Here is a 57,671-nt window from a genome sequence, read left to right on the forward strand (position 1 = left end):
TGATACTGGCTCTTGGGAAGCGGTACCAAATACAGCAGAAAACATTGCCAAAGCCATTGAAGAGCAAATCAATGACTCCCAGTTAGACCCTTGTCCAAAAGGAGTTATGGAAAGACTCAAAAATACGACAAACCCAACTATAGTAGATGTTTTGGCAAAACTAGGAGCGAATAGTATATACACTGTAAATATGGTGATGAAACCTGCAGGCACTTATGCTGAAACACAGAGGATTTCTAAGTACAATTATGAAATTAGGGTAGACCGTGATAGATATACAGATGGCACAAAGTTGTTTAAAGCTACAGCATTGATACACGAAACAATACACGCTTATTTTTTAAGTATTGTGGATGATTATAACTATACACCTTCAACTGCATTACCCTCTTTTCCAGAATTATTTGAAGCCTATGTTAAAAAAACACACCCAACCAGTACCGACAAGCAGGACGCACAACATTTAGCAATGGCCAATAAATATGTAGATGCAATGGCATCGGCATTACAAGAATATGATGCAAATTATACGATAGATTACCAAGTTTATAAAGATTTGGCTTGGGGAGGATTATCGAAAACACCAATCTTTGAGAAAACGTTTCCTTCAGGAAGTGCTGATAATATAAGAATTATAAATAGATATAAAGCTGAATCTTCTGGTCATGCTGTTGAACAAGGCACTCCAAATGTACAAACACCTGTGGGAAAACCATGTAATTAAAACTTTGAGAAGATGAGAAACTATATTTTTTACACGGTCATTCTTTTATTATCTATAACAAATTTTTCAAATGTTTTATTTGCACAATCAACAAATGAAAAATATAACGCACTCAACGACTATTTTGGAACAATTATAAAAGATACAACCCGAGCTTTTTTTGTTGCTAAAGAAAAAATCAACTCTAATGAAACATTAAATATATTTGGATTAAACGATATAATGATTATCGATTCTGCTGGAAATGGCAAAGGAGATGCTACATTATACAAAAAGAAAGACTTCGAAAAGATGAAGAACGAATATAAAGACAAATGCCTGCCAGGTAAGAGGATTTGGTGTAACGAGGATTTTTGGTCGAAAGATAACTTTAGATATAAAAAAGTTATTTTAGAAAGCATGAATACTAATAAAGAAATAGAAATTATTCTAGACAAATATAATAGAGCAGACATTGAAGTTTATGGATTTTCTGAACCTATTTATTATCAAAACAAAAAATATTTAGTATTTACAGTCATTAAATCTCATTTAGCAGGTTATAGTTGGTTTATAATAATAATGAAAAAGATTAAAGGTAAATGGATTGTGACACATAAAGGAGAAAATCCTAATTTAATTAATTAAATAAATAATTTGTAACAAAAAAATTTCGCGAACGTTGTTGACCAATTCATAATGTAAAGAATATAACACAACAGAAGAAACCGTCTCCAAAAGTATCTTGGAGACGGTTTTTTTATGCTATTTTTGTCAATCTAATACAAAAATCGTTGGGTTCAAAATTCACGCTTATGAAGCAATTGAGTTGGTTGTTGCTACTTTTTACGTTCTCACTGCAGGCACAATTCCAATGGAATGGTTTGGTGAAAGACGCGAAGACCAATCAACCCTTGCCCTTTGCGAGCATTACGAGCAACTCGGGTGTACAAACCATCTCGGATGTAGATGGGAAATTCCAGCTTTTGAGTCCCAATCCTATTTCGGATTTTACGGTTTCTTATTTAGGTTACACACCCTTCCAACAAATCATTACGCCCCACAAAACGTTTTATGTGGTGGCCTTACAAGAAAAGTCCAATGATTTGAATGAAGTCTTGATTCCCAAAGAAAATGTGGCTTTACAAATTATTCGAAAAGCTATAGCGGCCAAATCAGTCAATAATCCGCAACAAAAAAACAATAGTTTTTCGTTTACATCCTATAACAAACTCCTAGTTACCGCCAATCCCGACTCGATTAACGGAAAAATTGATTCGGTTTTTGTAGACAAAACGTATGGTAGAGAACTGGTAAAAGTAGATTCTTCTAACTACAAGTTTAAAGAAATCATCAGCAAACAGCATTTGTTTCAAACGGAGAAAGTATCGCTTTTTCAGTACCAAAATACCCACTTAAAAGAAGTCATTTTAGGAACCAAAATGTCTGGATTCAAGCAACCGATTTATGAAATCATCGCGTTCAATTTGCAATCTTTCTCAATTTACGAACCCAAATATGAGTTGTTCGAAACCAAATACAATAGTCCCATAGCCGATGACGCGACAGCACATTACAACTACAAACTATTGGATTCGGTAGCCATTGACGGCAGGACTACCTTTATGATTTATTTCAAAAACAAGAAAAAGAAAAATGCCGCGGGGCTCGAAGGGGTTTTATATATAGACACGAATTCCTATGCGATTGCCAAAGCCATTATGCGCATAAAAGGCGTGTTAGACATCAGCGGAACTCACGATTTTGTATATTTACCTACCGAAAAAATTTGGTTCCCCTCGGCCAAGACGTTCAAAATTGTAAAAGGAAAAAGCGACGATGACATTAAGATTCTTGGCGGAACCATACAGTTTGATGGAGACTTTGAACAAGGATTTAAACCACGAAAAAAAGAAGCTACCGATATTAGTTATTTAATTTCTAAAAGCTACAATTTTGATATAGCCTACAACAAAGCTATCAAAATCAAACAGCCAACGATAGCCATCGAAATTCAAGATGAGGCGATAGCTCAAGAGGAACAATTTTGGATAAAAAACCGTAAAGAACCTCTAGATTTACGCAGTCAAAAAACCTACATGGCAGCAGATAGTATCTCTATTAAAAACGGCATTGAAAGCAAATTACTTTTTGGCCGAAAAATCATCAATGGATATGTACCCTTTAGTGTGATAGATTTTGATTTAAGGAAGTTTGTGAGTTTCAACAACTACGAAGGTTTTCGTTTAGGAATGGGTGGCATAACTAATGACATTTTTTTAAAAAATTGGAAAATTGAAGGCTATACGGCCTATGGCACAAAAGATGGCACTTTCAAATATAGCTTGGGAATTGGTACCCGAATTAATAAATTTTCGAACACCTGGTGGGGCGTTTCATTTACCGATGATGTGCGGGAAATAGCCAGCACCACTTGGACTGTAGACCGTAGGGCTTTTAAAATTTATGATCCAAGACCCATCAATATTAGTACTTTTTACCATTATCAAACGTTGAAAACGGGCGTTGAAACGAAGTTCATTCCAAAAACAGAAAGTATTTGGGAAATTTCAAACACTTTTGTAGAACCAAAATTTAATTATGTTTACAACTTAAATGGTAATTTATTTACCAAATACAATATCACTACCGCAATGGTTTCGCTGCGTTGGAATCCATTTAGCGATTACATGCAAACGCCAACGGGACGAATTGAAACCGAAAAAAGATACCCAAAATTGACCTTTCAGTTTACCAAGTCTTTACCCAAAATTGGCAATAATGATTTCGAATTTAGCAAAATAGACTTTAGAACGGAGTACCAAAAAAACTATTTGGATGGTCAAAAAACCAGTTTACTCTTTGAGGCGGGGTATGTAGTGGGCGATTTGCCCCTGACCCATTTGTACAATACTTCTCCCAATAACTTGAATAAAGAAACGATTATTCAGCGCATCACTTTTGCGGGAAAAAACAGTTTTGAAACCATGTTTTTTAATGAATTTTTCTCTAGTAAATTTGTTTATTTTCAACTCAAACACAGTCTTTCTAGGCTTCATTTATTGAAAAAAATAAAGCCAGTACCAGTTTTTGTTACAAGAATGGGTTGGGGCAATATGGAAAAACCGGAACAGCATATTGGAATTGAGTACAAAACCTTAAGGGACGGTTATTTTGAATCGGGAATTGAATTGAACCAAATAGTTAACGGATTGGGATTGAGTGGTTTTTATCGATATGGACCGAATCAATTGGCAAAATTCCAAGATAATATTGCGGTGAAAATTAGCTTTATTTTGAATTTGGGATTCTAACTCAGATTTCAAGAAAGTGGTACTTTGACAATTCTCACCTAACTAATATTTTGCTATTAGTTTTAATCGCAAAGTTCGCAAAGTGAAAAACGCAAGGTTCGCAAGTTTTGCATGAGGAATGGAAGCGGCATCCCGACAGCATAAAACAAAGAGAGCCACTCAATAGTACGTTGAATGGCTCTCTTTGTTTTATGGTGGCACGCGCTAAAAAACTAAGGCTTGATGATTAGCACAGAAGGCACACCGCTTAACCATATACTTCTAGAATCGACAAGTGATTTCCAACTTTCAAGGCTGATCATCATCAAATCTTGCTCTGCAAGGAATTCTTTTTTGATGATTTTTTCGCCATATAAGGTGATGTTGTTTGGGAATTTATGCTCCAATGAACTAATGGCGCTACCGATTACAAAATTCGATTTGATGTGTCCGTTGACATCCAAGACAAAGACTTTAGACTTATTATTATGAATGAGTTTTTGAGCGTAATCAATCAAGAAGGCGTCTTCGGAGCTGAAGATAGGGATAAAGATGGTGTTTACTTTTTGCAAATCTTTGTCGATTAAGATTCCCACAGGCATTTTGGCTTTGAGCAAAATTTGACGGGTTCTTTCGTCAAAAGGAGAATTGGCAAACAAGCCTTCTTTTCCGGTGAATTTATCCATTAACCGCTCTGGATTGATGATTCTAGTGGTAAAACCAATTACTTTTCCGAGTAATGTTCCTTCAAAAATTGATTTCCCGAGGCCAACTAATAAGAGGTCGTATTCGCCTTGATTAGCGATATCGGTGATTTCTGTTTCGATGTCGACCGTTGCTTTGAAGATGGTGGTTATTTCTTGTTTTAAGATTCTTGATTCCTCTTGAATCGGTAAAAATGCCGCTGTTTCTTTGTCTTCTAAAGCAAAAGGATGCATTTCATTACTAACGGATAAATGCATAGCCGTTACCGAAGCGTCTTTTTGTTTACGCACTAAACTATTGGCCAAACGCAGAAGGGACCTCCCTTTTTCGTTGTTACCAAAAGAAATCAAAACACGATATACTTTGGATTGTTCTAGTTCTTCTACCTCAACATCATCTTTGGTCTTGAAAATGAAATTGATTAAGTTAAGGGCTGGTCCTGTCATAAAAGTAGTGACCAATGCCATAATTACCATCATCGTAAACACCGCTGGCGTCAACACTCCCAACTCTAAACCAATGTTTAGCACGATTAATTCCATCAAGCCGCGCGTGTTCATCAATGCGCCAATGGTTAAGCTATCTCTCCAATTTTGCCCCACAAATTTGGCAGCCAAAGCACTACCAAAAAACTTACCTACTACAGCTACCAAGATGATAAAACCTGTTACCTCCCATAAATAAGGGTCGTTGATTAAACCGATTTCGGTTCGTAAACCTGTAAATACAAAGAACAAAGGCAAAAGTAAGATCACAGATACATCTTCTACTTTTTCTATAAAAACAATTCTGAATTTAGCCACATCTGGCATAATTACTCCGGTCATAAAAGCACCAAAAAGGGCGTGAATTCCGATTACTTCTGTAGCATAAGAAGCCATGATAAGCGTGACAAAAAAGATAGCTACAACGGGTTTGCTGATGGCTTCTTTGGTGGCATAGAGATCCCCAATCCTTTTAAGAAAAGGCTTAACCATTAATAGCATTGTTAACACAAAACCAACCGATAAAGAAATCACATACAAGGAACTTACAAAAGAACCTGCTTTTACAATGGCTATTACGGCAGCTAATAAACACCAAGCTGTAATATCATCGGCGGCGGCACAAGTGATTACTATGGCGCCTAATTTGGTTTTATGAATACCGCGTTCTTGAACAATACGTGCCAAAACAGGAAATGCTGTGATACTCATGGCAATTCCCATAAATAAACTAAACGAAAGGAATTTTACGCCATCTGGAGCAAATTGATCGTATACAAAATACGCCAAACCAATACCGAGAGCAAATGGAATTACAATACTTGCATGACTAATAACCACTGCATCGTTTGCCTTGTTTTTTAAAACTTTCAGATCCAATTCCATCCCAATAACAAACATGAATAGAATTAATCCGATTTGGCTTAAAAATTTTAAATTTCCGAGAGATGCTACAGGAAACAAAACTTCGGAAAACTCAGGAAAATAAGCTCCCAGTAACGAGGGACCTAATGCAATACCGGCAATGATTTCACCTATAACGGAAGGCTGGCCAATTTTTTTAAAAATCCAACCAAAGATTCTTGCCACTATAATAATGGTTATTATTTGGGCCAAAAGAATGGCTAAGGGTTCTTTAAAACTGTGTTGCATAGATGCAATAAAATCCACCCAAGCGTCTTTTGTCCCTATTGTTGTTTTCTTTACATCTGTGCCTTCCAATACTTTTCCGTTTTGAATGATCCAGAATATCATAGCGGTAAAACCACCAGTCACCGTTAAATAAAATAGGGTATTTTTATAATTCTTCATTTAATTTTTTTTGTAAATAATGAAAAGCTCAAGTAACAAAGATGAGAAAATCAAATATAACAATAATAACAGGAATAAGAATATTAACCAAAATTTAAAGAATTCATGTAAACTTTCAAAAAAATCACCCCAAATAAAGGATTTGCCGCTTTTTTAATTGCAGTTTCGCTACCTTTGCAGCCTTTTAAATCCAAAAAATGATTAAATGGTTTAGTTTGGGATTTTGGGAGCTTATTGCCCGTATTGTCCTTAGAAATAGAATTTTACTGATTTCCATTATTGCAGCAATTACCGTATTCTTGTCGCTTCAATGGAAAAACATTCACTTTACGTTTACCGAAGCGAATATGTTGCCCGATGACAACATTGCCAATATAGAATACAATGCCTTTTTGGAAAAATTTGGAGAAGAAGGCAATTTGATTATCATTGGTGTTAAAGATTCCACTTTATTTACACCAAAAGCCTACGCCGCTTGGAGTAAATTGATGAATACCATCAAACAAAATCAGGAGGTAGACTTGGTGGTTTCGCTCAATGATTTGAAAAAACTACAAAAAAACGAAGCTTTAGAAAAATTCGAATTGGTTCCTTTTGTAGATGAATCGAAAACGGTGGATCCAAAATACCTGCAAACCATCAAAAAAGAATTGTTCAATGAGCTTCCTTTTTACGAAGGATTATTGTTCAACAAACGATCTGGTAGTGTTCGTTCAGCGATTTATATGGACAAAAAAATCGTGAATACTAAGGCTCGTAAAACCTTTGTTTTAGAAAAATTAATCCCAGCAATAACCACTTTTGAAAAGGAAACCCAAATTGATCTACGGGTTTCGGGTATGCCTTACATTCGAACCTTGAATGCCAAAACAATCACCGACGAAATTAGTATTTTTATTGGTGCTTCGTTATTGATTACTTCTTTATTGTTTTTCTTCTTCTTTAGAAGTTTTAAAGCCACATTAATTTCTATCGTAATTGTAGTGATTGGCGTAATGTGGTCGTTTGGTTTTTTGGGTTTATTCAATTATGAGATAACTATTTTAACGGCTTTAGTTCCTTCATTGATTATTGTTATTGGGATTCCGAATTGTATTTTTTTGACCAACAAATACCATCAAGAATACAAAGTACACCGCAACAAAGCCAAAGCCTTGCAAAGGGTCACTACCAAAATTGGAATGGCTACTCTGATGACCAACTTGACCACCGCAATTGGTTTCGCCACTTTTGTTGCTTCAAACAATAACTTACTAATTGAATTTGGCGTAGTGACTTCAATCAATATCATGGCGCTTTTTTTCTTGAGTTTGATCTTGATTCCTATTTTTCACAGTTATTTGTATCCTCCAAAAGATAGACATCTTGAGCATCTAGACAGAGGCTCTGTTAAAAAGTTCATGGATTGGATTTTAAAAACAATCAAAACCAATCGTTTCTCCATTTATGTGGCATCCATTGCCTTATTAATTTTTAGCATCATAGGCATTTATGAAATGCGCATTTCGGGGAGCCTCATTGAAGACATGCCGAAAAAAGAAGCTTTCTTTCAGGATATCATTTTCTTTGAAAAAGAATTTGATGGAGTCATGCCACTCGAAATCATGATTGATACCAAACGTAAAAAGGGAGTCATGAAATTATCGACACTCAAACGAATGGATGAATTGGAGCAAGCAATTGAAGAAATTCCTGGATTATCCAAACCAATATCGATTGTCAATTTAGTAAAATACTCCAAACAAGCTTATTATAATGGCAACCCTGATTATTATGAATTACCAACTTCACAAGAGCAGGCTTTTATTCTTACGTATGCCAAGCATGCCGCTGGAAATGGTAAAGAAAATGTAATGAAGAGCTATGTAGATCCCACAGGTCAATACGCGAGAATAACCACTTTTATGCGTGATGAAAACGGCGCCCAAATTGCTGAAATTGAAAAAAGAATCAAAGAAAAAACCACAAAACTGTTTCCAAAGGAACGTTTCAATGTAACCGTAACAGGAAAAGCGTTGGTTTTCCAAAAAGGAACAGGCTATTTGCTTAGTAATCTTCTAAGTTCTTTGTTATTTGCACTGTTCCTAACCGCAGTTTTAATTGCATTTATGTTCCGTTCATTCAAAATGGTGATTGTAGCTATAATTCCAAACTTATTGCCTTTATTCTTAACGGCAGGTTTAATGGGCTTTTTGGATATCCCATTAAAACCTTCAACTATCTTGGTTTTCGGAATTGCCTTTGGATTATCGGTTGATGATACCTTACGATTTTTATCCCAATACCGAGAAGAATTGAAGAAGAACAATTGGAAAATCAAAAAATCTGTGTATGCTACGTTTAACGAATCGGGATTGAGCATGTTTTATACGTCGATTGTGTTGTTTTTTGGATTTTCGGTATTTATGTTATCCAGTTTTGGGGGCACGATTGCTTTGGGTGGCTTGATTTCGTTGACTTTATTATTTGGAATGTTATCCAATTTGATGCTGCTTCCGGCTTTGGTGCTGACCTTAAATAAAACTTTGGCCAATAAGCAAGAATTAATGGAGCCTCTGATTGATATTTCGGAACATTCTGACGAAGAAATTGATATTTTAACCAGCAACAAAAAATAAGTTTTTCTATGAAATCGCCATTAACAAAGAGTTTGCTGCAAGCAAACACCAATAAATAAAAAGCGATTCCATATTTGACCACTAAAAATAAATTTTACATATATGAAAAAATGGCTTTTTCTTATAGTAATCCTTGGCTTCTTTCAGAGTAGTATTGGCCAAACCACCTCTATATATTTGATTCGCCACGCCGAAAAAGTTGACAATTCGAAAAATCCTGACTTATCAAAAGTAGGTTTGGAACGCGCCGAACATTGGAAAACGATTCTAGCACAAGTTCCTCTAAAGGCTGTGTACAGTACTGATTTTTTGAGAACGGTTCAAACTGCTACTCCAACTGCTATAAGCAAAAATTTGGAAATCATAAAATATGACCCAAAAACTCTCGACCTTGAACAACTCAAAAAGGAACACAAGGGTCAAGCTATTTTGATTGTAGGTCATAGCAATACGACGCCTGATTTGGTCAACAAAATCATCAATCAAAAGGTGTATGCGCCAATTGATGATACAGTTTTTGGAAATTTATACATCATTACGATTAGCGGGAATGAGCTAAGTCATCAATTATTGCAAGGGTTGTAAACCAAGAAACGACTGGTTTCCCTACTGCCCTAGCCCCGATTGAAGTGGAAATCCTTGTGAAAATAAAGACTAATTTTTCTTGATGAAAAAGAGCGACCAGCGGAACAAGGCATTCGCATTTAAAAAAAAGTTAGCCACCAATTGCACCAATCAACACTAATTGTTATCGAAAATAAAATTGAATCTAACGAATTTCTGCAATTGTAATAATGCTATCTAACACTTTTTTAATCTTTGAAAATCAGCGAATCAGCGGTAAAAAAAAGTTAGCCAAACTGCCGTCAAAGTTTTTCCACTTTCTTGAAATTCGTGGAATAAAAAAAAGTTACAAATTAGTGTTTATTGGTGTAATTTGTGGCGGTAATTTTAAAAGCGAATGTCCTGAAATAGCTCCTAAAAAATAAACACAAAACAAGTATATTTGCAATACGTTTAAAACACCAATTTTTGTTTTGAATGGGTATTAAATTAAATCTAAAATTAAGATGAAACACACAAAAATTAAAGACTTATTAAACAGTACAACGATACTTCAGGAAGTTAATGCAAAAGGATGGGTGAGAACGTTTAGAAATAATCAGTTTATTGCGCTGAATGACGGTTCTACTATTAATACGATTCAGTGTGTGGTTGATTTTGAAAATACACCCGATGAGACATTAAAACGCATTACGACTGGCGCTGCCGTTTCGGTTATTGGCTCGTTGGTAGAAAGCCAGGGTGCAGGTCAAAAATATGAAATTCAAGTAAGACAATTGGAAATTTTGGGCGACTCAGATGCGGAGAAATTCCCAATGCAACCTAAGAAACACTCCTTGGAATTCTTGCGTGAGAATGCGCATTTGAGAGTAAGAACGAATGCTTTTGGCGCAATTATGCGCGTGCGTTCGGTTTTGGCTCACGCCGTACATACGTATTTTCAGGAAAAAGGGTTTGTGTATGTGAATACGCCAATCATTACTGGTTCGGATGCAGAAGGTGCGGGTGAAATGTTTAAAGTGACCGCTTTGCCTTTTGACAACACGCCAAGAACGGAGGAAGGAAAAGTAGATTACAAAAAAGATTTCTTTGGTAAAGAGACCAACTTGACGGTTTCTGGACAATTAGAAGGTGAAACGTTCGCCATGGCGTTGGGTCAGATTTATACTTTTGGTCCTACATTTAGAGCTGAAAACTCGAATACATCTCGTCACTTAGCAGAATTTTGGATGATTGAGCCAGAGGTGGCTTTCAATGATTTGGATGACAATATGGATTTGGCTGAGGATTTCATTCAATTTGTGATTAAATATGTAATGGATAAATGTCCAGAGGATTTGAAATTCCTTGAAGGACGTTTGTTGGAAGAAGAAAAATCAAAACCGCAAGCCGAAAGAAGCGAAATGACATTGTTAGAAAAATTGAACTTTGTGTTGGAAAACAATTTCAAACGCGTTTCGTATACTGAGGCTATCGATATTTTGAAAAATTCAACTCCTAACAAAAAGAAAAAATTCCAATATATCATCAACGAATGGGGCGCTGATTTACAATCAGAACACGAGCGTTACTTGGTGGAAAAGCACTTTAAATGTCCAGTGATTTTGTTTGATTATCCAGCCAACATCAAAGCATTTTATATGCGTTTGAATGATAACACAGAACCTGGAAAAGAAACGGTTCGAGCCATGGATATTCTTTTCCCAGGCATTGGAGAAATTGTAGGAGGTTCACAAAGAGAAGAACGCTACGATGTTTTGGTAGAAAAAATGAAAAAATTAGGAATAGATGAAGAAGAATTATGGTGGTACCTAGACACCAGACGTTTTGGTTCGGCAGTACACTCTGGTTTTGGTCTTGGATTCGAAAGATTGGTATTGTTTGTAACTGGAATGACCAATATTCGTGACGTAATTCCTTTCCCAAGAACACCAATGAATGCAGAATTTTAAAAAAAAGTTTAATCGGTTAATCGTTCTACGGTTAACCGATTTTAATAAATAACCGATTAACCAAATAAACGATTAAACTGTATCAATGCTAAAGCAATTTTTAAATTTAAAATTATCTCAGAAATTATCTCCACAGCAAATTCAGTTGATGAAGTTAATTCAATTGCCTACGCAAGCATTTGAACAACGTTTGTTAGAAGAAATGAACGAAAATCCGGCTCTAGAAGCAGGCAAAGAAGACGACTACGAGAAAGACGAATTTGAATCTGAAGACTACGACGATTATGATGATGCAGAAGCCGATAGAATAGAAGCTGATGATATCAATATCGATGACTATTTAGGTAGTGACGATATCCCAGATTACAAAACGCAAGTCAATAATTATAGCGATGACGATGAAGACCGCGATACTCCTTTTGCGGCACCCATTAGTTTTCATCAAGATTTAATCAACCAACTCAACACTTTTATTCTTAATGACGAAGATCGTGAAATAGCAGAATTCTTGGTAGGAAGTATTGATGATATGGGTTACATTCGAAGAAGTATTCCTGATATTGTAGATGATTTAGCTTTTACACAAGGAATCTATACCGATGAAAAAAATGTAGAACGCTTGCTTCACGTTATTCACGAATTGGAACCCACAGGAGTTGGCGCTAGAGATTTACAAGAATGCTTGCTTTTGCAACTCAAACATAAAACACCAACTGAATTCGTTGAATTAGCCATTGATATTATCGAAAATCAATTTGATGCTTTTACCAAAAAGCATTATGAAAAATTGATGCAAAAATACAGTGTCTCTAACGAACAATTAAAAAAAGCGATATACGAAATTGAGCGATTGAACCCAAAACCAGGAGGTTCTTTTGCAGGCAATAGTAAAGTTACCGAAAATATCGTTCCTGATTTTGCCATCAGAATTGTGGATGGTGAATTGGAATTAACATTGAATGGGCGAAATGCTCCGTCATTGCACGTTTCGAAAGACTATCAAGAAATGATGCAGACGTATAAAGAATCAAAAGACAAATCGACGCAGCAAAAAGAAGCGGTTCAGTTTATCAAACAAAAATTAGATTCGGCCAAATGGTTTATTGATGCCATTCGTCAGCGTCAAGAAACCCTTTTTGTAACGATGAACGCCATCATGCATTACCAAGAAGAATTTTTCTTAGATGGCGATGAAACCAAGCTAAAACCAATGATTCTAAAAGACATTGCAGACTTAGTTGGTCTTGATATTTCGACCATTTCTAGGGTAGCCAATAGCAAATATGTAGAAACACCCTACGGCACCAAATTGATTAAAGAATTTTTCTCAGAAGCGATGATGAACGACCAAGGCGAAGAAGTTTCAACGTTAGAAATCAAAAAAATTCTAAAAAACACCATCGAAGAAGAAGACAAACACAAACCACTTCCCGATGACCAATTAGCCGAAATTTTAAAAGAAAAAGGCTATCCAATTGCTAGAAGAACCATAGCCAAATACCGTGAACAACTCGACATTCCGGTGGCAAGAATGAGAAAGAAAATGTAATAAAAAAATCCCAACGAGTTGTTGGGATTTTTATAGTGCTATATTATTTTTTGTCTTTTTCCTCGTGCATCGCATGATAAAAAGCGGCCCGACTCAAAGGCTCATATTCTTCGGTTTCTCCAAGCATTACAAGTTTATCATTGTCTGTTTTTCGGAAACTGTAATTCGCTAAATTCCCTGTTCGAGTGCACACTGCGTGTACTTTGGTCACATACTCCGCAGTAGCCATTAAAGCAGGCATCGGACCAAAAGGATTCCCTTTAAAATCCATATCCAACCCAGCCACAATTACGCGAATTCCTTGATTGGCTAAATCATTACAGACCGTGACAATTTCATCATCAAAAAATTGCGCTTCGTCAATGCCAATAACGTCACATCCTTGCGCCAAAAGTGCAATATTAGCTGCTGCAGGAACGGGTGTAGAACGGATTTCATTCTCATCGTGCGACACCACCATTTCCTCGTGATAACGGGTATCGATAGAAGGTTTGAAAATTTCAATTCGTTGTTTGGCAAACTGAGCTCGCTTGAGCCTGCGAATGAGTTCTTCTGTTTTACCCGAAAACATGGAGCCACATATGACTTCTATCCAACCAAATTGTTCTTTATGATTTACTGTATTTTCGAGAAACATTTTGTATTTTTCTACCTTTAAAATGAATAGTTTTTATTACTTTGTAATGGCAACAAATTTATTAAAAAAGACACACCCTACTCACTATAATACCAAAAGTTATGAAAAAAAGATTGGAGGCTGATTTAGTTAGCATTGCGCACAGAATTCTACAACTTAAAAACAAATCGGATGTGAATGTGCTGTTCTTAGAAACCCAAAAACTATACGAAAAACTGGCGATTTTAAAGTTTGTCGAAGAAAACCTAGGGGATGTCAAACCAACCATAGGTCAGGCAGCAATAGAAGCAGAAATAGAGAAAGCCTTTGATTTACCTGAAAGCAACCACCCAACAATTGCAATACAAGAAATTACCAACCCTATCGATATAAACGAAAAGGAAAGTAGTGAAACTGCTGCTTCAATGGACCAATTTCTAGATAGTATCGCCCCTGAAGATAGTGTTTTGGAAGCACTGACAAGCGAAACAGAACCATTTGAAAAAGAAGAAACAACATCCACAGCCTTTGTTCCCGTTTTTGAAGAAACCACAACTGCTACAGAAAATTTCACTCCAACAGTTGAAGAAGTAAGCCCAATAAAAGATGCAGTACAAATTTCTTTTGAAGATTTATTAGGAAGCTATTATACTGAACCTCAATTTGTCAAAGCCGATACTATTCAAACTAGCAACCAAAACCCAATAGCTCCAAACCTTGCTATGGATTTTGATAAAGCCGAGACCCTTACTGAAGAAAAAGAAGACAAAGCAAAATCCTTGAACGATAAATTAAGTAAAGTAATTGCCATTGACTTAAATGACCGCATAGGCTTTGTAAAACATCTTTTTGGCAATAGTAATGAAGACTATAATCGTGTGTTGAGTCAGTTGAATAGTTTTAATAATTTTTTTGAAGCCAAGACATTTATAGATGAAATGATTAAACCTGAATACAACAATTGGGAGGGAAAAGACGACTACATGCATCGATTCATGGAAATTGTTGAGAAGAAATTCTTGTAAACATCCCTTTCGCTATAAAAATCTATACCTTATCCTCAAACACGAACTTCGTTTTATAACGGATTTCGTGTTTTAACTTTTAAAAATATGTCAAAACTATATATCGTACCCACTCCAATTGGTAACCTCGAAGACATGACGTTTCGAGCGATTCGTATTCTTAAAGAAGCCGATTTGATTTTGGCCGAGGATACCCGAACCAGTGGCAAATTGCTCAAGTATTTTGAGATTAGCACCCACATGCACAGCCATCATATGCATAATGAACACAAAACCATCGAAAACATAATTAGTCGATTGCAAGGAGGTGAAACCATCGCTTTGATTTCGGATGCTGGAACGCCAGCCATCTCAGACCCTGGTTTTTTGATCACTAGAGCTTGTATTGAAAATGGTATTGCGGTAGAATGTCTGCCAGGCGCAACTGCATTTGTCCCTGCTTTAGTCAATAGTGGTTTGCCCAATGACAAATTTGTATTTGAAGGTTTTTTGCCGGATAAAAAAGGAAGGCAAACCCGTTATTTGGCTTTGGCCGAAGAAACCAGAACGATGATTCTTTATGTTTCTCCTCACAAATTAGTAAAGACTTTAAGTGAATTTGTTACTTATTTTGGTGAAGACCGTCCTGTTTGTGTATCGAGAGAATTATCTAAAATGCATGAAGAAAACGTACGCGGAACGGTAAAAGAAGTACTAACTCACTTTGAAAAAACCGCACCTAGAGGCGAAATTGTAGTGGTGGTTGGAGGAAAACCCATAACGAAAGAAACCAAAAAAAGTAAATTTTCTGAAGAACAATAAAATCGAAAATATGAGCCTAACTGCCTTTTTAGAAAAAGTAAAAAACACCCCAAACGAGATTACCTTTCAAGAAACTATCGCTGTTATTGAAGCCAATTACGATTTTGAACCAACAGCCTTTGAGAACGGATTGCAACACAATATGGCTAACGAAAATAATGGCTCATGCAAAGTATTTGCCTTTGCGCAACTCCACAACTTAACCGCGGAAACAACACTGGCTTGTTTTGGAGCTTATTATACGGAAGATGTCTTAAAAAATCCAGATGGCACAGACCATCAAAATATCCGTAATTTTATGAAAACGGGTTGGGATGGCATTGCTTTTTATGGAGAGCCTTTGACATTGAAACAACAGTAATTGTTGTTTACAGCCAACAAAACTAATCCTAAATATAGTCTAAAGACCATTTTAAAATGCCAACAAAAAGGCAAATTGTAGCTCTTTAACCCCGACAGCAGCGGCATCCTTTGTTTTTTTTCTTTAAAAAACAAAGATATAGCGGATGGCGGGACCCGTGTTTCCTGAAAAGCCTTTTGCTTTGGTTCCTAAAAAATTATACGCCTAATTAAAAATTATAAAACCTAAAACAGCATGCGTTGGACACTCAAACCCAAACCCGAAGAAGAAAAAATAAATGAATTAGCCGATGCCTTACAAGTTTCAAAAACAATTGCTACTTTATTACTACAAAGAGGCATCACTTCATTTGAGGAAGCCCGACAATTTTTTCGTCCCTCATTAAACGATTTGCATGATCCGTATTTGATGAAAGATATGGACAAAGCGGTGGCAAGGCTTGAAAAAGCGATAGCAAACGAGGAAAATATTTTGGTTTTTGGGGATTATGATGTGGATGGAACTACGGCTGTTTCTTTGGTTTCGGGCTATTTGAAAAGTTTTTACCCCAATGTTGCCACGTATATTCCGGATCGGTATGACGAAGGCTATGGCGTGTCGTTTAAAGGAATTGATTTTGCCGATGACAATGGTTTTTCGCTAATTATAGCGCTAGATTGTGGGATAAAATCTATTGACCACTTGGCGTATGCCAAAGAAAAGAATATCGATTTTATTATTGGCGACCACCACCGTCCTGGAGAGCAATTACCTGATGCTGTAGCAATTTTAGACCCAAAACGAGAAGATTGTGACTATCCGTACGACGAATTGTGTGGTTGTGGCATTGGTTTTAAACTCATTCAAGCGTTGGCAGCTAACCGTAACCAAACCATAGATGATTTGATTCCGTATCTAGACTTGGTGGCTACCGCCATTGCTGCTGATATTGTTCCGATGACTGGAGAGAATAGGGTTTTGGCATATTTTGGACTGCAAGTAATTAATAGCAATCCGCGTCCTGGAATTAAGGCGATGACGCATCAACTCAAGAAAAAAACACTCGATATTACGGATGTGGTTTTTATTATTGCGCCGAGAATCAACGCTGCGGGTCGCATCAAACACGGGAATCATGCCGTAGAATTGTTGACCGAATTTGATTTTGAACAAGCCCAGCAATTTGCATTAGAAATTGAAGCCTATAATGCCGAACGCAAAGGCTTAGACCAACAAATTACAAAAGAAGCGTTGAACCAAATTGAAGAAAATGGCGAGCAAAACCGATTTACTTCGGTAGTTTTTCAAGAAAAATGGCACAAAGGTGTGATAGGTATTGTGGCTTCTCGATTGACAGAAATCTATTATCGTCCTACCTTGGTGTTTACCAAAAGTGGCGACAAATATGCCGCATCAGCACGTTCGGTAAGAGGATTTGATGTATACAATGCGCTTGAGGCTTGCGCCGAACATTTAGAACAATTTGGAGGACACATGTATGCTGCTGGTATGACTTTAAAGCCAGAAAATTATGCTGCTTTTAAGGAAGCCTTTGAGAAAGTAGTGCAAGAAACGATTAGCCCGGAATTGCTACAACCCGAACTTTCTATCGACGCAGTTGTCAGTTTTGAAGAAATTACGCCTAAATTTACCCGTATTTTGAAACAATTTGAACCTTGTGGCCCACAAAACATGACTCCAGTTTTTGTGTCTAAAAATATTTTTGATACTGGTTACGGGAAACCTATGGGGAAAGAAGAAGAACATTTGAAGTTATTTGTGCGTCAAAATAATTCGGAAGGAATTCCTGCCATTGGTTTTGGATTAGGAAACAAATACGAAATAGTGAAAAACAAACAACCCTTCGAAGCGGCGTATTGCATAGACGAAAACGAATGGAATGACAAAATAGAAGTACAATTGCGATTAAAAGACCTAAAAATGTAACTAATGAAAGTAAAAAACGATCCTTACGCAGCCTTACGCTTTAAAGAATTTAACATTTTCTTACTCATCCGTTTTGCCATGGTTTTTGCCTGGTCTATGCAATTTATCATTATTGAATGGGAAGTGTATCGGATCACAAAAAGTGCCTTGTCTTTGGGAATAATTGGCCTTATGGAAATCATTCCTGCTATCGGGATGGCACTATTTGCGGGGCATATCGTAGACCAAAAAGAAAAAAAAGCCATGTTGATCAAATGTATTATAGGATTTTTATTCATCAGTACTGGACTGTTTTTTTTGACTTATCCCGAATTTTCCTCTCATTTCACTAAAAACACCATCTTATACCTTATTTACTTCTTTGTGTTTGTTGGCGGAATTGTTCGCTCTTTTTTGGGGCCAACGATTTTTTCATTATTAGCTTTAATTGTTCCTAAAAAGGCCTATTCAAATGCCGCCACATGGAGCAGTTCGATTTGGCAGGTGGGCACTGTTATTGGACCTGCAGTTGCTGGTTTTGCTATCCATCTCATTGGAGTACATTGGTCTATGGCTATTGTAATTGCGTTTGCTATTATAGGTTTGATAGGCCTTAATTTTATTGACCAAAAACCTATTTTGAATCCAAAAATAGGGGAACCCGTTTTTGATAGTTTAAAAGAAGGCGTCAAATTTGTGTTTCATAACAAAACGATTCTTGGTGCTTTAACCTTAGATATGGCAGCGGTGTTATTTGGAGGCGCTGTAGCCTTATTACCGATTTTTGCTTTAGATATTTTAAAGGTAGGACCAGAAGGTTTTGGAATCTTAAGAGCCGCTCCTGCAGTAGGAGCCATACTCACTATGTTGTTTACAGCCTATGTACCCGTTACTAAAAATGCTGGAATGAAATTATTAGTCTCTATTTTCTTGTTTGGCATTTGTATTATTGTTTTTGGGCTCTCCACCGTTTTTTGGATTTCCTTGCTAGCATTATTCTTTAGTGGTGTGGTTGATGGTGTTTCGATGGTAATACGTTCTACCATTTTACAATTAAAAACACCCGACTCCATGAGAGGACGAGTAGCTTCGGTAAATTCTATTTTTGTAGGTTCGTCGAATGAATTGGGCGCCTTCGAAAGTGGGCTAACCGCTAAGTTAATGGGAACGGTTCCTGCTGTAGTTTTTGGAGGCTGCATGACCCTAATCATTGTTCTTGGGATGGGAACCTTTATGCCTTCTTTCCGAAAATTGGATTTAGAAAAAGACATTGACGCACATCAAAATTCCTAAAAAAACATCAAGATAAAGGTTATTATTTTTTGACCAAATGCCAAATACTCATTTCTTTTCGTGTGGTAAATCCTAAGGATTCGTATACCTGAATGGCTCGACTGTTATGATTTGCCACATGCAAAAAGGGTATTTTGTTTTGATCAAAAATCGCGTTTGAAGTATGTGTGACCAATTGTTTGGCATAGCCTTTTCCAGTATGATCTGGATGAGTAATGACGGCACTTACTTCGATAAAATCATTCATTTGCATGCGCTCACCCGTTACAGCAACTAATTGATCTTGCATATAAATCCCATAATAGCTTCCCATAGACGCGGTTTGTACCTTAAAATATTCTGGATACACCAATTGTACCAAACCCAATAAATCAGCTAATTTTTCAGGACCTAATTTGACAATCGTTTCAGTTATAGGATACTCAATTCTAGACGTTAAGATCATTTGTCGACAAAGTAATTCGCCTTTGTTTTCTATACTTGGAGGAACTTCAGGTAAAGCGCCAAAAATATAAAATGAAGGCGAAATTTGGGCATACTGTTCTAAAATAGAAGTTGCATTCTCAAAAGAAAAAAAGTCCCCAAAAGGACAATAATCTGGAAGATAAAAATGCCCGTTTTCAAAATGTAAACCATACTGACTATGCCATTCCTTGACAGAATTGCCAATAGGAAAATTTAGTTTTTCATAATCAATAGGTTTCATATCCCCTAATTTAGTTGAATTTTTGAATTTCAAAACGGTCTCCATCAAAAACGCCGTACGTAAAATAAGTAATCCAATCGCCCAGATTGACATAATCTGCGTTTTCACCAACGGTGTATTTCATGGGTAAATGGCGGTGTCCAAAAACCAAATAATTGTAATGCTTGGTGGCTAGTTTTCGTTTGGCATATTGAATCAACCATTCGTTGTCTTCCCCTAAAAAAGTAACATCTTCGGCTCCAGAGATCAATTTGTTTTTTACCGAAAGGTATTGCGCCAATCTTACCCCTAAATCAGGATGCAACCAACGAAACAACCATTTCGAGAACGGATTCGTAAACACTTTTTTCATGCGTTTGTAACCCAAATCTCCAGGGCCTTTTCCATCACCGTGTCCGATCAAAAAGGTTTTTCCATGAAAAGTAAATTCTTGATTGTCGTGAAAAACGGGAATATTCAGTTCTTTTTCAAAGTAATCGTTCATCCATAAATCATGATTCCCAACGAAGAAATAAATTGGAATACCACTATCGCGAATCTCTGCCAATTTCCCTAAAATACGGACAAACCCTTTGGGTATCACCGTTTTGTATTCGAACCAAAAATCGAATAAATCACCCAATAAAAAAATGGCTTCTGCATCTTTCTTTACTTCGTCTAGCCAAGCTACAAATTTTTGTTCTCTAGGAAAACTTAACTCAGGCGTAGGCGCACCAAAATGCTGATCGGAAGCGAAATATATTTTTTTGGAGATTGAAGTCATGCAATTTAATTTGGAATTTGGTCCAGAAACTTTGGGATGAAACTTGAAAGGTAGTTATTCCTATACATTATCGCTGGCAAACCATTCTGCGAAAGAGGATTCGGTTTCCTGTAATTTCAATGAAAATAGGCTAATCCCTTCTGGCAATCGGCTTTTGATTCTTGCAGCAAAATCAACAATCATGTTCTCGCTGGTAGGCTGATAATCGACTAAAATCACATGATGTCCTCGATCTTTTAATTCTTTGGCCAATTCAACATGAGGAGTCGTTTGGTTGAAAACGGTAGCATGGTCAAATTGATCTACTACTTCTTCTTTGACAATTTTTTTCAGATCGGTAAAATCAATCACCATTCCTAATTTTACGTTCGATCGATCGGTTATAGGAGCGCCAATAACAGTTACTGATAATTTGTAACTGTGTCCGTGTACATTTTTGCATTTCCCATCATAACCATACAACGCATGACCGGTTTCGAAACTGAATTTTTTGGTGATTCTGATATTACTCATCTGAATTGAATTTAAGGGGCAAATTTAAGGAATATTAACGGTTTTCGTCTCTTTTTTTTGCTCGGTAATACATCCAATACGCAAATCCAACCAAAACAACGAAGGGCAAATACGAGCCAATTACCACTCCTATTTCGTAACTCTTGTCAGGAGCTTGGGCTATTTTTTTGGCTACATCTACTTTTTGAAGTAAAGAAAAAGAACGCATTGTTATTATTTTTTAAATTGAAGTAAAGCGTTTTTGGTAAAATCAGAAAGTACCAATTGTCCAGAAATTGCAGCACGTTCTACCAACAAAGTTGCCCAATGATCAGTGCCTTCCCAAAATACTTTCTTGATTTCGAGTAAAGCTTGCGGATGGTAGCCGGCTAGTTGTGTGGCCATTTGGTGTACGGCTTCGTCTAATTCCGAAAGCGTTTCATAAGTAGCGGCATACAAACCTTGTTGTTGGGCCCACTCGGCCGATTTCCATTCATGAGCCGCCAAGGTCATTTGGGACATTGCCATTTTGCCTATTTTTCGACTCACCGCAGGTTCAATCACAAAAGGGCCAATTCCGATGGCGAGTTCTGATAATTTGATACTTGCCTGACGAGTAGCCAAAGTATAATCACAAGCCGCAGCAATGCCTACACCACCGCCAATGGCTTTTCCTTGAATGCGACCAATGATCACTTTTGGACAAGCTCGCATCGCATTGATAACATGGGCAAACCCTGAAAAAAATATCGTTCCTTCAGCTTCAGTGCGCACTGCCAAAAGCTCATCAAAAGAGGCGCCTGCACAAAAAACACCTGTACCTTCGCTCTGAAGCACCACGACCTGAACCGCATCATTTGTACTTACTTCCTGAATCGCTGCTGTGAGTTGCTGCAAAAGGGCTTTAGGAAAAGAATTGCTGGCGGGGTGACCAAAGGTAAGTGTGGCAATACCATTGGCAATCGTAGTAGCTAGTGTACCTGAGGCAATCATTTGTGACATACTTTTTATTTTAGCGTAAAGTTAAAATTATTTCCATAACCCGCTTCTTTTTTTAGGATGAAAGCATTTTTGTACGGTATAAATTTGTGTAGTCACTAATTAAAATACTATATTTGCGCCATAGTCATGGGGATGTAGCTCAGTTGGCTAGAGTGCTTGACTGGCAGTCAAGAGGTCGTGGGTTCGAGCCCCATCTTCTCCACAAAAAAGCCTTAAAAACGAATGTTTTTAAGGCTTTTTTATTTTGTTTGAAAGAAGTGGCGTTCCGTTTTGGATCACTTTTTAATTTACCAATCACTTTTTGTTTTGTTATTAGATTTAATGTAATCTAATAATAAGTTATTTAATTGATTGAAATAATCGCCAGATTTAGTTATTGTTTCGTATTGTTTTTTAATTGTACCATCTTTTTTGAATAAAATTTTTGACAAACTTTCTTCAGTTATATTTTTTGAAAAAATAGGAACTTCTTTCCATCCTCCACTTCTGTATTGTGCTGGAGATTCATACCGAGTAAGAGATATTATTTCAAATTTGTATTTACCGTCTTTAAATGAAATTTCAATTTCGTATTTTACTTTATAACAGTCAGTTGTGATGTTATTAGGTTTTAAAGAATCATAACAAATATAATCCGCTAAAGCATTAAATCTAATGTATTCATTCTCAATATTGCTCAAAATTACTTGGCTTGGATCTGAATAATTAATTTTTATCCAATTTAAAGTTTTTGCATATATCTCAGAAGCTGTTTTTCCTTCTACTGGCGTTACAATATAGTCATTTAAGCCTGTTTTATAATCAAAAACAAATTTTGATTCTTGTGCATTTGAAAATAATGTAAAACATATTAACATGATGAATGTAAAAAATGATTTTTTTCATATATAACAAATTGGTTTTCAATTTTTAAAGCTGCAAAATTAATTCATTTTTTACTGTAATGAATTAAAATTAAGTTAATACTTAAAAAACCATCTAAAAAAACTAAAAGTCCAATCCATCCCTAATCACAGCAGAATTCCTTTGCTTTTTTTTCCATTCAAAAAGCAAAGATATAGCATAGAGCAGGACGAGGCATAGTGAGGAAAAGGAAATGGTATGTTCTTAGAAAAGTGTGAATTACTTATACTCAAGAGCTCCTACATGATTCATCACACGAACAATTTTCGCTTTGCGATTGTTGATGTAAGAAGAGGAACTTGTGGCTTTGTATTTTCGGGGGTTGGGCAAAATAGCGGCAATTCCTGCGGCTTGCATTTTGGTCAAACTCGAGGCGTCTTTTCGGTACCAATATTGGGTGGCGGCATGGGCTCCATAGATGCCATCGCCCATTTCGATGCTGTTCAAATAGACTTCCATGATGCGTTTTTTACCCCAAATGATTTCAATTAAAACGGTAAAATAAGCTTCTAAGCCTTTGCGTAAATAGCTTCTCCCTTGCCATAAAAAGACATTTTTGGCGGTTTGCTGCGAAATGGTGCTTCCACCTTTAATTTTTCGGCCTCTTTCGTTGTCTTTATACGCTTTTTGCATCGCCAAAAAATCAAATCCATTGTGGGTCAAAAAGGTACCATCTTCGCTAGCAATTACGGCTTTTTGCAAATTCATAGAAATGTTTTCGATGGGTTCCCAATCGTGACTAAAATGATTCTCTTTTCCGTCGGCTACATTTTCAAAAAAACGAATCACCATAAGCGGTGTAAAAGGAACGGGGACGAATTTAAACACTACCACACTAAAGATAGAAAGCCCAAAAAACCAAAGCATAGCTTTGAAAAGAAAGCGTTTCACTTTACTTCCAAAACTAGCATCCTGCTTCTTGACTGGTTTTTTTGAAGTTGTCTTTTTTGGGGTAATTTTGGTTGCCATTACACTAAATCTGCTAATTCGGTTCCTATTAAACTGCCAATTGCCACGCCCATTCCGCCCATGCGAACCCCACAATATACATTTTGGGACAGATTCGTTACTATAGGATTCTTGCTAGCGCCTATGCCCATAATACCGCTCCAACGGTGTGCAATTTCAATTTCTTGATTCGGCAAAATTACTTCTTTTAATAACTGTTCCAATTTTTTTTGAATAATTTCGGTTTGGCCCATTTCGGTTGTAGTTTCTTCTTCAAAAGCCAAGTTGCGCCCTCCACCTAATAAAATTCGGTCACCAATATTTCTGAAATAATAATAGCCACGGTCCAAATGAAAAGTCCCTTTGATGTCCAAATTCGGAATAGGTTCTGTAATCAGCACCTGAGCACGTGCAGGTTTTACTTGTCCTTGTGTCAATTCTGCTGCAAAACCATTGGTAGCAAACAATAGCTTTTGGCTCACAAAACTAAAATCACCCAAAGCTACCTCAACACTTGAACCCTTATCTTCAAACCCCGTAACTGTTTGCTGATTCAGAATCAAAATATTGGCCGTTACGGCTTGACGCAACAATTCTTGCATCATATTTCCGGTATCAATTTGTCCTTCAAATGGATTAAAAATCAAATACTCTTTGGTTCCTTTAAATCCAAAACGATCCAATTCCTTAGTAAAAACACCACCTCTAAAAATAGGATTCAGAATTTCATTGACAAAAGGCATTTTGTTGACACATTCAGCATACAAACTTTCCTCCTCTTCCAAAAACAATTCGTAACCACCAAAAGGTTTGTAATCCAAAACCGCATCAGGAATCCGCTTGCGCAATAATTGCAAACCCGACCAACGCTTTTGCACCAACGCAATTACTTCTTCTTCGGTATGGTTTTTTAAATCTTCCACAATCTCCGAAAGACTCCCAAAACAGGCAAATCCAGCATTTTTGGTACTCGCACCTTGTGGCAACATTCCTTTCTCAAGCACCAATATTTTGGCAGTAGGAAAGCGCTCTCTCAAACGCAATGCGGCGTGCAGTCCCACAATACCACTTCCCACAATCGTATAATCTACCTCAGTAAACCAATTTTTTATTTCCCAATAACTCAAATGCATCTGTCAAAAATTTTTATAAAAATACTATTTTTTAGGAGCTATTTCCAGCTGTCCACTGTATCTTTTCTATTTTAAAGAAAAATAGAAAAGGATGCCGTTCCCATCTGGGCTAAAACTAAGTGCACCACAAGATATTTACTTTTGAAATATTTCGACACGTATTCACGAATAAATGCAAATTTGATTTTTATCCTTAATTTCAAAAAACTACTCAGTTTGCCTTGCTTTCAATTGACTCCAGCTTTGGCTGGAGTCATAGAAATTAATTGTATTGGCTTTAGCCAAATAAAAGTAGCTAATTTTGGATAAAGCCTTTAAAATTTTCAAATTTCACCCCTCTAAAGTTGGAGGCAATTAATGTCAAAAAAAAAACTGAATAGTTACATTTTCACGAATCCATTAATAACAATAGATATACTTTGAATAATGTCATTCTATCTAACTCTTTTTTAATCTTTGAAAATCAGCGAATCAGCGGTAAAAAAAGTTAGCCAAGCTGTGGTCAAAGTTTTCCACTTTCTTGAAATTCGTGGCAACTTTCTTTTAAAGCGAACACTCAGCAATCCAAAACAAGTCGATTTAAATGATTATTTTTACCTTTTAAAATTGAAAACAATGAAAAAGATTCTTTTATTAACCCTATCCCTGATGAGTTTGACAACAATGGCTCAAAACACACTGACTCCCGAACTGCTCTGGAAACTAGGTCGCGTAACACCTCTAGGCCTTTCAAAAGACGGAAAAAACGTCATTTATAAAGTTAGCACACCCTCTGTAGCCGAGAACAAATCCAGTTCCAAACTGTATTCACTACCCATCGAAGGCGGAAATGCCATCGAAATTAAAGACACTAAAGGTCACCTAACCGACAAAAACACCTCGGCTGATGGTAAATATATTGTCTACCACGAGGAAGTAAAAATCGACAAAGTACACGGAAAAGATTTCTATCCCGAACTAGAAAAATCAAATGTACAAATCTACAACGGACTGGATTACCGCCACTGGGACACTTGGAATGAAGGCAAATTCAACCACGTGTTTTACAAAGAAAATAAAGAAGGCGCCACAGGAATCGATATCCTAAAAGGAGAAAATTTCGATAGCCCACAAAAACCTTTTGGTGGAGACGAAGATTATATTTGGTCACCAGACAGCAAAAGTATTTTGTATGTATGCAAGAAAAAAGCAGGCACGCAATATGCCATTTCTACAAACACAGATATTTATGAATACCAACTCGAATCCGGAAAAACCATCAACCGAACTGAAGGCAATTTAGGATACGACACAGCACCTCAATTTTCGCCTACAGGCCACTTGACTTGGCTACAAATGAAACGTGATGGTTATGAAGCCGATAAAAACGACATCATTGTAGATTTCAAAGGCATCAAAATGAACCTTACCGCCAATTGGGACGGAAGTGTAGACCAATTTATGTGGAGTCCAGACGGAAAAAATGTCTATTTTGTAGCTGCGGTCGACGGTACCAAACAATTGTTTGCAGTTAACTTCCCCGGAATGACTAGAATTGCGGTAACCGTTCGCCAAATTACCAAAGGTGATTTTGATGTAAGTGATATTATTGGTTTTTCGGGCGACCAAGTTTTGGTCACAAGAACTGATATGAATCATGCCGCTGAAATTTTTTCTTATCATCTAAAGAAAAACACGTGGAAACAATTGTCTAATGTCAACACCGCAACGTACAATACATTAGCGTTAAGTAAAACCGAACGTCGCTATGTCACCACAACCGATGGTAAAAAAATGTTGGTTTGGGTAATTTTGCCTCCGAATTTTGATGCATCTAAAAAATACCCGACGTTGTTATACTGCCAAGGTGGACCACAATCGCCTTTAACACAAAGCTATTCTTTCCGTTGGAATTTCTCTTTGATGGCGGCTCAAGGCTATGTAGTAGTAGCTCCAAACCGCAGAGGAATGTACGGCCACGGCCAAGAATGGAATGAAAAAATATCAGGTGACTGGGGAGGTCAAGTGATGGACGATTATTTAGCAGCCATTGATGACGTCTCCAAGGAATCGTATGTAGACAAATCACGTCTGGGATGCGTAGGCGCTAGTTATGGGGGCTATTCAGTGTTTTATTTGGCTGGAATTCATAACAATCGTTTCAAAACATTTATTGCTCACGACGGGGTTTTCAATACACAAAGTATGTTTGGTACCACGGAAGAAGTCTTTTTTAACAACTGGGATTTTGGAGGAGCGTATTGGGAAAAAGACAACAAAGTGGCGCAAAAAGCCTATACTACTTTTAACCCAATCACCTTGGTAGACAAATGGAACACCCCTATTTTGATTATACAAGGAGGTATTGATTTTAGAGTCCCGATTGGACAATCGCAAGAAGCCTTTCAGGCGGCACAATTAAGAGGTATCAAAAGTCGCTTTTTGTACTTTCCTGAAGAAAACCACTGGGTATTGCAACCACAAAATGCCCAAGTTTGGCAAAAAGAATTCTACAAATGGTTGAAAGAGACCTTATAGTAACCCACAAAAAAACCTCGCAAATTGCGAGGTTTTTTTATAGTACTTATTTCCCATCTATTCTGGATCATTCATTTTGAAAGTATCCATAAAGGCTGTAGTGTAATCTCCTGCTATATAACGAGGATCATCCATTAACTGTCTGTGGAAAGGAATAGTAGTTTTGATTCCTTCAATTACGAATTCATCCAAAGCTCTACGCATTTTGCTAATCGCTTCTTCACGAGTTTGCGCAGTAGTAATCAACTTGGCAATCATCGAATCGTAATTTGGTGGAATAGTATATCCAGAATACACGTGAGTATCTAAACGAACTCCGTGTCCGCCTGGCATATGTAAGGTGGTAATTTTCCCTGGAGAAGGACGGAAATCATTGTATGGATCTTCCGCATTGATACGACATTCGATAGCGTGTAAATTTGGGAAATAATTTTTTCCTGAAATTGGCACACCTGCCGCAACTAATATTTGCTCACGAATCAAGTCATAATCTACTACTTGTTCTGTGATTGGGTGTTCTACTTGGATACGAGTATTCATTTCCATAAAGTAGAAATTACGGTGTTTGTCTACTAAAAATTCAACAGTTCCAGCGCCTTCGTATTTAATGTATTCTGCAGCTTTTACTGCAGCTTCACCCATTTTAGCACGCAACTCATCTGTCATAAACGGAGATGGCGTCTCTTCTGTTAATTTTTGGTGACGACGTTGTACAGAACAATCTCTTTCAGAAAGGTGACACGCTTTACCGTATGCATCACCTACTACTTGAATTTCGATATGACGCGGCTCTTCGATTAATTTCTCTAAGTACATTCCGTCATTACCAAAAGCGGCTGCCGATTCTTGACGAGCACCTTCCCAAGCTTTCAATAAATCTTCTTCTTTCCAAACGGCACGCATTCCTTTTCCTCCACCACCAGCAGTTGCTTTCAACATCACTGGATATCCAAATTCTTTAGCTAATGCGGCAGCTTGTTCGTATGATTCAAGAATTCCAACAGAACCTGGTACACAAGGTACTCCTGCCTCAATCATAGTAGCTTTTGCAGAAGCTTTATCTCCCATACGATCAATCATTTCAGGAGCTGCACCAATAAATTTAATACCGTGTTCTTGGCAAATTTTTGAAAACTTAGCGTTTTCAGAAAGGAATCCATATCCTGGGTGAATGGCATCGGCATTAGTAATTTCTGCTGCTGCAATAATATTTGACATTTTAAGGTATGACAAATTACTTGGTGCAGGTCCGATACAAACGGCTTCGTCAGCAAATTTTACGTGTAAACTTTCAGCATCTGCAGTAGAGTAAACCGCTACTGTTTTGATTCCCATTTCTCTACACGTTCTAATAACCCTAAGAGCAATCTCTCCTCTATTTGCTATTAATATTTTTTTAAACATCTTGTTTTTTTTAAAATTACAAATTCCAATCTTCAAATTCCAACGTATTGGATTTTGTGATTTGTCTATTGGAATTTTTAAAAATTATGATGGATCTACTAAAAATAAAGGTTGGTCAAACTCTACAGGAGACATATCGTCTACTAAGATTTTCACTATTTTTCCAGAAACTTCTGATTCAATTTCGTTGAAAAGTTTCATTGCTTCAATTACACAAAGAACATCACCTTTAGCAATTGTACTTCCAACTTCAGCAAAAACTGGTTTATCTGGAGCAGGTTTTCTATAGAAAGTACCAATAATTGGTGATTTGATTGTAATAAATTTTGAATTATCCTCTTTTGGTGCTGCTTCTGGTGTTGCAACAACTGGAGCAATTTGTGGTATAACTGCTTGTTGAATTGCCGCTTGAGTTGGTAATTGTTGAACATAAGTAGTTTCTGTTACATTACCTTCTAAAGTTGTTCTAATAGTGATTTTTACATCATCCATTTCTAACTTAACCTCAGCAACTCCAGAATTTGCTACAAATTTGATTAGGTTTTGAATTTCTTTTAAATCCATGATTGTTTGTTTTTAGTTTTAATTTATTTTGTATCGTAGGCCCATTTTAAATAAATAGATCCCCAAGTAAATCCTCCTCCGAAAGCAGCAAATATAATAGTATCTCCTTTTTTAAATTTATTTTCAAAATCACTCAACAATAATGGCAATGTGGCTGAAGTTGTATTGCCGTATTTATGAATATTGATCAACACTTTATCTTCTTCCACTCCCATTCTGTTGGCAGTCGCATCAATAATCCTTTTATTGGCTTGATGTGCAACTAACCAATTAACATCTTCTTTTGTTAGATTATTCCTTTGCATTATTTTTTCACTTACATCAGCCATGCCAGAAACTGCATATTTAAAAACAGTCTTTCCGTCTTGAAAAACGAAATGTTTATTATCATCTAACGTTTTTTGTGAGGGTGGTAATATGGAACCTCCTGCTTCAATTTTTAAAAAATCCCTTCCAACACCATCACTTTTTAGCAATTCATCTTGAAGCCCTAATCCTTCATAATTAGGTTCAAACAAAACAGCTCCTGCACCATCTCCAAAAATAATACAAGTGGCTCTATCCGTATAATCAATAATAGACGACATTTTATCGGCACCGATTAACAATACTTTTTTATATCTACCAGATTGTATGTAGGCTGCAGCAGTAGACATGCCGTATAAGAAACTAGAACAAGCAGCTTGTAAATCATAAGCAAAAGCATTGGTTGCACCAATTTCTGTAGCCACGTATACACCAGTTGAAGCTACAGGCATATCAGGTGTCGCGGTTGCCATAATTACCATATCTATTTCAAGTGGATCAATATTGGCTTTAGCTATTAAATCTTCAGCGGCTTTAATAGCCATAAATGAAGTCCCTTTCCCTTCTTCCTTTAATATTCTTCTTTCTTTAATACCTGTACGAGAGGTGATCCATTCATCATTAGTATCTACCATCGTTTCCAACACTTTGTTAGAAAGCACAAAATCTGGAACATACCCTCCTACTGCGGTAATTGCTGCGGTAATTGCATTCATTGTGTACGACTATTACTATCAAATATAGCTACTTGATATTTTTATTTAAAAGACTCGAAAATTACAAAATTTATTCTAAAAGTACTGTTTTAGCTTTTCTTATTTGAGAAAATTATAAACAATAAAAAAAACTCCCACAAAGTGAGAGTTCTACTATTTTTTGCTAAAACGTATTAAGCAACAGCTACAGATTTATCGATAACAACTTGCCCTCTGTAGTACATTTTACCTTCATGCCAGTAAGCTCTGTGGTATAAATGTGCTTCTCCTGTAATAGGACAAGTAGCGATTTGAGCTACAGTTGCTTTGTAATGTGTTCTTCTCTTATCTCTTCTTGTTTTCGAGACTTTTCTTTTAGGATGTGCCATTTTACTATATTATTTATCCGTTAATAGTTGCTTTAATTTGTCCCATCTAGGGTCAATATTTTCTTGATTCTGTTGTTGCTTATTCTCTTTATTCTTCTCTTTTACTTCTTTTTTTGCAGTCATTGTTTTAAGCTTTTCTAAAGCTTCTGATTGCAAAGTACCATCTTTTACCCCTGGATGAACTCTTTTTTGGGGAATCGACAACACAATCATTTCGTAGATGTATTGTGCAATATCTATCTCAAATTCTCCAAATGGCAAAATTAATAACTCTTCGTTGTCATTATTAAACGTTTCTCCGAAACGAACAATTAATTTAATTTTACCTTTTATCGGTAAATCAAATTCTTCCCCTGTTACATCACAAGGTACTTGAACGGTTCCTTTGTGTTTAAAATCTAATTCTAATAAATTCGCTTTTTTTTCTAAAACTACATTTACTTTGATGTTTGATTTTTCAAACTCACTAAAGTCAAAGATCTCAAAGAACGAATTATTGATTTGGTATTCAAATTGATGTTTCCCTAGCTTCAATCCCACGAATGGAATTACGAATTCTTTTCTCTTGTTCATTTCACCAATAATTTTCCCAATTCTGAAATACCCGAATCGGGGTGCAAAGATATAAAATTATTATAAATCTAATAATGTTATTGACCTTTTTTTGTTTATAACTGTTTTTCTTTTAATTTTAGTGGATTTGAGCTTACTTCTTGGTACTGAATTCTTGATTTATAGATGTCTATTGCCAAATAAACGGCCTCTTTGAAAGAGGTAAAATCCGCTTGATTCTTGCCTGCAATATCGTAAGCTGTCCCGTGGTCGGGTGAAGTTCTCACTTTATCTAATCCAGCAGTATAATTCACTCCTCTACCAAAAGACAATGTTTTAAAAGGAATCAACCCTTGATCATGATAGGTAGCAATAATGGCATCGTATTTCTCATAATGATTGCTTCCAAAAAAACTATCTGCAGGAAAAGGGCCAAAAACCAGCGTTCCTTTATCAAATATTTTTTTCAAGGTTGGCTTAAGTACAGCATCATCTTCTGAGCCAATCACTCCGCCATCTCCACAATGTGGATTAAGACCAAGCACAGCAATTTTAGGCTTATTGATACTAAAATCTCTGATTAAAGTTTGTTTTACGGTTTCGATTTTCTTTTTGATCAATTCTTCTGTCAAATGCCCCGCTACTTCATTCAATGGCACATGATCCGTAAGTAAACCTACACGTAAATTATCACTCACCATTAACATTAAGGCATCACCCTCCAACTCTTGTGCTAAATAATCTGTATGACCTGGGAATTTGAAACTTTCCGATTGAATATTGTATTTATTAATAGGAGCGGTAACCAAAACATCCACAATCCCTTCTTTCAAAGCTTTAGTCGCTGCCACAAATGACTTGATGGCGTATTCTCCAACTTTATCATCGTTCGTTCCTAAATTCAAATCAACACCTTCACGCCATAGATTATAGACATTAATTTTGCCAACAACGATTTGATCCAGTTTATCAATCCCGTGAATACTTGAAGTAGACTCAAAGCCTTTTTTCAAAAAAGAAACAATTTTTACATTAGCAAAAATTACTGGAGTACAAAATTCTAACATTCGAGCATCCTCAAAAGTTTTTAAGACTACTTCGCTTCCAATACCGTTTAGATCTCCGATTGAAATTCCAACGATTATATTTTCTGCAGTTTTATTCATGAGCTCCGTTTTTTATTGCTAATTTTGAGCTGCAAATTTAGTAAAATAAAATAAGAATGTTTACAGGAATTATTGAAACCCTTGGTATTGTAACAGAAATAAAAAAAGAGCAAAATAACCTGCATCTGACCCTCACCTCAAACTTTACACATGAACTTAAAATAGACCAAAGTGTCGCTCATAACGGAATTTGTCTTACAGTAGTAGCAATAAATGGTTCCCAATATACAGTTACTGCCATAGCTGAAACTATCAAAAAAACCAATATTGGAAGCTGGAATATAAATGATGAAGTTAATCTAGAAAGGGCTATGAAATTGGGCGATCGACTTGACGGTCATATTGTTCAAGGCCATGTAGACCAAACCGCCTCTTGTATAGAAGCTTACGAAACCAACGGAAGTTGGCACTATACCTTTGAATACGACCCCAAACTTTGCAATATCACCATTGAAAAAGGCTCAATAACCGTAAACGGCGTTAGTCTCACAGTGGTAAATTCTGAAAAAAACAAATTCAGTGTAGCCATTATTCCTTATACTTTTGAGCACACTAATTTTCATAATTTCAAGGTCGGAACTATTGTCAATTTAGAATTTGATGTAATAGGAAAGTATGTCGCTCGACTACATTCCCTCAAGTAATACAGCACTTTAAAAGAAAAAACTCCAAGTTATCTTGGAGTTTTTTCTTTTAATTTATTACTAATAACATAAAAGCCAAAAAGAATCGAAAGGAGAACCAATACACCTATATAATCATCAATGGGTAATTTTGGTGGTGGAGGCGGACCTGGTGGTGGAGGCGCAGCACAAACTGACCAAACACTCCCTAAAGTAAATAGAACACTATAAATTTTTAATAACCTTTTCATTTTGTGTGTTGCTTGGGGCAAAATACGTTCTTTATTGGCTGCAAAAATAAACAAATTTAGCACGCAAGCATAACTTTAAAAACAAAAAAAACTTCCATTACTTGAAAGGCTAGTAAACTGTGGTCCCACCTGTCCCGAAAACTTTCGGGAGAGTCAGGTGCTTTTCAAATATTTCACTTTTAATCTTTCAACTATGTCAGGATAGATGAGAAAATTTCTAATAATAAGTACTGCTTTTCATCCGCTTACTATGTTTTCTATGCCAATGGCTTGGGACATGCATTCACATTCTATTTGCAAATACAACTCCCAATCCGAAGCTATTCTTGTATAAGAACCTTCATAAAAACCTTAATTGTGATGCAATAAGCGAACACTCACTCCTGATTGAGTAACTCCAATATAAAACCTTGATAAAGTTGGACTATATAAATGTAACAAGCAATCATTTGTATTTATTTATAAAAAAAGCCCTTACATTGCTGTAAAGGCTTGATTCTAAATGTGGTCCCACCTGGGCTCGAACCAGGGACCACCTGATTATGAGTCAGGTGCTCTAACCAGCTGAGCTATAGGACCGGTTTAGAGTGTGCAATATTACTACTATTTTTTGTTCAGAGCAAATATTTTAGCAGTGGATTTTGAATTTTATCATAATACACAAGCCTATCAAATGAAATCTACTGATAATGAAGCACTATAAAAATTCAAAAAACTATGTAATTTCTTGGCACAACTCAATCAAAACCCCATTAGTAGTTTTCGGATGTAAAAAAGCCACCAATTTATTGTCGGCACCTTTCTTTGGCGTTGGATTTAAAACCACAAATCCTTCACCTTCAAGTCTTGCTATTTCGGCTACAATATCGGTCACATCAAAGGCTATATGATGAATGCCTTCTCCTTTTTTTTCAATAAATTTAGCAATGGGACTTTCTGGATTAGTAGCTTCTAACAATTCAATTTTATTGGGGCCATTTTGAAAAAAAGAAGTTTTAACCCCTTCAGAAACCACTTCTTCTTCTTTGTAAGCAGGAGCGCCAAATAATTTTTCAAAAAGCAAATTAGAAGTTTGCAAATCTTTAACGGCAATCCCTATGTGTTCAATTTTATTCATCCTTGGATTTTTAAAATACAAAATTACTATTTATACCAAAATTAAAACTCCCAAAAACATTTTAATTACAATAAATATAATTGTTATTTTGTACTTCCTAATGTTAAACAGATATGTCGCAAACTAACTACCGCTTTCTTTTGTTCCTTTTTCTTTTCATTTGTATTGGCTGTGCCAAAAAAGGAAGTATCACTGGCGGTTTAAAAGATACTATAGCCCCAACACTTAAGATTAGTTTTCCAGAAAATTATAGCACCAATTTTAAAGGCAATCAAATCAAACTTACTTTTGATGAGTATATAAAACTGAAAGGTCTGGAAAAACAACTCATCGTTTCGCCTCCCATGAAAAATGAGCCGTTGATTATTCCGTCTACCGTAACGAAATACCTTACTATTCAAATCAAAGACACTTTACAACCCAATACAACCTATAGTTTTAATTTTGGACAAAGCATTACCGATAACAACGAAGGCAATCCTTTGAACCAATTCAAGTATGTTTTTTCCACAGGACCCTATGTCGATTCACTCGCGCTTGGCGGAAGAGTGAAAGATGCTCTTGAAAAAGAAGTAGAATCGTTTGTTTCTGTAATGTTATACGAAGTGAATGAAAAATTCAAAGATTCAGTAGTCTATACAAACCCTCCAAGATACATTACCAATACGTTGGATAGCTTAAAGACATTTCGATTAGAAAATCTAAAAGCGGGAAAATACCTTTTGGTAGCTATAAAAGACCGCAATAACAACAATAAATTCAATCCCAAAACAGACAAAATTGGATTTCACAAACAATTCATCACCATCCCAAATGATACGGTGTATGAAATTGAGTTATTCAAAGAAGTACTCCCTTTTAAAGCATACAAACCATACCAAGCTTCTGGAAACCGATTGGTAGTGGCATATGATGGCAAACAAGATTTTTCGAAGTCAAAACCTAAAATTATATTGAAAAACAACACCGAAACCCTTGAAAGTATTGTTACTCAATTTCCTAAAAAAGACTCACTTCAGGTTTGGTACAAACCTATAAAGGCAGACTCTCTGTTGATAAACATCAAGAAAGAAAGCTATGTGAATGATTTTAGTATAAAAATCAAAAATCAAAAAAAGGACACTCTAAGCATCAGTGCTGTTCAGACTGGAATTTTGAATTTGAGAGAGCAATTCACATTAGAATCCTCGACACCATTAGTTAAAATTGACCCTACTAAAATTACCTTAACCGATGCTGCTGCCAAAACTGTAGTATTTACCCACCAATATGATGATTTTAATCAAAAACTAATTTTCGATTTTAAAAAAGTACCTTCTGAAAAATATGAATTCAAACTCCTTCCTGGCGCATTGACTGACTTTTTTGAAAAATCGAATGATACTTTAACATACAAACTCAACACCCGAAACGAAACAGATTATGGAAATTTAACGGTTGTTTTGAGCAATGCGAAACGATTCCCAATTATTATAGAACTCACCAATTCCAAAGGGGAAGTTTTGGCCTCAGAATTTACAGAGAAAGAAAATAAAGTCATCTTTACCTTTTTAGAGCCTGCAAATTATACCCTAAGAGCTATTTATGATGACAATAACAATCAAAAATACGATTCAGGTAATTTCTTAGAAAAAAGACAGTCCGAAGAAGTTATCTATTTCTCCAAAGAAGTAGATGTTCGAGCCAATTGGGAAGTGGAACAGTCTTTTGACCTCAGCATCCCTTACACACCCGAACCTAAAAAGAAAGAGGACAAGAAAAAAACTGTAAAAAAATCAGGATTTTAACTCAAAATCATCTTTATCGTTCAAGAAACCTAGTTTTTGTCGTGTTTCCAATAAGGCACTTTTTTCTAAAGTTGCTATAAAAACATTGTCAGCTTCTTGTGGTTCAATAATAGCCCGACCCAAATAATCTTGCACTTGTGAATGCCCGTTGTATATATGATGATTGGCATCTACTCCTATTCTATTCACCCCAATTGCATAACACATATTCTCAATCGCTCGAGCTTTGAGTAAGGTGTCCCAAGCATTTATTCGCGTATTAGGCCAATTCGCTACATAAAGCAACACATCATATTCTTCTATATTTCGTGCAAAAACAGGAAAACGCAAATCATAGCAAATCAGTGGACAAATTTTCCAACCCAAATACTCTAGGATGACTTTTTCTTTGCCAGCAGTATACTTTTTATCCTCTCCTGCTAAAGTAAACAGATGCCTTTTATCATAAAACTGTACTTCACCAGAAGGAAAAACAAACACCAATCGGTTATAGAAATTTCCTTTATCGGCAATAACCAAACTCCCAGTTATGGCTGCATTTTTTTCTTTAGCCAACTGTTGCAACCACACCATCGTTTCGCCTTGTGTTGTTTCTGCTACCAAATTAGGATGCATCGTAAAACCTGAAGTAAACATTTCAGGCAATACAATTAGGTCAACTGGTTCACCAATCGCATTGATTTTTTCTTCAAAATGAATTCGATTTGCTGCTGGATTTTCCCAGACTAAAGCAGTTTGTAGAATGGCTATTTTCATAATTTAAATTTAGTAAAAATTGATTATAAACACATAAGCAAAACAAAATCCGTCTAGTCAAGACATAAAAAAGCGCATCCATTTGGATGCGCTTTTTTCTTTTTATCTTGATTAAAGCAATTATTTCAAACTTGCTGCCAAATACTCTCTGTTCATACGAGCAATGTTCTCTAAAGAAATTCCTTTTGGACATTCTATTTCGCAAGCCCCAGTGTTGGTACAGTTTCCGAATCCTTCTTCATCCATCTGACGCACCATGTTCAATACACGATTTGTAGCTTCTACTTTTCCTTGTGGTAAAAGTGCGTACTGTGAAACTTTAGCTCCAACGAACAACATCGCTGAACCATTTTTGCAAGTAGCTACACAGGCTCCACAACCAATACAAGCTGCTGCTTCAAAAGCTCTATCTGCATCGTGTTTTGGGATTGGAATAGCATTCGCATCCATTGTTCTACCAGAAGTATTTACAGAAACGAAACCTCCCGCTTGTTGGATTCTATCAAATGAAGAACGATCTACAACTAAATCTTTGATTACTGGGAAAGCAGCACTTCTCCATGGTTCAATGTAAATTGTATCACCATCGTTGAACATTCTCATGTGCAATTGACAAGTAGTAATTCCTGTATCTGGTCCGTGAGCACGCCCGTTGATGTATAAAGAACACATTCCGCAGATTCCCTCACGACAGTCGTGGTCAAAAGCGATAGGTTCTTTTCTTTCACTAACTAATTGCTCGTTTAATTGGTCTAACATTTCCAAAAACGAACTGGCAGTAGAAACGTTATCTAATTTATAACTTTCCATGCTTCCTTTTGATTTAGCATTCTTTTGACGCCAAATTTTAAGGTTTATATTGATATTTTTTGCTGCGCTCATGATTTTCTATTTGTAATTTCTAGCTGCTATTTTAATAAACTCGTATTTCAATTCTTCTTTGTGAAGTACCTCTTGATTAATGTCATAGCCCATATACTCCCATGCGCCAACAAACTTAAAGTTTTCATCATCACGAAGCGTTTCACCTTCAGCATCTTGATATTCCTCACGGAAGTGACCACCACAAGATTCTTTACGTTGTAATGCATCAATCGCCATCAATTGCCCTAATTCAATAAAATCAGCTACACGAAGTGCTTTTTCTAATTCTGGGTTCAATTCATCAGCACTTCCTGGAACAAAAACATCTTTGTAAAATTCTTCTTTTAAGGCTGCAATTTCTTGAATAGCATCTTTCAATCCTTTCTCATTACGTCCCATACCCACTTTATTCCACATAATCAAACCTAAGCGTTTGTGGAAATGATCTACAGTTTTGGTCCCGTTATTGTTCAAGAATTTTTCGATACTTGCTTTCACATTGTTTTCAGCTTCAACGAATTCTGGCAAATCAGTAGAAATTTTTCCTGTACGAATATCATCGGCTAAATAATCAGAAACTGTGTAAGGCAATACAAAATAACCATCAGCTAAACCTTGCATCAAAGCAGAAGCTCCTAAACGGTTCGCTCCGTGATCAGAGAAATTAGCTTCCCCAGCTACGAAACAACCCGGAATTGTAGATTGCAAGTTATAATCAACCCAAACACCACCCATAGTATAGTGAACCGCTGGATAAATCTTCATTGGCGTTTCATATGGATTTTCGTCAGTGATTTTTTGATACATAGTAAACAAGTTACCATATTTCTCCTCTAACCATTTTTTCCCAAGTGAAGTAATTTCCTCTTGAGATGGATTGTGATTTCCTTTGGCGTAAGCTACTTGTTTTCCTTTAGATTGAATTTCAGAAGAGAAATCCAAATAAACTCCTTCATTCGTATCGTTAGCTTCAATTCCGTGACCAGCATCACAAACTTCTTTAGCAGCTCTAGAGGCTACGTCACGAGGCACTAAGTTACCGAAAGCAGGGTATTTTCTTTCTAAGTAGTAATCTCTATCTTCTTCTGCAATTTGTGTTGGCTTTAATTTACCCGCACGAATCGCTTCAGCATCTTCTTTTTTCTTTGGCACCCAAATACGTCCTGAGTTTCTTAATGACTCAGACATCAAAGTCAATTTCGATTGATTGGTACCGTGAACTGGAATACAAGTTGGGTGAATTTGCACATAACAAGGGTTAGCAAACAAAGCACCTTGTTTGTGAATTTTCCAAGCTGCTGTTACGTTTGACCCCATAGCATTAGTAGAAAGGAAATACACATTTCCGTATCCTCCAGTTGCTATAATTACAGCGTGAGCAGAGTGGCGCTCTAATTCACCAGTAACCAAGTTACGTGCAATGATTCCACGAGCTTTACCATTTACTTTTACTAATTCCAACATTTCATGACGGTTGTACATGTCAACTTTACCAAGTCCAATTTGTCTTGATAATGCAGAATAAGCACCCAACAACAATTGTTGCCCAGTTTGTCCTGCTGCATAAAACGTACGTTGTACTTGAGTTCCTCCAAAAGAACGATTATCAAGCAATCCGCCGTAATCACGTGCAAAAGGAACTCCTTGAGCCACACATTGGTCAATAATATTGCTTGATACTTCTGCTAAACGGTGAACGTTAGCTTCACGTGCTCTATAATCTCCTCCTTTGATGGTATCGTAAAACAAACGGAAGGTACTATCTCCGTCATTTTGGTAGTTTTTAGCCGCATTAATACCTCCTTGTGCAGCAATAGAGTGCGCACGACGAGGAGAATCTTGATAACAAAACGCTTTTACATTGTACCCCATTTCAGCAAATGATGCCGCAGCAGAAGCCCCTGCTAATCCTGTTCCAACAACAATAATATCAATTTTTGGTCGATTGTTCGGAGCAACTAATTTTAAGTGATCTTTATAATCGGTCCACTTTTGAGAAATGTGACCTTCTGGTATTTTAGAATCTAATTTCATTTTGATTGATATTAATGATTAAAATGATGAAATAACGCAATAAATATGAATCCGAACGGAACCACAATTGCAAACGCGTATCCTAATTTTTGAATAGTAGAAGAAAACTTATTATTGAATCCTACTGATTGAAAAGAAGAACTGAAACCATGCCATAAGTGTAGTGCCAATAATACAAAAGCACCAACGTAAATACCTGTACGTACTGGACTCTCGAATTTATGAACCAATTCTTCAAAATAGCGAGTTTCGTTAATTGCACCAACCTCTACATATTTATAGGTAATTTCGTGTACCCAAAAATCATAAAAGTGCAATCCTAAGAAAGCCAAAACTACCAATCCAGAAATAATCATATTTCTAGAAGCCCATGAAGCATTTGCTGCTCCATCATATTTGGCATAAGCTACTGGTCGTGCTTTTTTGTTTTGCAATTCCAAAACTATCCCCATAACGAAGTGAAAAATCACTCCAGCAATAAGAATAGGTTGCATAACAAATTGGATTACTGGGTTATAGCCCATAAAGTGAGACATTGCATTAAAAGTATCCGCACTAAAAACCGATATCATATTAATGAAAAAATGCAATGACAAGAAAGTAATTAAGAAAAGTCCCGAAAGTGCCATTGCCACTTTTCTGGCTATGGAAGACTTTAACAATGCAGTTTGTGCCATAATGTTTTTATATAGATTATTAAAAATTTCACACAAAAATAAGCGAATTACTCATGAACCACAACCTTTTTACAGCTATTTATAATGATTTTAAAGTGTTTAACATCCTACTGTTTTTCAGGTGCTTTTGGGTTTTAACCTCTAAACAAAACTTAAAAAAAGGAAAAAAAACAATTACCATATCTACAGTATTTTTGACCAAAAAGAAACTAAAATTACAGATTTACTAACAAAGCTTTTTGTTTTGCTTTTAATCAAAAAAAATGCATGACATAAATGCAATATTCACCCAAAAACCTTGTATTTGCGAGCTGTCATTTTACCTTTGCAATAGAAAAATTTATACCATGAAAATCGGAATTGACGCCCTATCTTTTGACGTAGCCAAAATACACTTACCTATACAAACCTTAGCAGAAGCTCGAAATATAGAACCCGCAAAATTGCAAAAAGGACTCGGATTGACGAATATGACCCTCGCCGATGCCCATCAAGACACTGTAGTATTTGGAGCCAATGCTTTAACCAGACTCATCCAGGATCAAAATATTACCTTAAACGAGATCTCCAGAATTTACGTAGGAACCGAAAGCAGTATCGACAGTTCAAAACCCATCGCTTCGTTTTTGGTAGCCTTGATGGAACAAAAATTTGGAGCAAACAGTTTAAACCATTGCGATGCCGTTGATTTTACTTTTGCCTGCATTGGTGGAGTGGATGCGATGCAAAACTGTTTGGATTTTGTAAAATTAAATCCCACCAAAAAAGCCATTGTTGTCACTACAGATTTTGCCAAATACGACCTCAACTCCACTGGAGAATACACCCAAGGCGCAGGTGCTGTAGCCATACTCATCTCTGCTAACCCAAGAATTATTGCTTTTGACAACCATTGGGGGATAAGTACCAAAGGCGTATTTGACTTTTTTAAACCTTACAGAACAGTAACCAAAGAAGCCATAACAGGCAATACCCACAACGAAACTTGGTTTGACAACTTAGAATGCAAAATCGAAATCCACAAAGACCAACCGGTGTTTGATGGACAGTATTCGAACCAATGCTATATGGACCGTACCAAAGATGCTTACTTTGCTTTCAAAAAAGCAAAAAATACTTCTGAAACGATTTATAACAGCTGGAAAAGCATTGTAATGCACTTACCGTATGCCTTTCAAGGACGACGTATGTTGACAGAAATTTATGCTTTAGATGCAACCGAAGCCATTATTACCGGAAACGAAACCCCAGAAGAATACCAAAACAAACTCAAAGAAATCAGCAAAACACCCGCTTATCAAGATTTTGTGAGTCAAAAATTGCAACCTGCAGAAATCGCTTCCTCTTTGATTGGAAACTTATATACGGGTTCTATTTTTATGGGATTGTTATCAACTTTAGCGCATTTTTCAGAGAGCAACACTGAAATTGCCAACGAAAAAATGGGCTTTTTAGCCTATGGAAGTGGCTCTAAATCGAAAGTTTTCGAGGGGACCATTCAAGCCGAATGGAAAAAAGCCTTGCAACCTGTAGCACTATTTGAAACGCTAGAAAAAAGCGTCGCTATTGATTTTGAAACCTACGAAAAACTCCACAAAAAGGAACAAAAGCAAAGTATTCGCACCCCACAAAACGAATGGGTTTTGGATCGTATCGAAAACGAAAATCCCAACTTACTAGGGGCTCGTTATTACAAATGGATGGAGTAGAAACTAAATTATAAAAAACAGATTTCATTGATTTACAATAAATTAATGAAATCTGTATATAAAATACTACACAACTTCTAACACAGCACGAAACTATATTTTAACTAAACTTCGTCATATATTGCTGAACGATGGCTTCGGTGTTTTCGTTGCGTATTTTTTGATTGAGATGAATCGGTTCGGAGGCGCGTTCTTGGCAATCTTTCACGGCACATGTTTCGCAAGTTACGCCCACCAATTGCCTTGGCACCACATCGCCTTCTAAGAATTTGAACTTTTTCTTTACTGATGGCGTGATTAAAATCCCCACCGAAATACTACGCAAACAATCTTTCTTAAACGGATCAGGAGTAGCCGAGGAAAACACTAAATATTCATTGCTACTGTTTTCATAACGTGAGACTTGCGCATCAAAAAAATGCATCTTGCCTAGTTGCAACAATTGCTCAATAGTTTTAATCGACACCCATCTGCGGCAGTAGTGCTCGTTCATTTCGTTGGCGTGCGGCTCTTGCTGATTGGTAATATGTAGTTCCTTTTTGATTTGGTAGGTATCGGCGCCTATTTTGTGAGACAAACGCAAGAAAAATAAGTTTTTCAAATTAAAATCCTTCGGCAAAATATTCGTCAATCGCTGATAGAAGGATTCTGGCGAGACGTTGAATTGCGTCATCAATTGCACCATTTCTTGTGGTTTTGGATTTTCTTTGGCCAAAAATAAATTCAATTCATCAATCAACTTTTGTCTAGGCAACAACAAAGCGCCTGCAAAATAAGACGCGTAAAAATTATTCAAGACTTGGTCAAAATTGTCGAATTTAATCCAACTGAACGTATACAAACGCTCTTTGATTTCCATAAAATTATAAGCGATTTCTTTGGCCAATACAAAAGCCTTTTGCCCTTCGTCAATTTCGTCTGAAAGCAACAAGGTTTTGCTCGTTGGCACATAAATAGAGCGTAAATCCCCCATTTCTTCTTGCTCAGAAAACACCAATTCATGAATCGTATACCCATACTCTTCGATCAAAATAGCCTTTAACTCCTCGATAGAAATGTTTGTGGTTACATCTACGTGAAAGGCTTTGCAAAACAACAATACCTTTTCTTCTAACTCTTCAAAATAGTTGTTGTGCGCTTCTTGGTAGGAACGCAACGAAGCCAAAAAGAAACTTTCGCGTGACAAATTATAATGTTGTGCGATTTCTATAATCGTACTAATAAAAGCCGTCACTTTTGCAGGCGCATTGGCGATAATATCAATCAAATCGGCTTCTTGGATTCCGAATAACTCCAAAGGAATTTCCTTCAGAATCCCCGAGGTGAGGATTTCTCCAATTGGTGCTAGATTATTATCGAGTTTTAATGACACCAAATGATCATAGGTCACCTCTAATTTATCAGCTAACAGAATAATTTTATCTGTTTTGGGATATTTTTTTCCTTTTTCGATTTCGTTCAAATACGATTTGGACAAGTCCGTAATCTTCGCCAAACCAAATAAAGACAAATCCTTATTCATTCGAGCCTGCTTGAGTTTAAGCCCGAAAATCAACTTAATATAATCTTTCTCTACGTTCATAAAATCAAAGATAAACTAAAAAAACAAAAGTCGCAAAAAACATTTTTTTCATTTTTTGCGAACGTTCGCTTGTTTTATAAAAAACTTTTTGTAGTATTGCAATATCAAAATGAACTAGTTATGAAAACACTAACCGAAATCACCGAAAAAAAATGGCAATTTTTGAATGAAGAAATTGCACAACACGAAAACATTTTAACTGAAGAAGCCATCGATTTTTTAATTGCGCTGCACGAAAATTTCAACGCCAAAAGACTACAACTTTTGGAAGCCCGTAAAGCACAACAAGTCCAATTTGATAATGGCGTGTTACCCACGTTCCCTTTGGAAACCAAAAGCATTAGAGAAAGCAACTGGCAAGCCGCTCCTATCCCAAAGGACTTATTGGATAGACGTGTAGAAATTACAGGGCCAGTTGACCGCAAAATGGTGATTAACGCGTTGAACTCGGGTGCCAAAACCTTTATGGCTGATTTTGAAGACAGCACTTCGCCTACTTGGGACAACATAATGGAAGGGCAACAAAACCTAAAAGATGCCGTAAACAAAACCATTACACTAGTAGACCCTATTAAAAACAAAACTTATACTCTTAAAGACTCAACTGCTGTTTTGATTGTGCGTCCAAGAGGATTGCACTTGAACGAAAAGCACATCTTAATAGAAGACGAAGAAGCTTCTGGCTCATTGATTGACTTTGGATTGTATGCTTTTCATAATCACGACCAATTGGCCAGAAACGGTTCGGCTCCTTATTTTTACTTACCCAAACTAGAACACTATTTGGAAGCCAGATGGTGGAACGAAGTGTTTGAATTTGCACAAGAATACCTTGGCGAACAACACGGCACGTTTAAAGCAACGGTTTTGATTGAAACGATAACCGCAAGTTTTCAGTTGGACGAAATTATCTACGAATTAAGAGACCATATCGTAGGCTTGAACTGCGGGCGTTGGGATTACATTTTTTCATACATCAAAAAATTCAGAAACAATCCTGCCTTTATCGTTCCGAATCGAGACCAAGTAACGATGACTTCGCCTTTTATGGACGCGTATTCAAAATTGGTGATTCAGCGTTGTCACAAACGCAACATTCACGCAATGGGCGGAATGGCAGCACAAATTCCGATTAAGAATGACCCCGAAGCCAACGAAATCGCCTTCAAAAAAGTGATTGCAGACAAAGAAAGAGAAGCCAGAAATGGACACGACGGAACTTGGGTAGCGCATCCTGATTTGGTGCCGATAGCGATGAAAGTGTTCAATGAAAATATGATGACCAAAAATCATATTCACATCAAAAGAGCTGATTTGCACATTACGGAAGCCGATTTGTTGCAAATTCCAGTGGGCACCATTACCGAGGAAGGGATTCGCAAAAACATAAATGTAGCCGTGCTGTACATCACTTCTTGGTTAAATGGTCAAGGCGCAGCAGCCATACATCAATTAATGGAGGATGCCGCCACAGCCGAAATCTCGAGATCACAATTATGGCAATGGCTTCAAAATGAGGTGACCTTAGATTCAGGAGAAAAATTAACGACCAAATTGTACCACCGCATTGCTATGGAGGAATATGAAAAAATCAGAAAGCAAGTGGGTGACCGAGCACACGAGGAGGAAAACTACATCGTGGCAGAAAAATTACTGGACCAACTGGTAGTGAACAAAAAATTTGTAGAGTTCTTGACGATACCGGGTTATAAGTATTTGTAGGGCTTAACAAAGTAAGCCACGAATTCCACAGATGAACACCAATTTTTCTTGCTTTAATTAAACGAATCATAGCAACAAATAAAATTGGCATTTAAAACCTTGCGTCTATTGTTTTTCCAGAAAATCAGATTGCTGGCTTTTAGCCCCGATCGCAGTGGCATCCTCTGGACTCGCGAACGAGCGAGGGCAGAGATATAACGGAGAGCGGGACCCCTATTCACTGAAAAAGCCCTTTGCTGGCCGCTCCTGAACCTACTTTTCAACAAATTGAAATCATAAAAACGAAAATAAAAAACCAAAAAACTTAAATTAAAAACCATGAAAACCACCGAAACACGCATTCAAGAATTAGTAACTGATTGGTTAACGAACCCAAGATGGGAAGGCATCGAACGTCCTTACACCGCAGAAGAAGTAGTGCAATTACAAGGTTCGTACCATATCGAACATAGTATCGCTAGAATGGGCGCAACTAAACTTTGGAACAGATTGAAATCGCAGGATTTTGTTGCCGGATTAGGCGCATTGACCGGTAATCAAGCCATTCAAGAAGTGGAAGCTGGACTCGAAGCAATTTACTTGAGCGGCTGGCAAGTAGCAGCCGATGCAAATGTGGCGGGCGAAATGTATCCTGACCAATCGTTGTATCCTGCCAACAGTGTTCCGTTGGTTGTAAAAAGAATCAACAACGCTTTGTTGCGCGCTGACCAAATTCAAGTGGTGAACAAAACCGCAGATAAAAAAGACTATTTGGTTCCGATTGTTGCGGATGCTGAAGCAGGTTTTGGAGGAAACTTGAACGCTTTTGAATTGATGAAGTCGATGATTGAAGCAGGCGCAGCGGGTGTACACTTTGAAGACCAATTGAGTTCTGCTAAAAAATGCGGGCACTTGGGGGGGAAAGTTTTGGTTCCTACGCAAGAAGCCATCAATAAATTAATCGCTGCGCGTTTGGCTGCCGACGTAATGGGAACGCCAACCCTGATTGTGGCAAGAACCGACGCAGATGCTGCGAACTTATTGACAAGCGATATCGACCCAAGAGATGCAAAATTCATCACAGGAGAAAAAACAGACGAAGGCTTCTTCTACGTAAACTGTGGCGTGGAGCAAGGTATTGATCGAGGATTGAGTTATGCACCGTATGCCGATTTGATTTGGATGGAAACCAGCAACCCAGATTTAGCTTACGCAAAACAATTTGCCGATGCGATTCACGCGAAATATCCAGGAAAAATGTTGGCTTACAACTGTTCGCCTTCCTTCAACTGGGCGGCGAAATTATCAGTTGCTGAAATGGAAACCTTTAGAGAAGACTTAGCAGCTATGGGGTATAAATTCCAATTCATTACTTTGGCTGGATTCCACGCTTTGAACACGAGTATGTTTGAATTGTCTAAAGCTTACAAAGAAAGAGGTATGGCGGGCTACTCTGAATTGCAAGAAAGAGAATTTGCCTTGCAACAACACGGTTTTAGAGCCGTAAAACACCAAGGTTTTGTGGGAACGAGCTATTTTGATGCCGTTCAAAATACGGTTACTACCGGAAAAGCGTCTACAACCGCAATGAAAGACTCGACAGAAGTGGCACAATTTTAAAAATATTTTAGAAGTTTAATTGTTAAAGATGTTTGTCAAAAAAAGGCACGAAACCAACTTGGAATCGTGCCTTTTGTTTTAGTTTTTAATCGTGTCTATACGAAAATCTTTGTCGAAATTTAACCGCAAGGTTCGCAAAGGTTTACGCAAGGTTCGCAAAAAACTTAAATGCCTTAAATGGTTCAAAAAAAAGTTATAAGTCATAACCTTTCAAAGTTAAACCCACATAATTGATAGTTGCTTTTCCAAACAGATTATTTAGGCGCTACAATTTCGAAAGGTGTTGTCGCTTTCTCTTTGTCTTTAGAAAGTGTCCAAGTGTATTTAGCGACTGGCAAATAATACTTGCCGTTTTTCGCAGGAGTTATTTTTAGCTTTTTATCTTTTGCCATCCATTTGTCGGCCGTAGCTTTGTCGATGGCTAAATCATAAACCACTTTGTTCAATCCTTTTTGAGCGGAAACAGTAGTTGAATACACGATTTCTTTAGCCGCATTTTCTAATTGAACGATTACCTTTCCAGCGGAATTGGTATAAAACCAAAGCTCATTTTTTGGAATAAATTCGTCACCCCAAGCGCCACGTTTCGAACCCCATCTTTCGGATTTGGTCGTGTTTTTGACTTCATACACATAAAGAGTTTTGTCTAAAACCTCTTTTTTCAATTCTTGTACTTGTTTCAAACTTACTTTGTATACCGAGCGTCCGTGTGTGCCCACAATTAAATCTTTGGCTTTCTTTTGAATCACCAAATCGTGCACTGCTACAGGTGGCATTCCGTTAGAGAAATCTTGCCAAAAAGCACCACCATCTACAGAAATATAAAGACCATTATCTGTCCCTACATACAACACGCTATCTAAAACAGGGTCTTCTATAATTACATTCACAGGACTTGCAGGAAGATTGTTCGCTATACTTTTCCAAGTTTGTCCTTGATCTTCTGAAACATAGACATAACTTGTAAAATCATCATTGCGGTACCCGTTGAGCGTTACATAAACGCGTTCTTTTTTGTGCGCCGAAGCTACTACTCTACTGACCCATAGATTTTGTGGCAAAGTAGTCGAAATTACTTTCCAACTCTCACCTCCTTTGTTGGTAAATTGCACTAAACCATCATCGCTACCTGTATACAACATTCCAAACTCGAAAGGACTTTCGCTGATGGTGGTCAAGGTTCCAAAAGCTACATTTCCTTGTTTACCTCCTTGAGTTAAATCGGGTGAAATGGTCGTCCAAGTATCGCCTTGATTCATCGAACGGTGTAAAAAATTGGAACCTAAATACAAAATGTCTTGATTGTGAGATGACAATAAAATAGGCGATTGCCAATTGTATCGATACGGTTTATCTCCTTTTTTGGCTTTTGGCGCAATGAACTTACTTTTAGATTCATCAGCGCGATTGATGCGGTAATAACTTCCGTATTGGTAGCCAGTAAAAACGATATTAGGATTCCGCTTATCGATTTGCACTTGCATCCCATCGCCTCCCATTAATCTCGCATAAGGATATTTTCCTTCTTGTTGCCAGCCAATAGAAGCATTGTAATTACTCGCACCAACCCAAACGCCATTATCCTGCAAACCACCATAAATATTATAAGGTTCTTGTTCATCAACATTCACGGCATAAAACTGTCCCACTGGAATACTGTTGCATAACTGCCACGATTTTCCATTATCATAGGTAATATTCAAACCGCCGTCATTTCCGTTAACCAAATGATTCGGATTGTTAGGATTGATCCAAACCACGTGATGATCGGAGTGCACATTGTCACCATCAATGGCTTGAAATGTTTTGCCTCCATTATCTGAAAACAATAACGGAACACCTGTAATATAAATTCGTTCTTGATTTTTTGGGTCTACCGTGATGTCACCAAAATAATAGCCGTAGCTAGAATAAAAATCATCAATAAAACTAGTATTGGTTTTTACCCAAGTTTTTCCTCCGTTACTAGATTTGAAAACTTCGGCACCAATTACCTCTGGATCTTCATCGTTGGGATCTTTTTCTTTTTTAGCCGAAGGACGCATTTTTTGATTATCCATCACCGCATAAATGATGTCTGAAGTAAAAGCTGATAATCCAATACGTCCGACAAATTCATCCGAAGGAAAGCCACTTTCTGGGGTAGAAATCAACTGCCAAGTCGATCCAGCATCGGTACTTTTATAAATACCAGAAGCTTTTCCGTTTCCATTGAAATTGTGTGCTTTTCTATCTTTTTGCCAAGCACTGGCGTACATAACGTCAAAATTACTTTCGGCCACAGCCATATCAATCACTCCGGTTTCATCATTTACAAACAAAACCTGTTGCCATGATTTTCCACCATCGGTTGTTTTAAAAATGCCTCTTTCCTTATTTTTGGTATATAAATGTCCCGCTACTCCAACAACAATCTCTTGGCTGTTTTTGGGGTTAACCAAAATTTTACTGATGTGATGGCTATCTGTCAATCCAATATTTTTCCAAGTCTTTCCTTTATCAAAGGATTGCAACAAACCTATTCCTGCATAAGAAGATCTTGAAGAATTTACTTCTCCGGTACCCACCAAAATCATTCCTGATTTCCAGTCCACAAATACAGAACCACAGTTTAGTGTAGGCGCCGTGTCCATGACAGGCTCCATTCGCAATCCATTCGTATTCGAATACCACAACCCACCTGAAGCATAAGCTACATAAAATTCGATAGGATTCTCAGGATTTACTGCCACGTCAACTACGCGGCCACTCATTACCGTGGGTCCCACATTTTGTAAAGTCAACTCTTGAAACAAAGAGGGCGTTGTGGTAGTAGTACCATTTTGGCCCCAGGAAACACTAAAGATCAAGGCACTGATTAAGAAGGCAATTTTTTTCATATATAGATACTATTTGATTTTACAAGAATAACGAATCGCATAAATATTCATCTTTTTTTGACCATTTTAAGGCCTTGCGACTTTCATTTATATCAATTTTGAACGAAAATTAAGCATTAATATAGAGACTCAAAAATTTTATACCCAAATTAACAACCGTTTCTACTAAAGTTACTATTTTTGAGTATTACTAATAAATAATTGGTTGTTATGAAATATCATCAAATAAACAGTGGGCTTTTTGTAAAAAATAGAGAAAAATTCACTGCTCAAATGAAACCGAAAAGCGTTGCGGTTTTTAATTCAAACGACATATATCCTGTTTCTGCCGATAGTACTTTACCTTTTGCACAACATCGAGATATTTTCTATTTATCGGGTGTAGATCAAGAAGAAAGCATTTTGTTGTTATTCCCGGACGCACCTTACGAACACTTGAAAGAAATCCTTTTCTTGAGAGAAACCAATGAGCATATTGCGATTTGGGAAGGCGAAAAACTAACCAAAGAACGTGCGTTTCAAGTATCTGGAATCAAAACGGTTTTCTGGCTACAAGATTTTGACAAAACCTTGAAAGAAATTATGATGTATGCCGAAGTAATGTACATCAACACAAACGAACACTATCGTTCAGCCGTAGAAACAGAAACTCGCGAAGACCGTTTTATCAAAAAATGGAAAGCACAATATCCAGCGCATACCGTAGCCAAAAGCAACCCAATTTTGCAACGCATTCGCTCCATAAAAGAAACCGAAGAAATCGATTTGATCCAACAAGCGTGTAACATCACCGAGAAGGGATTCCGTCGTTTGCTTTCGTTTGTGAAACCCAACGTAATGGAGTATGAGGTCGAAGCCGAATTGATTCACGAGTTCGTTCGCAACCGTTCCAAAGGGTTTGCCTACACACCCATTATCGCTTCTGGAAATAATGCCAATGTATTGCACTACATCGAAAACAACCAACAATGCAAAGCGGGCGATTTACTATTGCTTGATGTAGCGGCAGAGTACGCCAATTATTCAAGCGATTTAACCCGTACCATACCAGTTTCTGGTCGCTATTCTGAAAGACAAAAAGCCGTTTACAACGCAGTACTTCGTGTGAAAAACGAAGCCACAAAAATGCTTACTCCGGGTACCCTTTGGAAACAATATCACGTAGAAGTGGGTAAAATTATGACTTCAGAATTATTAGGTTTAGGTCTGATTGACAAAGCCGACGTTCAAAACGAAAATCCTGATTGGCCAGCTTACAAAAAATATTTTATGCACGGGACTTCGCACCATATGGGACTCGACACACACGATTATGGATTGCTCCACGAACCGATGGAAGCCAATATGGTGTTCACCGTAGAACCTGGAATTTATATTCCTGCCGAAGGTTTCGGTATCCGAATTGAAGACGATGTGGTGATTCAAAAATCGGGAGAACCGTTCAATTTGATGCGCAACATTCCGATCGAAGCAGACGAAATTGAGAGCTTAATGAACGCTTAAAAATAGAACACGAAGTACACTAATTCTCGCGAAAAAGTAGAATTCAAAATAAATACAACTAACGGCATCTTTTTCTGGATGCCGTTTTTTTATGCCCAAAAATGTAACATTTCATTTTAACCACTTACTAATTTCCTAAACGGTAAAACACAAAATCATGATAGCACACGAAATAGACTACCATATTTATGGCGAAGAAATGCAATATGTAGAAATAGAACTCGACCCACAAGAAATTGTCATTGCCGAAGCAGGGAGCTTTATGATGATGGACAATGGCATCCAAATGGAAACTATTTTTGGCGACGGTTCCCAACAACAATCTGGTTTGTTTGGCAAATTACTAAGCGCAGGAAAAAGAGTTTTAACAGGAGAAAGTCTGTTCATGACGGCTTTTATCAATCAAAATTACAACAAAAGCAAAGTCTCTTTTGCCTCGCCCTATCCCGGAAAAATCATTCCCATTGATTTGAGACAATTTCGCGGAAAATTCATTTGCCAGAAGAACGCGTTCCTTTGCGCTGCCAAAGGCGTAGCCGTTGGCATTGAATTCTCCAAAAAATTAGGCACAGGACTTTTTGGTGGCGAAGGTTTCATCATGCAAAAACTAGAAGGCGACGGAATGGCTTTTGTACATTCGGGCGGAACTCTAGCCAAAAAAGAATTACAACCTGGCGAAATCCTAAAAGTAGACACCGGCTGTATCGTAGGTTTCACCCAAGATGTCGATTATGATATCGAGTTTATTGGCGGCATCAAAAACTCTCTTTTTGGTGGCGAAGGCTTGTTCTATGCGACTTTGCGTGGCCCTGGAACAGTATATATTCAATCGCTTCCGTTCTCTAGATTGGCGGATCGTATCATTGCTTCAGCCCCAAGAGCTGGTGGAAGTAGCCGTGAAGAAGGCAGCCTTTTGGGCGGACTCGGCAATCTTTTAGACGGCGATAACCGCTTTTAATAGCAAAAAAAAATTCAAAACACCTTACCCCAAAAGACACCCATTTTGGGGTATTTTTTTTAGGAGCAGTAAGCTAAGGAATTTTTTGGAAACACCGTCCCGCTATCCGCTATATCTTTGCTTTTTAAAAGAAAAAAAGCAAAGGATGCCGCTACTATCGGGGCTAAAAACCAACATTTGGCTTTATTAGGTTGCATTTTGAATTCAAAAAATCTAGAAATAAGAATTACTTTTGCAAAAAATTATTGAGCTTTGAAAACCCTACTTTATAAAAACACCACTATCGCATTCACCGACACAGGAAAAGGAACCGCTATTGTTTTATTGCATGGCTTCCTAGAAAACCAATCGATGTGGAGTGTTTTAGTACCTGTTTTGAGTCAAAAATACCGCGTCATCACCATCGATTTGTTAGGTCACGGCCAAACCGAACCTATGGGTTACATCCAAACTATGGAAGACAATGCCGATGCGGTACACGAAGTACTTTCTAGTTTGCGTCTTCGCAAAGCGGTTTTCATCGGACATTCAATGGGTGGTTACGTAGCTTTAGCTTATGCCGAGTTGTATCCTGAAAGCGTCAAAGGATTGGTGTTACTCAATTCCACCGCCAAAGAAGACAGTCCCGAACGTAAAACCAACCGAGACCGCGCCATTACAGCGGTCAAAAAAGATTACGAAACCTTTATTCGTCTTTCTATCGCCAACTTATTCAGCGAAGACAACCGCGACCGTTTAAACGACCGCATCGAAAAAGTAAAAATCGAAGCTTTACAAACGCCCTTGCAAGGCATCGTCGCCTCACTCGAAGGAATGAAAATCCGTAAAGACCGAGAAATCTTGCTCCACACTACGGCTTTTCCTAAAGTAGTAATCCTAGGAAAAAAAGACCCTGTTTTGAACTACGAAGAAACCAATACACAAATTCAAGGAACTACCGTTGAATTGGTAACTTTCCCAGACGGTCATATGAGTCACATCGAAAATGAAGCGGAGTTAAGCGAAGTATTAATACAATTTTTGAAGAAGATTTAAACCTTCTCCTTAAACGGAATTGCTGGGTCTAAAATCTCTTGTAACAAGCCAACCAATTGCTCCAAATAAGCAGTCAAAATGGCCGCATTGATAGTGGATTCTTCTACTTTTTCTTCTTTTAAAGTAAAAGGTAAAAAGCCAGCTTTACTATTTTTAAAGGAGATGATACCCGCTTGCATCGGTTGTTCTTTGGCTAAGGTTTCATACATATAGGCATACGCCAAAATTTGAATGATTTTGTCATTTTTAATGTCATCCACTAAGCCGTTCCAAGCTTTTAAAGTAACATTGCTTTTTTCAACTTTACCTGTTTTATAATCTATAATTCGGAGGGTACCGTTTCGGACTTCAATTCGGTCAACGTTCCCCGCAATTTTCACAGGAAAAGGCAAACTCGGATGTTCTAAAACGCGCTCAAAAGTAGCTTCCAAAGCCAAAATTTTAACAGCATCACCCGCTTTTATGGATTGCAATTCAGACTTCAAGAAATTAAAGACGTTCCGTTTCGCTACTTCAAAAGCTAATAAATTGCGTCCTTTTGTAATTTCTCCTTCTTTGTAAATTTCTTTAAATTGTTTCAATACCTCATCATTGATATTTTTAATGGCTTGTTCCAAATCAGTTTCCGAAATGAACTTGCCAATAAAAGGCTTGTACAATTCCTCCAAGGTTTTGTGAATAATTGTTCCCAAAGTATTCAAAGCTATATTCTCTTCGACTTCTTCTGTATCGCGGATACGCACTATTCTTTTAAAATAAAAATCAATAGGATTCCGAATGTAACTAGTCAAGGCCGAAGGTGAAAACCCTTTCTCTGCAATTTCTTTCAAACGCTCCATAACCAATGGCGACTTTTCAACACTCATCGGCAAGTAAGCCGAATCAGGAACATTGGCATTGTAAATCTCGTGAGTCAATGTATGATTCGGACGTTTCTCCACTTCGAGTTGTGTGATGAAACGGCTTTTTTCACCACCATCTAATCCTTCATTCTCTGTATTGTAAATCAAATAAATAGTTTTGGCACGTTGCAATAAATGATAAAAGTGATAGGTATAAATCGCATCTTTTTCTTTAAAAGTAGGCAATCCCAATTCTCTCTTGACATCATAAGGAATAAAAGAATTCATAGACTTACCCGCGGGAAATTTCCCTTCATTCATTGAAGTCACTATAACCGTATCAAAATCCAACACCCTACTTTCCAAAACTCCCATAATTTGTAAACCATTCAACGGCTCTCCTTCAAAGGAAACCTCAGCCAAATCAATTATCTGTTTGTAAATGGCAAAAAGAGTCGGTATTTGATCAATATGCAAATGTTGAGCATAATAACTCTTCAACTTATTAATCACCGTAAAAATTGAATACACAAAAGCCTTGGTCAATTTCTCTTCTTCATTATCGTTACTCAAATTATTGCGTAAGCGCAACAACAAACTAGAAATAACATCTAAAACAGCCATAGAACCATTGTCCCATTTTTGAAACAACAAATCGAATAAAGCATTCGTTTGGTTTTGGAGTTCTAGTATTTTTTTAAGTGTAATAAAAGTGTAATTATTCTCTTTTATAATCCGAACCAAGTGATTCGCATTAGCAAATGATTCTACCAGTGGATGCGTAAGAATATCGAGCACATCTTTGTAATAAAACACATATTGAGAAGGATTTCTTTTCAAAGCATTCGTATGCATTTTAAACAATTTTGCTACTAGCAATTGTGCTGGGTTATTTTTACTAGAATATCCCATAGTAATATTTAAAGCACCAACCGAAGCAGGAAGAGAATATAACAACGGCATCAAAAGGTTTTCCTCGCCTAAAACTACCGCTACTTTATCGAGATGGGGTGTCTCTTGTTTGGCAATGGCCTTTTCAATAAGGCTACCCACAATTTTGGCTTGCCCAATAGTTTTTGGTGTACCAATTATATGAATGTTTTTAGATTTAGAAAAATCATCTTGTATCCATTCAAAAGGGTGGGATTTATAGTGCTTCCAACTTTCTTTAAATCTTCGAATAAACAATCCAGCATCATGGAAAGGATCATTCAAAAACGTTTGATCAGCATCCCAAAAAATAGTGGCATTATCATTAGCTATTAAATGCTGAATGATTTTTTCTTCGGCAGCATTTAAAGCATTAAAACCCGCGAATACATAAAATTTAGAACCAATTTCTTTTAAAAATGCTGGGAGATTAGTTACCGCTTCTCTATAAATCAATCCTTGGTAACCTGTCTTTTTTTCAAGTAAATACTGATATAACGATTGGTAATACTGTGGCAACAATTTCCAAAAATCAATATAATTTTCGAGTAAAGATGTTTTATCTTCAACTGCTATTCCCCATTTTTTAATGTCTTCTATATCTTTTAAATAAGACAAAACGTGATTTGGATCCAACAAATAGCGGTCGATTTCATTAAAATCCTGCAACAACATTTTGGCCCAATTGGCAAATAACTCAAAGGATTGCTGGTTTTGTTTCGAAGTGATTGACAAATACACATCATAAAATTCAAACAATAAGGCTATGGAATCTATGGAGCGAATCCCTGAAACCTCTTGTACAAAATCTTCAATACTTGTGATTTCTGGGCAAAAGACAGTTCCTGTAATTTGCTTTTTTATGGCTTCTATCAAAAAAATCTTAGCCCTCTTGTTAGGCAGTACTACAACAGTATTCGAAAAATTTTTCGAATAGTTATTGATTAATTGAGTAGCAATTTGGTCTAAAAAAGAGTGATCTGTCATTTTATAAATATAAAAAAAGCCGTTCAATTAAGAACGGCTTTCAAAAATAATATACTATACTATTATTTGTTTACTTTCATTTTATCAACACCTCCAACATAGATAACTTCAACTCTTCTGTTTTCAGCTCTACCTGCAGCAGTTTTGTTAGTTGCAACCGGTTTAGTATCTCCAAATCCTTGTGCAGTTAAATTAGCCGCATTGATTCCTCTAGAAACTAAAGCATCAACAACAGACTTAGCTCTTGCTTGAGAAAGTTTTTTGTTCATAGCTGGTTTACCAACATTATCGGTATGACCATTAACTTCAAATTTAGCAGTTGGGTAGTCTTTTAAGATTTCTTTAATAGCATCTAAACTAGTTGCTGTTTGTGGTTTAGCATAATCTAAAGAAGATTTACCAGTAACGAAGAAAATAGATCTTGCTTGAACTCTTAATTCTTTAACAACTTCTTCAGTTACTTCTGGACAACCTTTGTTTTCTTTAGTACCAGCTACGATTGGACAAGCATCTTCTAAATCTGGCACACCATCTTTATCAGCGTCTAATACTACAGGAACTGGACAACCTTGGTTATCTCTTGGTCCAGCAACAGTAGGACATTTGTCATCTTTATCAGCAAGACCATCACCGTCAGTATCAGGACAACCTTTAGTTGAAGCAGGACCAGCTACATCTGGACAAGCGTCATCTTTATCAGCGATTCCGTCACCGTCAGTATCAGGACATCCGTTGAAAGCAGCTAAACCAGCAACATCTGGACAAGCATCACTTCCGTCAACGATTCCGTCTCCATCTGTATCAGGACAACCATTGAATTGTTTTAAACCAGCAACTTCTGGACAAGCATCATCTTTATCGTAGATTCCGTCTCCGTCAGTATCTTTACCTCCAAACTTGAATACGATACCTGCAGTGTGTTGTACTAAAGATGGTTTTTCTGGCATTCCAGCAGCATCATTTCTTTCGTCATTAGGTAATGCCATTCTGTATCCAGAAGATAAAGCTAAACCAACATTTTCAGTAAACCAAAAAGTTAATCCAACTCCTAAGTTAACGTGACCAAAGCTATCTTTTCCTAAGAAAGTATATCCT

46 protein-coding genes, 2 tRNA genes and 1 pseudogene (1 of these 49 running past the window's edge) are annotated in these 57,671 nt (G+C 37.0%); 22 read left to right on the plus strand and 27 right to left on the minus strand.

Features of this window, described 5'->3' with window-relative positions:
* The 3 genes and pseudogenes from ACSVH5_RS09320 to ACSVH5_RS09330 form a co-directional block, all read left to right on the plus strand.
* Positions 1–724 (plus strand): annotated as a pseudogene (locus ACSVH5_RS09320) (hypothetical protein); the annotation flags it as partial.
* Positions 725–736: 12 nt separating this feature from the next.
* On the plus strand, positions 737–1,351 hold the full coding sequence (locus ACSVH5_RS09325; RefSeq protein WP_438061170.1) for a hypothetical protein: 615 nt from the start codon (positions 737–739) through the stop codon (positions 1,349–1,351).
* A 167-nt stretch (positions 1,352–1,518) separates the two neighbouring features.
* Positions 1,519–4,017 (plus strand): DUF5686 family protein, encoded by a 2,499-nt coding sequence (locus ACSVH5_RS09330; RefSeq protein ID WP_438061171.1) that lies wholly within the window; start codon positions 1,519–1,521, stop codon positions 4,015–4,017.
* 212 nt (positions 4,018–4,229) lie between these two features.
* Here ACSVH5_RS09330 and ACSVH5_RS09335 read toward each other — a convergent pair whose 3' ends face one another.
* On the minus strand, positions 4,230–6,497 hold the full coding sequence (locus ACSVH5_RS09335) for a cation:proton antiporter domain-containing protein (RefSeq protein ID WP_438061172.1): 2,268 nt from the start codon (positions 6,495–6,497) through the stop codon (positions 4,230–4,232).
* Between the two features lie 197 nt (positions 6,498–6,694).
* On the opposite strand from ACSVH5_RS09335, the gene ACSVH5_RS09340 reads away from it, so the two are divergent.
* From ACSVH5_RS09340 to rpoN, 4 genes are all read left to right on the plus strand, one after another.
* Positions 6,695–9,115, plus strand: a complete 2,421-nt coding sequence (locus ACSVH5_RS09340) for an efflux RND transporter permease subunit (RefSeq protein WP_438061173.1) — start codon at positions 6,695–6,697, stop codon at positions 9,113–9,115.
* Between the two features lie 102 nt (positions 9,116–9,217).
* Positions 9,218–9,700 carry a SixA phosphatase family protein gene (locus ACSVH5_RS09345; RefSeq protein ID WP_438061174.1) on the plus strand — a complete coding sequence of 161 codons (483 nt, stop codon included), beginning with the start codon at positions 9,218–9,220 and terminating at the stop codon, positions 9,698–9,700.
* Between the two features lie 485 nt (positions 9,701–10,185).
* On the plus strand, positions 10,186–11,631 hold the full coding sequence (gene asnS / locus ACSVH5_RS09350) for an asparagine--tRNA ligase (protein ID WP_438061175.1): 1,446 nt from the start codon (positions 10,186–10,188) through the stop codon (positions 11,629–11,631).
* 85 nt (positions 11,632–11,716) lie between these two features.
* A complete protein-coding gene (gene rpoN, locus ACSVH5_RS09355) occupies positions 11,717–13,180 on the plus strand; it encodes an RNA polymerase factor sigma-54 (RefSeq protein WP_438061176.1) in 1,464 nt (487 codons plus the stop codon).
* Between the two features lie 43 nt (positions 13,181–13,223).
* On the opposite strand, the gene ACSVH5_RS09360 is transcribed toward rpoN, so the two are convergent.
* On the minus strand, positions 13,224–13,817 hold the full coding sequence (locus ACSVH5_RS09360; RefSeq protein WP_438061177.1) for a thymidine kinase: 594 nt from the start codon (positions 13,815–13,817) through the stop codon (positions 13,224–13,226).
* Positions 13,818–13,918: 101 nt separating this feature from the next.
* On the opposite strand from ACSVH5_RS09360, the gene ACSVH5_RS09365 reads away from it, so the two are divergent.
* The 5 genes from ACSVH5_RS09365 to ACSVH5_RS09385 all read left to right on the plus strand — a co-directional run bounded on the left by ACSVH5_RS09365 (position 13,919) and on the right by ACSVH5_RS09385 (position 19,181).
* Entirely contained in the window at positions 13,919–14,821 is a 903-nt protein-coding gene (locus tag ACSVH5_RS09365) for a hypothetical protein (protein ID WP_438061178.1), read from the plus strand.
* 87 nt (positions 14,822–14,908) lie between these two features.
* The gene (rsmI, locus tag ACSVH5_RS09370) at positions 14,909–15,622 is read left to right on the plus strand and encodes a 16S rRNA (cytidine(1402)-2'-O)-methyltransferase (RefSeq protein ID WP_438061179.1); all 714 of its coding nucleotides are present in this window, start codon (positions 14,909–14,911) and stop codon (positions 15,620–15,622) included.
* A 10-nt stretch (positions 15,623–15,632) separates the two neighbouring features.
* Positions 15,633–15,983: a HopJ type III effector protein gene (locus ACSVH5_RS09375; protein ID WP_438061180.1), complete on the plus strand. Its 351-nt coding sequence runs from the start codon at positions 15,633–15,635 to the stop codon at positions 15,981–15,983.
* 234 nt (positions 15,984–16,217) lie between these two features.
* Entirely contained in the window at positions 16,218–17,909 is a 1,692-nt protein-coding gene (gene recJ, locus ACSVH5_RS09380; RefSeq protein WP_438061181.1) for a single-stranded-DNA-specific exonuclease RecJ, read from the plus strand.
* A 3-nt stretch (positions 17,910–17,912) separates the two neighbouring features.
* Positions 17,913–19,181: an MFS transporter gene (locus ACSVH5_RS09385; RefSeq protein ID WP_438061182.1), complete on the plus strand. Its 1,269-nt coding sequence runs from the start codon at positions 17,913–17,915 to the stop codon at positions 19,179–19,181.
* Positions 19,182–19,203: 22 nt separating this feature from the next.
* Here ACSVH5_RS09385 and ACSVH5_RS09390 read toward each other — a convergent pair whose 3' ends face one another.
* Genes ACSVH5_RS09390 through ACSVH5_RS09410 form a run of 5 tightly spaced genes read right to left on the minus strand, consistent with a single transcriptional unit; the run spans position 19,204 to position 22,144 of the window.
* On the minus strand, positions 19,204–19,980 hold the full coding sequence (locus ACSVH5_RS09390) for a GNAT family N-acetyltransferase (protein ID WP_438061183.1): 777 nt from the start codon (positions 19,978–19,980) through the stop codon (positions 19,204–19,206).
* Positions 19,898–20,650: a UDP-2,3-diacylglucosamine diphosphatase gene (locus tag ACSVH5_RS09395; protein ID WP_438061184.1), complete on the minus strand. Its 753-nt coding sequence runs from the start codon at positions 20,648–20,650 to the stop codon at positions 19,898–19,900. Before ACSVH5_RS09395 ends, ACSVH5_RS09390 begins: the two co-directional genes overlap by 83 nt.
* A gap of 60 nt (positions 20,651–20,710) precedes the next feature.
* Positions 20,711–21,163 carry a 6-pyruvoyl trahydropterin synthase family protein gene (locus tag ACSVH5_RS09400; RefSeq protein WP_438061185.1) on the minus strand — a complete coding sequence of 151 codons (453 nt, stop codon included), beginning with the start codon at positions 21,161–21,163 and terminating at the stop codon, positions 20,711–20,713.
* A gap of 34 nt (positions 21,164–21,197) precedes the next feature.
* Positions 21,198–21,371, minus strand: coding sequence for a hypothetical protein (locus ACSVH5_RS09405; protein WP_438061186.1), 174 nt, complete (start codon positions 21,369–21,371; stop codon positions 21,198–21,200).
* A 5-nt stretch (positions 21,372–21,376) separates the two neighbouring features.
* Entirely contained in the window at positions 21,377–22,144 is a 768-nt protein-coding gene (locus ACSVH5_RS09410; RefSeq protein WP_438061187.1) for an enoyl-CoA hydratase/isomerase family protein, read from the minus strand.
* 128 nt (positions 22,145–22,272) lie between these two features.
* Here ACSVH5_RS09410 and ACSVH5_RS09415 point away from each other — a divergent pair.
* A tRNA-Ala gene (locus ACSVH5_RS09415) sits at positions 22,273–22,346 on the plus strand.
* A gap of 85 nt (positions 22,347–22,431) precedes the next feature.
* Here the strand turns inward: ACSVH5_RS09415 and ACSVH5_RS09420 are convergent.
* The 3 genes from ACSVH5_RS09420 to ACSVH5_RS09430 form a co-directional block, all read right to left on the minus strand.
* Positions 22,432–23,001, minus strand: coding sequence for a DUF4468 domain-containing protein (locus ACSVH5_RS09420; protein WP_438061188.1), 570 nt, complete (start codon positions 22,999–23,001; stop codon positions 22,432–22,434).
* Between the two features lie 265 nt (positions 23,002–23,266).
* On the minus strand, positions 23,267–24,016 hold the full coding sequence (mtgA, locus tag ACSVH5_RS09425; RefSeq protein ID WP_438061189.1) for a monofunctional biosynthetic peptidoglycan transglycosylase: 750 nt from the start codon (positions 24,014–24,016) through the stop codon (positions 23,267–23,269).
* Complete coding sequence (locus ACSVH5_RS09430) at positions 24,016–25,128, minus strand: NAD(P)/FAD-dependent oxidoreductase (RefSeq protein ID WP_438061190.1); 1,113 nt, start codon at positions 25,126–25,128, stop codon at positions 24,016–24,018. Before ACSVH5_RS09430 ends, mtgA begins: the two co-directional genes overlap by 1 nt.
* Positions 25,129–25,743: 615 nt before the next feature.
* On the opposite strand from ACSVH5_RS09430, the gene ACSVH5_RS09435 reads away from it, so the two are divergent.
* Positions 25,744–27,645: a S9 family peptidase gene (locus tag ACSVH5_RS09435; RefSeq protein ID WP_438061191.1), complete on the plus strand. Its 1,902-nt coding sequence runs from the start codon at positions 25,744–25,746 to the stop codon at positions 27,643–27,645.
* Between the two features lie 57 nt (positions 27,646–27,702).
* On the opposite strand, the gene accC is transcribed toward ACSVH5_RS09435, so the two are convergent.
* From accC to pdxA, 6 genes are all read right to left on the minus strand, one after another.
* On the minus strand, positions 27,703–29,049 hold the full coding sequence (accC, locus tag ACSVH5_RS09440) for an acetyl-CoA carboxylase biotin carboxylase subunit (RefSeq protein ID WP_064715719.1): 1,347 nt from the start codon (positions 29,047–29,049) through the stop codon (positions 27,703–27,705).
* 84 nt (positions 29,050–29,133) lie between these two features.
* Positions 29,134–29,613: an acetyl-CoA carboxylase biotin carboxyl carrier protein gene (gene accB / locus ACSVH5_RS09445; RefSeq protein ID WP_438061192.1), complete on the minus strand. Its 480-nt coding sequence runs from the start codon at positions 29,611–29,613 to the stop codon at positions 29,134–29,136.
* Positions 29,614–29,636: 23 nt separating this feature from the next.
* Positions 29,637–30,635, minus strand: coding sequence for a beta-ketoacyl-ACP synthase III (locus ACSVH5_RS09450; RefSeq protein ID WP_438061193.1), 999 nt, complete (start codon positions 30,633–30,635; stop codon positions 29,637–29,639).
* A gap of 173 nt (positions 30,636–30,808) precedes the next feature.
* Entirely contained in the window at positions 30,809–31,003 is a 195-nt protein-coding gene (gene rpmF, locus ACSVH5_RS09455) for a 50S ribosomal protein L32 (RefSeq protein WP_159689777.1), read from the minus strand.
* A gap of 9 nt (positions 31,004–31,012) precedes the next feature.
* Positions 31,013–31,576, minus strand: coding sequence for a YceD family protein (locus ACSVH5_RS09460; protein WP_438061194.1), 564 nt, complete (start codon positions 31,574–31,576; stop codon positions 31,013–31,015).
* Positions 31,577–31,671: 95 nt separating this feature from the next.
* Positions 31,672–32,721, minus strand: coding sequence for a 4-hydroxythreonine-4-phosphate dehydrogenase PdxA (gene pdxA, locus ACSVH5_RS09465; protein WP_438061195.1), 1,050 nt, complete (start codon positions 32,719–32,721; stop codon positions 31,672–31,674).
* A gap of 56 nt (positions 32,722–32,777) precedes the next feature.
* Here pdxA and ACSVH5_RS09470 point away from each other — a divergent pair, with 56 nt between their 5' ends.
* On the plus strand, positions 32,778–33,365 hold the full coding sequence (locus ACSVH5_RS09470) for a riboflavin synthase (protein ID WP_438061196.1): 588 nt from the start codon (positions 32,778–32,780) through the stop codon (positions 33,363–33,365).
* Positions 33,366–33,394: 29 nt separating this feature from the next.
* On the opposite strand, the gene ACSVH5_RS09475 is transcribed toward ACSVH5_RS09470, so the two are convergent.
* The 3 genes from ACSVH5_RS09475 to mce form a co-directional block, all read right to left on the minus strand.
* Positions 33,395–33,595 carry a hypothetical protein gene (locus ACSVH5_RS09475; RefSeq protein ID WP_438061197.1) on the minus strand — a complete coding sequence of 67 codons (201 nt, stop codon included), beginning with the start codon at positions 33,593–33,595 and terminating at the stop codon, positions 33,395–33,397.
* A 505-nt stretch (positions 33,596–34,100) separates the two neighbouring features.
* Positions 34,101–34,174, minus strand: a tRNA-Ile gene (locus ACSVH5_RS09480).
* A 136-nt stretch (positions 34,175–34,310) separates the two neighbouring features.
* On the minus strand, positions 34,311–34,712 hold the full coding sequence (gene mce, locus ACSVH5_RS09485) for a methylmalonyl-CoA epimerase (protein ID WP_438061198.1): 402 nt from the start codon (positions 34,710–34,712) through the stop codon (positions 34,311–34,313).
* Positions 34,713–34,825: 113 nt separating this feature from the next.
* Here mce and ACSVH5_RS09490 point away from each other — a divergent pair, with 113 nt between their 5' ends.
* Entirely contained in the window at positions 34,826–36,499 is a 1,674-nt protein-coding gene (locus ACSVH5_RS09490; protein ID WP_438061199.1) for an Ig-like domain-containing protein, read from the plus strand.
* On the opposite strand, the gene ACSVH5_RS09495 is transcribed toward ACSVH5_RS09490, so the two are convergent.
* The 4 genes from ACSVH5_RS09495 to ACSVH5_RS09510 form a co-directional block, all read right to left on the minus strand.
* The gene (locus ACSVH5_RS09495; RefSeq protein WP_438061200.1) at positions 36,488–37,255 is read right to left on the minus strand and encodes an amidohydrolase; all 768 of its coding nucleotides are present in this window, start codon (positions 37,253–37,255) and stop codon (positions 36,488–36,490) included. The genes ACSVH5_RS09490 and ACSVH5_RS09495 overlap by 12 nt on opposite strands.
* Before the next feature lie 120 nt (positions 37,256–37,375).
* Entirely contained in the window at positions 37,376–38,137 is a 762-nt protein-coding gene (locus ACSVH5_RS09500) for a succinate dehydrogenase/fumarate reductase iron-sulfur subunit (protein ID WP_438061201.1), read from the minus strand.
* 6 nt (positions 38,138–38,143) lie between these two features.
* On the minus strand, positions 38,144–40,153 hold the full coding sequence (locus ACSVH5_RS09505) for a fumarate reductase/succinate dehydrogenase flavoprotein subunit (RefSeq protein WP_438061202.1): 2,010 nt from the start codon (positions 40,151–40,153) through the stop codon (positions 38,144–38,146).
* Between the two features lie 11 nt (positions 40,154–40,164).
* On the minus strand, positions 40,165–40,830 hold the full coding sequence (locus tag ACSVH5_RS09510) for a succinate dehydrogenase cytochrome b subunit (RefSeq protein ID WP_438061203.1): 666 nt from the start codon (positions 40,828–40,830) through the stop codon (positions 40,165–40,167).
* Positions 40,831–41,177: 347 nt separating this feature from the next.
* On the opposite strand from ACSVH5_RS09510, the gene ACSVH5_RS09515 reads away from it, so the two are divergent.
* Complete coding sequence (locus ACSVH5_RS09515) at positions 41,178–42,539, plus strand: hydroxymethylglutaryl-CoA synthase family protein (RefSeq protein WP_438061204.1); 1,362 nt, start codon at positions 41,178–41,180, stop codon at positions 42,537–42,539.
* A gap of 100 nt (positions 42,540–42,639) precedes the next feature.
* On the opposite strand, the gene ACSVH5_RS09520 is transcribed toward ACSVH5_RS09515, so the two are convergent.
* Positions 42,640–44,121: a helix-turn-helix domain-containing protein gene (locus ACSVH5_RS09520; protein ID WP_438061205.1), complete on the minus strand. Its 1,482-nt coding sequence runs from the start codon at positions 44,119–44,121 to the stop codon at positions 42,640–42,642.
* 120 nt (positions 44,122–44,241) lie between these two features.
* On the opposite strand from ACSVH5_RS09520, the gene aceB reads away from it, so the two are divergent.
* Positions 44,242–45,843 carry a malate synthase A gene (aceB, locus tag ACSVH5_RS09525; RefSeq protein ID WP_438061206.1) on the plus strand — a complete coding sequence of 534 codons (1,602 nt, stop codon included), beginning with the start codon at positions 44,242–44,244 and terminating at the stop codon, positions 45,841–45,843.
* 318 nt (positions 45,844–46,161) lie between these two features.
* Positions 46,162–47,442 (plus strand): isocitrate lyase, encoded by a 1,281-nt coding sequence (aceA, locus tag ACSVH5_RS09530; protein ID WP_438061207.1) that lies wholly within the window; start codon positions 46,162–46,164, stop codon positions 47,440–47,442.
* Positions 47,443–47,696: 254 nt separating this feature from the next.
* Here the strand turns inward: aceA and ACSVH5_RS09535 are convergent, their stop codons facing one another.
* Entirely contained in the window at positions 47,697–50,321 is a 2,625-nt protein-coding gene (locus ACSVH5_RS09535; protein ID WP_438061208.1) for a VPS10 domain-containing protein, read from the minus strand.
* A 210-nt stretch (positions 50,322–50,531) separates the two neighbouring features.
* On the opposite strand from ACSVH5_RS09535, the gene ACSVH5_RS09540 reads away from it, so the two are divergent.
* The 3 genes from ACSVH5_RS09540 (at position 50,532) to ACSVH5_RS09550 (ending at position 53,817) form a co-directional block, all read left to right on the plus strand.
* The gene (locus ACSVH5_RS09540) at positions 50,532–51,824 is read left to right on the plus strand and encodes an aminopeptidase P family protein (RefSeq protein WP_024979971.1); all 1,293 of its coding nucleotides are present in this window, start codon (positions 50,532–50,534) and stop codon (positions 51,822–51,824) included.
* A gap of 157 nt (positions 51,825–51,981) precedes the next feature.
* Positions 51,982–52,782 carry a TIGR00266 family protein gene (locus ACSVH5_RS09545; RefSeq protein ID WP_438061209.1) on the plus strand — a complete coding sequence of 267 codons (801 nt, stop codon included), beginning with the start codon at positions 51,982–51,984 and terminating at the stop codon, positions 52,780–52,782.
* 252 nt (positions 52,783–53,034) lie between these two features.
* Complete coding sequence (locus tag ACSVH5_RS09550) at positions 53,035–53,817, plus strand: alpha/beta fold hydrolase (RefSeq protein ID WP_438061210.1); 783 nt, start codon at positions 53,035–53,037, stop codon at positions 53,815–53,817.
* Here the strand turns inward: ACSVH5_RS09550 and ACSVH5_RS09555 are convergent.
* Together ACSVH5_RS09555 and ACSVH5_RS09560 are read right to left on the minus strand one after the other, a co-directional pair.
* Positions 53,814–56,576: a PD-(D/E)XK nuclease family protein gene (locus ACSVH5_RS09555; RefSeq protein WP_438061211.1), complete on the minus strand. Its 2,763-nt coding sequence runs from the start codon at positions 56,574–56,576 to the stop codon at positions 53,814–53,816. The two genes, ACSVH5_RS09550 and ACSVH5_RS09555, sit on opposite strands and share 4 nt — an antisense overlap.
* A gap of 62 nt (positions 56,577–56,638) precedes the next feature.
* On the minus strand, positions 56,639–57,671 hold the 3' portion of the coding sequence (locus ACSVH5_RS09560; RefSeq protein WP_438061212.1) for an OmpA family protein. The gene runs 452 nt beyond the window's last position; the window shows 1,033 of its 1,485 coding nt (coding positions 453–1,485); the start codon falls outside the window, past its right edge — the gene reads right to left on this strand; it ends in the stop codon at positions 56,639–56,641.

Source organism: Flavobacterium sp. RSSA_27, assembly GCF_051547125.1.
Taxonomy (GTDB): domain Bacteria; phylum Bacteroidota; class Bacteroidia; order Flavobacteriales; family Flavobacteriaceae; genus Flavobacterium.

Coding starts and splice junctions, on each gene's coding strand:
- ACSVH5_RS09360 (WP_438061177.1), bottom strand. CDS start 13,817: ATGTTTCTCGAAAATACAGTAAATCATAAAGAACAATTTGGTTGGATA.
- pdxA (WP_438061195.1), bottom strand. CDS start 32,721: ATGAATAAAACTGCAGAAAATATAATCGTTGGAATTTCAATCGGAGAT.
- ACSVH5_RS09405 (WP_438061186.1), bottom strand. CDS start 21,371: ATGCGTTCTTTTTCTTTACTTCAAAAAGTAGATGTAGCCAAAAAAATA.
- ACSVH5_RS09495 (WP_438061200.1), bottom strand. CDS start 37,255: ATGAAAATAGCCATTCTACAAACTGCTTTAGTCTGGGAAAATCCAGCA.
- ACSVH5_RS09395 (WP_438061184.1), bottom strand. CDS start 20,650: ATGACTTCAATCTCCAAAAAAATATATTTCGCTTCCGATCAGCATTTT.
- mtgA (WP_438061189.1), bottom strand. CDS start 24,016: ATGGCAACCAAAATTACCCCAAAAAAGACAACTTCAAAAAAACCAGTC.
- rpmF (WP_159689777.1), bottom strand. CDS start 31,003: ATGGCACATCCTAAAAGAAAAGTCTCGAAAACAAGAAGAGATAAGAGA.
- ACSVH5_RS09390 (WP_438061183.1), bottom strand. CDS start 19,980: ATGTCAATCTGGGCGATTGGATTACTTATTTTACGTACGGCGTTTTTG.
- ACSVH5_RS09330 (WP_438061171.1), top strand. CDS start 1,519: ATGAAGCAATTGAGTTGGTTGTTGCTACTTTTTACGTTCTCACTGCAG.
- ACSVH5_RS09535 (WP_438061208.1), bottom strand. CDS start 50,321: ATGAAAAAAATTGCCTTCTTAATCAGTGCCTTGATCTTTAGTGTTTCC.
- ACSVH5_RS09450 (WP_438061193.1), bottom strand. CDS start 30,635: ATGAATGCAATTACCGCAGCAATTACCGCAGTAGGAGGGTATGTTCCA.
- ACSVH5_RS09365 (WP_438061178.1), top strand. CDS start 13,919: ATGAAAAAAAGATTGGAGGCTGATTTAGTTAGCATTGCGCACAGAATT.
- ACSVH5_RS09400 (WP_438061185.1), bottom strand. CDS start 21,163: ATGAGTAATATCAGAATCACCAAAAAATTCAGTTTCGAAACCGGTCAT.
- ACSVH5_RS09430 (WP_438061190.1), bottom strand. CDS start 25,128: ATGCATTTGAGTTATTGGGAAATAAAAAATTGGTTTACTGAGGTAGAT.
- ACSVH5_RS09500 (WP_438061201.1), bottom strand. CDS start 38,137: ATGAGCGCAGCAAAAAATATCAATATAAACCTTAAAATTTGGCGTCAA.
- ACSVH5_RS09515 (WP_438061204.1), top strand. CDS start 41,178: ATGAAAATCGGAATTGACGCCCTATCTTTTGACGTAGCCAAAATACAC.
- ACSVH5_RS09470 (WP_438061196.1), top strand. CDS start 32,778: ATGTTTACAGGAATTATTGAAACCCTTGGTATTGTAACAGAAATAAAA.
- aceB (WP_438061206.1), top strand. CDS start 44,242: ATGAAAACACTAACCGAAATCACCGAAAAAAAATGGCAATTTTTGAAT.
- ACSVH5_RS09420 (WP_438061188.1), bottom strand. CDS start 23,001: ATGTTAATATGTTTTACATTATTTTCAAATGCACAAGAATCAAAATTT.
- ACSVH5_RS09375 (WP_438061180.1), top strand. CDS start 15,633: ATGAGCCTAACTGCCTTTTTAGAAAAAGTAAAAAACACCCCAAACGAG.
- mce (WP_438061198.1), bottom strand. CDS start 34,712: ATGAATAAAATTGAACACATAGGGATTGCCGTTAAAGATTTGCAAACT.
- ACSVH5_RS09490 (WP_438061199.1), top strand. CDS start 34,826: ATGTCGCAAACTAACTACCGCTTTCTTTTGTTCCTTTTTCTTTTCATT.
- ACSVH5_RS09510 (WP_438061203.1), bottom strand. CDS start 40,830: ATGGCACAAACTGCATTGTTAAAGTCTTCCATAGCCAGAAAAGTGGCA.
- rsmI (WP_438061179.1), top strand. CDS start 14,909: ATGTCAAAACTATATATCGTACCCACTCCAATTGGTAACCTCGAAGAC.
- ACSVH5_RS09335 (WP_438061172.1), bottom strand. CDS start 6,497: ATGAAGAATTATAAAAATACCCTATTTTATTTAACGGTGACTGGTGGT.
- ACSVH5_RS09325 (WP_438061170.1), top strand. CDS start 737: ATGAGAAACTATATTTTTTACACGGTCATTCTTTTATTATCTATAACA.
- ACSVH5_RS09520 (WP_438061205.1), bottom strand. CDS start 44,121: ATGAACGTAGAGAAAGATTATATTAAGTTGATTTTCGGGCTTAAACTC.
- ACSVH5_RS09410 (WP_438061187.1), bottom strand. CDS start 22,144: ATGTCACAAATGATTGCCTCAGGTACACTAGCTACTACGATTGCCAAT.
- ACSVH5_RS09505 (WP_438061202.1), bottom strand. CDS start 40,153: ATGAAATTAGATTCTAAAATACCAGAAGGTCACATTTCTCAAAAGTGG.
- ACSVH5_RS09555 (WP_438061211.1), bottom strand. CDS start 56,576: ATGACAGATCACTCTTTTTTAGACCAAATTGCTACTCAATTAATCAAT.
- ACSVH5_RS09540 (WP_024979971.1), top strand. CDS start 50,532: ATGAAATATCATCAAATAAACAGTGGGCTTTTTGTAAAAAATAGAGAA.
- ACSVH5_RS09345 (WP_438061174.1), top strand. CDS start 9,218: ATGAAAAAATGGCTTTTTCTTATAGTAATCCTTGGCTTCTTTCAGAGT.
- ACSVH5_RS09460 (WP_438061194.1), bottom strand. CDS start 31,576: ATGAACAAGAGAAAAGAATTCGTAATTCCATTCGTGGGATTGAAGCTA.
- ACSVH5_RS09435 (WP_438061191.1), top strand. CDS start 25,744: ATGAAAAAGATTCTTTTATTAACCCTATCCCTGATGAGTTTGACAACA.
- rpoN (WP_438061176.1), top strand. CDS start 11,717: ATGCTAAAGCAATTTTTAAATTTAAAATTATCTCAGAAATTATCTCCA.
- asnS (WP_438061175.1), top strand. CDS start 10,186: ATGAAACACACAAAAATTAAAGACTTATTAAACAGTACAACGATACTT.
- recJ (WP_438061181.1), top strand. CDS start 16,218: ATGCGTTGGACACTCAAACCCAAACCCGAAGAAGAAAAAATAAATGAA.
- accB (WP_438061192.1), bottom strand. CDS start 29,613: ATGGATTTAAAAGAAATTCAAAACCTAATCAAATTTGTAGCAAATTCT.
- ACSVH5_RS09475 (WP_438061197.1), bottom strand. CDS start 33,595: ATGAAAAGGTTATTAAAAATTTATAGTGTTCTATTTACTTTAGGGAGT.
- ACSVH5_RS09545 (WP_438061209.1), top strand. CDS start 51,982: ATGATAGCACACGAAATAGACTACCATATTTATGGCGAAGAAATGCAA.
- accC (WP_064715719.1), bottom strand. CDS start 29,049: ATGTTTAAAAAAATATTAATAGCAAATAGAGGAGAGATTGCTCTTAGG.
- ACSVH5_RS09340 (WP_438061173.1), top strand. CDS start 6,695: ATGATTAAATGGTTTAGTTTGGGATTTTGGGAGCTTATTGCCCGTATT.
- ACSVH5_RS09385 (WP_438061182.1), top strand. CDS start 17,913: ATGAAAGTAAAAAACGATCCTTACGCAGCCTTACGCTTTAAAGAATTT.
- aceA (WP_438061207.1), top strand. CDS start 46,162: ATGAAAACCACCGAAACACGCATTCAAGAATTAGTAACTGATTGGTTA.